We start from the raw sequence: 57,671 nt of genomic DNA, 5'->3' as shown, positions 1-57,671 counted from the left end.
GCCGAACGGCTCTTCGGCAAGGGGTACGACCTCAAGATCTACGACGCCAACGTGAGCCTGTCGCGGCTGCTCGGCGCGAACCGCGAGTACATCGAGACGCGGCTGCCGCACCTCGCGCAACTGCTCGCGGACTCCGTCGACGAAGTGCTCGACCACGCCGAGGTGTGCCTGGTCGGCACCCGGGACCCGGCCGTGCTGTCGGCCCTGCCCCACGGCGACGGTCCGGTGCTCATCGATCTCATCCGCCTTCCCGACGCCGAAGCGCGCCGGACCGAACCGGGGTACATGGGCCTTGCTTGGTGACGCAAGAAGCGGCGACCGACCGAACCGGCGCGCGCTGATCCTGGTGGAGAACCTGTCGGTGCCGTTCGACCGCCGGGTGTGGCAGGAGTGCACGACACTGCGCGACGCGGGTTGGAAGGTGCACGTCATCTGTCCGCAGGGGCGCACCCGCGACACGGAGCCGGAGGCGGAGATCGACGGGGTGCGGATCCACCGCTACCCCCTACGGGCGGCCACCGGAGGGCCGGCCGGCTACCTGCGGGAGTACGGATCCGCGCTGTGGCACACCGCCCGGCTCGCCCGAAAGGTCGGCCCGGTCCACGTCGTCCACGCCTGCAACCCGCCGGACCTGCTGTTCCTACCGGCGCTGTGGCTGAAGCGGCGCGGCGCGCGGTTCGTCTTCGACCAGCACGACCTGGTGCCCGAGCTGTACCTCTCCCGGTTCGACCGCGGAAAGGACCTGCTCTACCGCGCCGTGTGCGCGCTGGAACGCATGACCTACCGGACCGCGGACGTCGTGCTCGCCACGAACGAGAGCTACCGGGACGTCGCGGTGCGCCGCGGCGGCCGGCGGCCGGACGACGTCTTCGTGGTGCGCAGCGCACCCCAGATCGACCGCTTCCAACCCGTCGAGCCCGAACCGGAGTTGAAGCGCGGCAAGCCCCATCTGCTGTGCTACCTCGGTGTGATGGGCCCCCAGGACGGCGTCGACTACGCCCTGCGGGCGCTGGCGAAGCTGCGCGACGAACTCGGCCGGACCGACTGGCACGCCGTGTTCGTCGGCTCCGGCGACGCCTTCGACGCGATGGTGGAGCTGTCTGAAAGACTCGGCCTCGGAGACCAGGTCCAGTTCACCGGGCGCATCCCGGACGTCGACCTGGTGCGGTACCTGTCCACCGCGGATGTGTGCCTGTCCCCGGACCCGCGCAATCCGCTCAACGACGTGTCGACCATGAACAAGGTCCTTGAGTACATGGCGATGGGCCGGCCGATCGTCTCCTTCGACCTCAGGGAGGCCCGGGTCTCCGCCGGAGACGCCGCCGTCTACGCACCCGCCAACGACGAGACCGCCTTCGCCGAACTCACCGCGGAGCTGCTGGACGACCCGGACCGGCGGGCCCGGATGGGCAAGATCGGCCAGGAGCGGATCAGCGGGGAGCTGTCCTGGCGGAACTCGCAGACGTCGCTGCTCGCCGCCTACGCCGCCGCCTGCCGCGTCCACGTTCCGGTGGCGCCGGGCCGCCCCGTCAGGATCGGGAAGTGGCCGCGTCGTTGAGCGAAGACACCATACGGCTGGTCATGATCGGACTGATCCTCCGTCGGCGCTGGCGGCTCCTCGCCACCCTCGCCGTGCTGGGCGCCCTCGTCGGCTACGGCACCTCGCTGCTCTTCCCACCGCGCTACACCGCATCGGCGTCGGTACTGCTGCCGGGGCAGTGGGACGAGCGCGAGTTGCTGACCCAGGTGGAGATCGCGACCAGCTCGGCGGTGGTCGACCGCACGGCCCGAGCCCTCGGCTGGCAGGACGTCAGTCCGGCGGAGCTACGGAACCGGGTGAGCGCCAAGACCACCGACGGGAACATCATCAAGATCTCGGGGACGGCCGACACCCCGGAGCGCGCGCAGCAGCTCTGCGACCGGACGGCCCAGCAGTTCGTCGCCTTCGCCGCGCGGATCGCCGGCGACGGCACGGACCCCGAAGCACCCACGGGCCCCGATGCGCTGCGGCAGAAGGTGCTGGAGACCAGCCGCCGCATCACCGACCTGGCCAATGCCGCCGACCCGGGACAGACCGTGGAGAGCGTCCAGGCCCGCACCGCGCTGGAGAAGCTGCGCACCTCGCTGGAGGAGGCCATGAAGAAGTTGGACGAGGCCGAATCGGCGACGAACAAGGCCGGCCTGGTCGTCATGGGGCCGGCGGAGCGGCCGACCGGCGAAGCGCCGCCGACGCGGATGCAGCTCGTCGCCGCAGGCGCGCTGGTCTTCCTCCTGCTCGGCGTCGTCGGGCACCTCGCCGCGGCCCGGATGAACCGCCGGCTGCGCACCGAACCGGAGATCGCCGCTGCGCTGGGCTCGGAGCTGCTCGGCACCGTCGACGTGCCGGGCGAACGGCGCGCGAACCGGCCGCAGGGCGGGGGCCCGCGGGCCCGCATCCGCCACCTGCTGGGCATCGACACCCGGTGGGACGTACCGACCCCGCAGGCGTCCGGCGACGAGACCAGCCGACGGCTGCGTTACCAGCGCGTCTGTGCTCGCCTCAGGGACCGGCTGCCGCAGGCCCGGCACCTGCTGCTCGTCGTACCGGACGGAGACGGCGCCGCCCGCCGGGCCGCCGCGCAACTCGTCGCCGAGGCCGGGAACGACCCTGCTGCGAACCCCGCGAGCGGGGGAGGGGACCCCGTGCTGCGGGTCGTGGACGTCTCGGTGTCCCGGCCGATCGTGCCGGACCGCGACACCGAGTCCGGCGCCCTCGTCGTGCTCAGCGCGGGGAGTTGGACCGCGGGGGAGCTCGCCGGCATCGCCGGGGCGTGCGCGGACGGCGGGCACGAAGTCGTCGGCGTCGTCGTCGCCGGCACGGTCCGCGCCCTCGCGACGGAATCCGCCGGCCCCCCGCCGGACGAGGCCGCTCCGGCGGTTGCCGCCCGCGGTCACGCGACGGGAGAGCCGGTGTGACGACGAGCACGACTTCGGAGCCGTCGACCGCCGCTCCGCTGCTGGACCTCCAGGCGCTCGTGGTGGCGGTGCGCCGACGTCGGCGCCTGTGGAGCTCGGTGGCGCTGCTGGGACTGCTGATCGGCGTGGCGGTCGCCGTCCTGCTGCCGCCACCGCCGAGCGCGGTCACCAAGGTGCTCGTTGCGCACCAGGAGGACCAGCCGAACGACACCGGAACCCTGATCCGTACCGACGTCGCCCTGCTGGGGACCACCCGGATCGCGGCAACGGCCCTGAAATCCCTCAAGTCCCCACAAGACCCCGAAGAGTTCATGCAGGAGTACCGGGGCACCGGCCTGACCAACAACCTGCTCCAGATCGACGTCACGGGCGACAGCGACGCGCACGCGGTCGCCCGCGCCAAAGCACTGGCCGACGCGTTCGTCGCGGACCACGTGCGACGGATGCGGGAAGCCGCCGAAGCCGAGGCGAAGGCCCTGCTCGACCAGCGCGACCGGATGCGCACCGAACTAGCAGAGGTGAACAAGGCGATCGGCGCACGCTCACCGGACAGCGACACGAAGGGGTCGGCGAGCATCGAATCCCTCTTCGCCCGCCGCGCCGAACTCAACTCACGCATCGCCGACTTCGACCAGCGCGCGGCGGAGGCCCGCACCGGCACCCCCCGGCTCGTCGCCGGCACGCAGATCGTCGACGGTCCCCGCGCGGTGCCGCACTCCCTGCCCAAAGCCGCCGTCACCAACGGCGCGATCGGAACCGCCCTCGGGCTCGTCATCGGACTGGTGCTCGCCGCGGTCGGCACCGTCGTGGCCGACCGGCCCGTACTGCGCCGGGAGATCGCCGCGAACCTGGGCGCCTCGGTCATCGCCGAGCTGCGTCGCGTACCGCGCCGATCGCCCCGGCTGTGGCAGCGCCGACGGACCCGGACGGAACGCGAACGCCTCACCGCGACCCTGGCCCGCGCCGTGCGCGGCTCCGCGGATCCCGTGTCACTGCTGGCACTGGGGTGCGTCCGCAGCACCACCGCCATCGCCCTGGACGTCGCCGGGGCGCTGGCCGACGAGGGGCCGGTGGTCGTCGTCGACGGACTGCCGGGCCCGACACTCGCCGACGGCCGCCGACCGCCGGGCGGCCCCACCGTCGTCAGCGGTGACGCCGCCGCGGGCGTGCCGCACGGCACGCGCCGGCTCGGCGTCGGCTCCGTCGCACCCGGCACGGCCTGGACCGACCTCCACTACCTCGGGGGCCAGACCGTGCTCGTGGTACGCGCCGGGCACGCCAGCGCCGCCTGGCTGCACACCGTGGCACGACAACTCGCGGACCAGCGCGTCCCGGTGATCGGCGTGGTGCTGATCGACCCCGATCCGCGGGACCGGACCGACGGCACGCTGTGGGACGGACAGCACACCGCGCTGCGCGGCCACCACGAGCGGTCGGCCCGGCAGAACGGGACCGGCCAACTGCCGACGGAGCTGTTGGCACGGCAGAACGGAACGGGTCAGCTGCGGACGGAGCGGCCGTCGATGCCGGCCGCACGGACTTCGGACAGCGACCAGGAGGCGCGGTAGACCATGTGTGGCATCGCAGGCACGTACCGATGGCCGGACGGGCGGGTCGTCGTCGACCGGCTCACCGACGTCCTCGCCCACCGAGGCCCGGACGGGGCCGGCCGATACGGCCACCCGGCCGGCGACGGCGAGGTGCACCTCGGGCACCGCAGGCTGGCGATCGTCGACCTGTCCGAGACCGGCGCCCAGCCGATGGTCTCCGGCGGCCTGGCCCTCACCTACAACGGCGAGCTGTACAACGCGCCCGAACTGCGCGTCGAACTGGCCGCCGCCGGGGTGCGCTTTCGCGGCACCTCCGACACCGAGGTGCTGCTGGAGGCGTGGCGGCGCTGGGGCACGGACTGCCTGCCCCGGCTGCGCGGCATGTTCGCCTTCGCGGTCTTCGACGAGCGGACCGGCGAACTGGTGCTCGCCCGCGACCAACTCGGCATCAAGCCGCTGTTCCTGCTGCGGCGCGGCACGGGCCTGGTGTTCGCCTCCGAACTCAAGGCGCTCGCCGCCGTGACCGGCGGCTCGCTCCAGGTCGACCACGCGGCACTGGTCGCCTCGCTGCTCTACTACTGGGTGCCCGACTCGCGCTGCGCGTTCCGCGAGGCGGAGAAGCTGCCGCCGGGCAGCTGGCTGCGGTGCCGGCCCGACGGGCGGGTGGAGCGCGGCCGGTACTGGAACCTGAAGGACGTCGCGAGCGAGGCCAGGGAGCGGGCCCGAAGCGGCTGGCAGCCGGACCTCGCCGCCGTCGTCGAGGAGTCGAGCCGACGGCACCTGCTCTCCGACGTCCCCGTGGCGACCTTCCTCTCCGGCGGGCTCGACTCCAGCTATCTGACCGCGCTGGCGGCCCGCCACCGCCCCGGGATCTCCGCGTACACCATCGGGTTCCGCGCCGAGGACGCCAAGTTCGAGGCGATGCCCGACGACCTGCGCTACGCGCGGCGGGTGGCCGAGCGCTTCGGCGTCGACCTGCACGAGATCGAGATCGCCCCGAACGTGCTCGACCTGCTGCCGCAGATGACGTACCACCTGGACGAGCCGATCGGCGACCCGGCCGCGATCAACACCTTCCTGATCTGCTCGGCCGCCCGGGAGGCCGGCGTCAAGGTGATGCTCTCGGGGATGGGCGCCGACGAGCTGTTCGCCGGGTACCGCAAGCACCTGGCCAACCTGCTCGCGCTGCGCTACCAGCGCGTGCCGCGGCCCCTGCGGCGCACAGTGCACCGGGCCGTGGACCGGCTGCCGGTCGCCACGTCCCGCCGGGGGTACCGGTCGGTGCGCTTCGCGAAGCGGTTCCTCTCCTTCGCCGAACTGCCGGAGGAGACCGCGTTCCGCCGCAGCTACACCATGTACGACCAGGAAGAACTGCTCGCCCTTCTCGACCCGGACCTGGCCGGGACGGTCGACGACGTGCTGACCGAGCACGCCGACGTCTACCGGGACAACGACCTCGACGACTTCGTCAACCGCATGTGCCTGGGCGACGCCCGGATGTTCCTGCCGGGTCTGAACCTCGCCTACACGGACCGCTCCAGCATGGCCGCTTCGACGGAGGTGCGGGTGCCGTACGTGGACGTCGAGGTGGTCAAGGCGGCGTTCGCGGTCCCCGGCGACCGCAAGATCGTCGGACGGCAGGGCAAGGCCGTGCTCAAGGAGGCGGCCACCTCGATCCTGCCGCGGGAGATCGTCTACCGGCCCAAGGGCCTGTTCAGCGCGCCGCTGCGGGCCTGGATGAGCCGGGACCTGGCACCGCTGGTGCGCGAGGTGGTGCACGACGGAGTGCTCGTACGGTCCGGCTTCCTGCGCCGCGAGGCGCTCCAGCGGCTCGTCGCCGAGGACGCCGCCGGACAGCGGGACTTCTCCAAGCACCTGTGGCACGTGCTGACCCTGGAGTACTGGTACCGCAGCGCGACCGCCGACTCCAGTCGCAGCGCAGCGGCCTGACGGAGTGCGAGACGGCACGGAAGACGGCGTGCGAGACGGCGTGCACAACGGTGCGGAAGACGGCGTAGAAACAAGAGGAGCTCGGGTGAAACAGGTCGTGCAGAACTACAAGAGCGGCGAGCTGGCGCTGCTCGACGTGCCGGTGCCGGGGTGCAAGCCGGACGGCGTGCTGGTCCGCAGCGCCTACTCGCTGATCTCCACCGGCACCGAGCTCATGAAGGTGTCAGAGGCCGGCATGTCGATGCTGGGCAAGGCCCGCTCCCGCCCCGACCAGGTGGCCAAGGTCATGCAGAGCGTGGCCACCAACGGACTGCCCGCCACCTACCGCAAGGTGATGGGCAAGCTGGACTCGTACACCCCGCTCGGCTACTCGCTGTGCGGCGTGGTCGAGCAGGTAGGCACCGGGATCGACGACGTCTCCGTGGGCGACCTCGTCGCCTGCGCCGGCAACGAGCACGCGCTGCACGCCGAGCTGAACTGGGTGCCGAAGAACCTCTACTCCCGGGTCCCCGACGGCCTCGCGCCGCGGCACGCGGCCTTCGGCACCGTCGGTTCGATCGCAATGCAGGGCGTGCGCCAGGGCGAACCGCAACTCGGCGACGTGGCACTGGTCATCGGCCTCGGGCTGATCGGACAGCTGGTGGTGCAACTGCTCGTCGCCTCCGGCGCCACCGTCGTCGGGGTCGACCCCGACCCGGCGCGCTGCGAGCTGGCCGAGCGCCTGGGCGCCGCGGCCTGCGGCGATCCCGCGTCCGCCGCCGTGGTGAACTCCGTCGCCGAACTCACCGGCGGACACGGCGTGGACCAGGTGTACCTGGCCGCCGGCGGCTCCAGCAACCAGCCCGTCGAGCTGGCCGCCCGACTGAGCCGGGACCGCGGCCGGGTCGTCGACATCGGCAAGTGCCGGCTGGACCTGCCGTGGAACGCGTACTACGAGAAGGAGCTCGACGTACGGTTCTCCCGCAGCTACGGACCGGGGCGCTACGACCCCGAGTACGAACTCCAGGGGCGGGACTACCCGATCGGCTACGTGCGCTGGACCGAGCGCCGCAACCTGGCGTGCTTCCTCGACCTCCTGGCCCGCGACCGGATCGACGTCGAGCCCCTGATCTCCCACGTCGCCGACTTCGACGACGCCGTGGAGACCTACCGAAGCCTGAAGGACGGCGAGCTGAGGGCCGTGGCCGTGCTCTTCCGCTACCCCGAACGCACCGGGGAGGCGCACGAGACGGCCCCCGCGACGGCCGTGCCCGCGGTGCGCCGCGCCAGCAAGGCGCCCGCCGCCGTCCGGCCCGCCAAGGCGACGGTGCGGCTGGCATTCGCCGGCGCCGGCAACTACGCGACGTCGATGCTGCTGCCGCACCTGGCCCGCCGCGACGGCGTCGAGCTGGCCAAGGTCGTCACCACGACGGCGCTGTCCGCGGCCAACGCCAAGCAGAAGTTCGGCTTCGCCGAAGCGACCACCGACCTCGACGCCGTCCTCGACGATCCGTCCATCGACGCGGTGTTCGTGGTCACCCGGCACAGCTCGCACGCCGAACTGACCCGCAGGGCGCTGCTGGCGGGCAAGACGGTGTTCGTGGAGAAGCCGCTGGCGCTCGACCAGGACGAACTGGCCGGCGTGCTCGCGGCCGTGGAGGAGTCCGGCAACGATCGGCTCCAGGTCGGCTTCAACCGCCGCTTCGCACCGCTGCTGAAGGAGGCCAGCGAGCGCTTCGGCACCCGGACCGGGCCGGCGAGCGTGCGCTACCTCGTCAACGCGGGCCGGCTGGCGGCCGGCAGCTGGTACCTCCAACAGAACACCGAGGGCACGCGGTTCGCCGGCGAGGGCGGGCACTTCATCGACACCGCGAGCTGGCTGCTCGCCGCCGACCCCGTCTCCGTGTACGCGCTCGCCACGCCCGGCAACGAGGACCTCCAGGTCGTGCTGCGCTACCCGGGCGGCTCCACCGCCACCATCAGCTACGTCACCACCGGCCCGGCCGGCTTCCCCAAGGAGACCCTGGACCTGGTCGCCGACGGCCGTGCGCTACGGCTCGACGACTTCGTCCGCGCCAGCGTCCACGGCCGCAAGCGGTGGGTGAGCTCCCGGCTGCCCAAGGCCCGGGACAAGGGCCAGCGCGCCGAGTTGGACGCGTTCCTGGAAGCCGTACGCACCGGCGGACCGATGCCGGTGCCGTTGGAGTCGCTGGTCGCCACCACGACCGCCACCCTCGCCGTACGGACCAGCCTGGCCAGCGGCGCCCCCGTGACGTTGGCGGCGGCGCGATGAGCGCGAGTTCGGGGAGCGCGGGCTGGTACCTGCGGCGGCTGTCGAGGATGGGGCCGCGGGAGGTCGGCGGCCGGGTGGGCGACGCGGTCCGCAGACGGCGGTGGCGATCGGCGGTGCCCGCCGCCCCGACCCCGACCGGCGCCCGGTTCACCGCGGCGCTGCCCGCCGAGGTGGTCGACGCCGTCCCGCCGGACGCCGTCAAGCGCCTCGTGGCCGATGCGGACCGGCTGATGGCCGGGCAAGCCGAGTACTTCGGGGTGCGCCGCGACGACCTGGCCGACCCCGACTGGCAGTACGACCCGAAGACCGGCCGCCGCGCCCCGGAGGGCTACGCCTTCGACGTCCCCTACCGCGACGAGGACGCGATCGGCGACGTCAAGCAGATCTGGGAGCTGTCCCGGCACCACCACCTCACCGTGCTCGCCGCCGCGTACGCGACCACCGGGAACGAGGCGTACGCCGAGCGCGTCGCCGCGCACCTGCGGTCCTGGTGGGCCACGAACGAGCCGCTGCGCGGGGTGCACTGGACCAGCGGTATCGAGCTGGGCATCCGGCTGCTGTCCTGGGTTTGGGTGCGCCGACTGCTCGACGGCTGGCCGGGCGCGGCCGGGCTGTTCGAGGACAACCCGGTGGCGCTGCACCAGATCTGGCACCACCAGCGCTGGCTCGCCGCCTTCCCCAGCCGGGGGTCGTCGGCGAACAACCACGTCATCGCCGAGGCAGCCGGACAGCTCGCCACGGCCTGCGCGTTCGGCTGGTTCCCCGAATCAGCGCGGTGGCGCGCGGACGCGCTGCGGTCGCTGGACGAGCACCTGCGCGGCAACACCTTCCCCTCCGGTCTCAACCGGGAACTGGCCAGCGAGTACCACGGGCTCGTGCTGGAACTCGGCCTCGCCGCGGTCGCCGAGGCGGACGCCGCCGGCGTGCCCGTCCCCCAGACCGTGCGGCTGGTGCTGCTGCGGATGACCGACGCGCTCGCCGCCGTCGTCGACGGCCGATTACGGCCGCCGCGCCAGGGCGACGCGGACGACGGGCACGGCCTGGTCGTGGACGGCGCCGGCACCGACCGCTGGGCCTCGCTGCTCGCCACCGGGGACGCCGTCTTCGGCCGGCTCGCCTGGTGGCCCGAGGTGACCGGCACCGATGTGCGCACCCCGCTGCTGGCCGCGCTCGTGCGACCCGCGGCACCGACCGCGACCCGACCGGACAGCCGACCGGCCCACTTCGCCGACGCAGGGCTCACCGTCCTGCGCGGCCCGGGCGGGATCTGGTGCCGCTGCGACGGCGGCCCGCACGGCTTCTTGTCCATTGCCGCACACGCCCACGCGGACGCGCTGTCCGTGGAGGTCCGGCACGACGGCGTCGACGTGCTCGCCGACCCCGGCACGTACTGCTACCACGGACAGCCCGAGTGGCGGCGGTACTTCCGATCCACCCTCGGCCACAACACCCTGGAACTCGACGGCGACGACCAGTCCGGCTCCGGCGGGCCGTTCCTGTGGACCCGGCACGCCCGCAGCCGCGTCCTGGTCGCGGACCCCGACCCGACCGACGAAAAGCCCGCCCGCTGGTGCGCCGAACACGACGGCTACCAGGGCGCCGTACACCGACGCCGAGTGGAACTGGCATCCACGAGCCGGGAGTTACGGGTCGTCGACGAAGTGCGCGGCCCGCGTCGCGCCGCACGCCTGGCCTTCCACCTCGGGCCCACGATCGCCGCGGACCTCGACGAGAGCCGGGCCGTGCTCACCTGGACCCGGGACGGCGAGGACCGCTCCGCCGTGCTCGAACTGCCCGGGCAACTGCGCTGGCGGGCGCACCGCGGCGAGACGGCCCCGCCGCTCGGCTGGTACTCCGCCGGCTTCGGCCGCAAGGAACCCGCCACGACGCTCGTCGGCACCGGCCACGTCGACGGCGCGCAGGAGTTCACCACCGTACTCAGGTTCCGCGGCTAGGGGGCGCGGTGATCAAGTGGCGGAACTGGGCGCTGCCGGTCGCGGCACCGGCCCTGCTGGCGAGCGCCTGCGTGGACACGCAGGGCGCCCCGGCGGGGCCGACCGGCGCGCCGTCCGCGGCCAGGGCCGTGGCCCGAGTGTGCGCCGACCCCGCGCCCGGGCCCACGAAGGCGCCGGAGGGCGCGGTGCCGGTCGACCCCGCGGTCGTCGGCGACCTGGCGGCGAAGACCCGCGCCAACCCCCCGAACACCACGTTCTGGCTTCGACCGGGCCAGCACCGGCTTCCACCGGACCGCTACTCCCAGGTGATCCCCAAGCAGGGCAACCGCTACCTGGGCGCGCCGGGCGCGGTGCTCGACGGCCGCAAGACCAACCAGTACGCGTTCGGCGGCTCGGCCCCCGACGTCACCATCAGCCATCTGACCGTGCAGGGCTTCGTCGCACCGCACAACGAGGGTGTGGTCAACCACGACTCGGCCGACGGCTGGGTGATCGAGCACGCCACCGTCCAGTACAACTCCGGCGCCGGGCTGATGGCCGGCGCCCGCCAGCGGGTCAGCGCCAGCTGTCTGCGCGGCAACGGCCAGTACGGAATGAACGCGTACAAGGCCGGCGGCCCCGTCAACGGCCTGGTGGTCGAGGGCAACGAGATCACCGCCAACAACACCGACGACTGGGAGCGGCGCCGACCGGGCTGCGGCTGCACCGCCGGCGTCAAGTTCTGGGCCGTCAACAAGGCCGACGTACGCGGCAACTGGGTCCACGACAACCGCGGCGCCGGACTGTGGGCGGACACCAACAACAACGACTTCCGCATCGAGGACAACGTCCTCGAATCCAACGACGGCGCCGCCCTGATCTACGAGACCAGCTACAACGCGGTCATTAGGAAGAACACGATCCGGCGGAACAACTGGGTCGAGGGCCGCAAGCACGCCGACCGCGGCGACAGCTTCCCCTTCGCCACCGTCTACCTGTCCGAGTCCGGCGGCGAACCACGTATCGACGCCCGCACGGACAAGATCGAGATCTCCCGCAACGTGCTGGAGAACAACTGGTCCGGCATCACCCTGTGGGAGAACGCCGACCGGTTCTGCAACAGCCCGGCCAACACCTCCTCCGGCCACTGCACCCTGCTGGTGCCGCGCGCCGAGCGCTGCGCACGGCCGGGGATCGCCACCGCGCCGCTGTACGCCGACTGCCGGTGGAAGACGCAGCGGGTGGACGTCCACGGCAACCGCTTCGTCCTCGACAAGTCCGTCCTCCAGTGCACGGTCAAGTGCGACCGCATGGCGGTGCTGGCCAACTACGGCACCTTCCCCGACTGGTCGCCGTACCAGGGCGAGCAGGTGGCGAAGGCGATCACCCACCGGCAGCACAACCGCTGGTACGACAACGACTACCTCGGACCGTGGACCTTCGTCGCCCACGACCCGAGCCGGGTGCTCGACTTCGGGCAGTGGCAGGGCACGCCGTACGAGCAGGACGCGGGCAGCACCCTCGACCCGCGGTCCGGTGGTTGAGATGGGCGACGACCCGCGGCGCGACGCGCTGCCGGGCGGACCGCACGCGGCGGACACCGGGCCCGGCGCAGGAGCGCGCCCCGCCCGTACGCCGAAGACCGTCGGCCTCGCCTGGGGTCTGCTGGTCCTCAACACCCTCGGCTCCGCCGGGGCGAAGACCGTCGTCCCGCTGCCCCGCTCCCTCATCCAGATGGTCACCATGGGCGCGTTGGTCGCCGCGTTCGCCCTGGCGCTCGCGCTCAACCTGCGACTGCGCGTGCGGGCCAGCGCCTTCCTGCTGCTGCTCACCCTGCTGCTGGTGCCGAGCGTGATCTCCAGCATGCAACTGGAGTCCGGGCTCGGCGCGCTGTTCCGCTGTGCCCGACTGGGCCTCTTCATCGGCACGCTGTGGCTGCTCAGCCGCTGGTGGGACGGGCAACTGACCTTCGTACGGCACCACATACGGATGTACTTCGCGGTGCTCGGGTCGGTCGCCGCCGGCGCCGCGATCTCACCGGGCGCCGCCGTGCCGGAACTGTACGGCGGGCGGCTGGTCGGTGCGCTGTGGCCGCTGACCCCGCCGCAGATCGGCCAGTACGCCGCGGTGATCATCGGGCTGACCGCGCTGCTCGTCCTGGGCCGTCGCGTCGACCGGACGAGCGCGGTGCTGGTCATCGTGCCCTCCCTCGTCATGCTCGCGCTCACCCACACCCGGACGGCCACGCTCGGCCTGCTCATCGGACTCGCGCTGGCGATCGGCTCGCTCGTGCTGACCAGCGCCGCCGCCCGCCGGTTCTTCGCCTGGACGGTGGTGTGCGCCGCGGTGGCCGCGGTCGGGTTCGCCCCGGCGCTGCGGGCGTGGTTCCTGCGCGGCCAGAGCCAGGAGAACTTCACCAGCCTCACCGGCCGGGCCAAGGTCTGGGACGCCCTGCTGGCGCAGCCCCGTTCAACGCTGAAGGAAGCGTTCGGCGTGGGCCTGGGGGACAAGTCGTTCGGCGGGCTGCCGATCGACAACAGTTGGCTGGCCGTCTACCACGAACAGGGCCTGACCGGCGTCGTCCTGGTCGCGGCGGTCTTCGTCGTGCTGGGCGGCGTCGCACTGCTGCGGCCACCGTCGCTGCACCGGGCGTGCGCCGTCTTCCTCATCAGCTACTGCGCGATCGCGTCGTACACCGAAGCAGGGCTGGGTGACGCCTCGCCGTATCTGCTGCACCTGGCCGTGGCCGCGTCCCTGCTCGCCGCACCCGCCGCAGCCGCGTCGCTTCCGACGCCGAAGCCCCATCGACCAGCCGTCCCGCAACGGGACCAGGACCGGAGGCGTCCTTGAGCATGCACGTCCTCGTGGTGCACAACCGCTACTCCTCGGCGCAGCCGAGCGGCGAGAACAACGTCGTCGACCAGGAGGTGGCGCTGCTGCGCGCGGCCGGCCACCGGGTCGGGGTGTTCGAGCGGCGCAGCGACGACATCGCCGCCCTCTCCTTGCGGGGCAAGGCCGCGGTGCCGCTGCTGGTGCCGTGGAACCCGGCGGTCCGCGCCGAACTCGCCGCCCGGCTGCGGGCGGAGCGGCCGGACGTGGTGCACGTCCACAACGTCTTTCCGCTGCTGTCGCCCGCGGTGCTGGCCGCCTGCGCCGACGCCGGCGTGCCCGTCGTCGCCACGCTGCACAACTACACCCAGGTCTGTCCGCCCGGCACGCTGCAACGGGACGGTCGGCCGTGCTCCGAGTGCGTCGGGTCGACGCCGCTGCCCGCCGTCCGGCACGGCTGCTACCGCGGCTCCAAGCTGGCGACGGTGCCGCTCGCGGTGAGCCTGGCGGTCAACCGGCGCCGGTGGTGGTCCGGCGTGGAGCGGTTCTTCTGCATCTCCGCGGCGCAGCGCGACGTCCTGGTGCGGGCCGGCATGCCGGCCGAGCGGCTGGCGGTCAAGCACAACTTCGTGCCCGACCCCGCGCCCGACGCCCGCCGGCTCGGCGCCGGCGAGCACCTGCTCTACCTCGGCCGGCTCGCCGAGGCCAAGGGCGTACGCATGCTGATGGCCGCGTGGGACGAGATCGCCGCGGGCGGCGGGGCGGGCGTACCGCTCGTGATCGCCGGCGCGGGGCCGCTGGAGGGCGAGGTGACGGCCTGGGCGGCGGGCCGGGACGACGTGCGCCACGTCGGCCTGTACGACCCGGAGCAGTGCCGGCGGGCGATCGCGAAGTCGGTCGCCGTGGTGGCCCCCTCGACGTGGCTGGAGGCGTTCGGCCTGGTGGTCGTGGAGGCGATGGCGGCCGGTGTCCCGGCCGTCGCCGCCGGACACGGCGCCTTCGTCGAACTCGTCGACGACGGGGTGACCGGGCTGCTGCACCGGCCGGGCGAGCCCGCCTCGCTCGCGGCCTGCCTGCGCCGGGTCACGGCCGAGCAGGACCGCAACGGGGAGATGGGCCGGGCGGCCCGGCGCCGCTACGAGCAGGGCTTCAGCCCGACCGTCGGGCTGAAGCGCCTGGTGGACGGGTACCGCACCGCGATCGCGGGGCGCACCGGCGGCGGGGACGGCCCGCCGCCGGGTGAGGACAAGAGCACTGGCTCGCCGCGGGCAAGCCGCGCGAGCAGGGATGGGGACAGCAGATGACACGATGCCGACTGTGCGGCTCGACGGCGACGGCGAGCGTGGTCGACCTGGGCGCGACCCCGCCGTGCGAGAGCTTTCTCGCCGCGGACCAACTGGACCGGCCCGAGCCGACGTACCCGCTGCACCTGCGGGTCTGCACCGACTGCTGGCTCGCGCAGATCCCGCCGCTGATCTCCCCGGAGGAGACGTTCAGCGAGTACGCGTACTTCTCCTCGTACTCGACGTCCTGGGTGGAGCACGCGCGCACGTTCGTCGACGACGCCGCGGCGCGGGTCGGCCTTCGCCCGGACGCCTTCGTCGTCGAAGTCGCCAGCAACGACGGCTACCTGCTCAAGCACGTGGTGGACCGCGGCGTCCGCTGCCTGGGCATCGAACCGTCGGTGAACGTCGGCGCCGCCGCGCGGGACGCGGGCGTGCCCACGCTCACCGCGTTCCTCGACCCGGCGACCGGCGCGGACGTCCGCGCCGAACACGGCCCTGCGGACCTGGTCGTGGCCAACAACGTGTACGCCCACATCCCCGACGTCATCGGGTTCACCCGGGGCCTGCGCGCCCTGGTCGCCGACGACGGCTGGGTCTCCGTCGAGGTGCAGCACCTGCTGACGCTGATCGAGCAGAACCAGTACGACACCATCTACCACGAGCACTTCCAGTACTACACGGTCGCCGCCGCGATCCGGGCGCTGGCCAGCGGCGGACTCGCGCTCGTCGACGTCGAACTGCTGCCCACGCACGGCGGCTCCATCCGGCTGTGGGCCCGGCCCGCCGAGACGGCCGGCGAGCCGACCCGGCGCGTGGCCGACGTCCTGGAGCGGGAGAAGGCCGCCGGGCTCCAGGAGCTGTCCGGGTACACCGAGTTCTCCGCCCGGGTGGCCAAGGTGCGCCGGGACCTGCTGCGGTTCCTCATCGACGCGGCCGAGCGCGGCGAGACAGTCGTCGGCTACGGCGCCCCCGGCAAGGGCAACACCCTGCTCAACCACTGCGGCATCCGGCCCGACCTGCTCCCGTACACGGTCGACCGCAACCCCTACAAGCACGGCAGGTTCACCCCGGGCACCCGCATCCCGATCCTGCCGCCCGAACAGATCAGCACCGACGAGCCCGACTACGTCCTCGTCCTGCCCTGGAACCTGCGGGCCGAGTTGGTCGAGCAACTGTCCTTCGTGCACGCCTGGGGCGGCCGGCTGGTCTTCCCCATCCCGGAACTGAGCATCGTCGAGGTCACGTCGTGAAAGAGGTTGCAGCATGAAGGTCGTACTGTTCTGCGGCGGCTACGGGCTGCGGATGCGCAGCGGCGGGGACGACGACGTGCCCAAGCCGATGGCGATGGTCGGCCCGCGACCGCTGATCTGGCACGTCATGCGCTACTACGCGCACTTCGGGCACACCGAGTTCATCCTCTGCCTCGGCTACGGGGACCGCCACATCAAGAACTTCTTCCTCACCTACGAGGAGACGATGTCCAACGACTTCGTGCTCTCCAACGGGCGGACCGAACTGCTCTCCACCGACATCGCCTCCTGGAAGATCACGTTCGTGCAGACCGGCATCGAGTCCCCAATCGGGGAGCGGCTGCGCCGGGTGCGCCACCACCTCGAAGGCGACGAGATGTTCCTCGCCAACTACGCCGACGTGCTCACCGACGCCCCGCTGCCCCAGATGATCGACCAGTTCGCCCGGCGCGACGCCGGCGCGTCGATGATGGTGGTGCCGCCGCAGTCCTCCTTCCACTGCGTGGACCTGGGCGAGGACGGACTGGTGGGCGGCATCACCGCGGTCAGCGAACTGCCGCTGTGGGAGAACGGCGGCTACTTCGTGCTGCGGCAGGAGGTCTTCGACCACATCCCCGAGGGCGGGGACCTGGTCGCCGACGGCTGCGCCGGGCTCGCCAAGCGCGGCCGGCTGGTGGCCCACCGCCACCGCGGCTTCTGGAAGCCGACCGACACCGTCAAGGAACGGGCCGCGCTGGACGCCGCCTACGCCCGGGGCGAGCGCCCGTGGGCCGTGTGGGAACGCGACGGCGCCAGGACGGGGGCCGCGTGATCCGGCTCCAAACCGGGCGCCTGGACCGGCTCGTCGCCCTGGGAGCGCACTGCGACGACATCGCCATCGGCGCCGGCGGCACCCTGCTGACCGCGTGCCTGGCCCGGCCCGGCATCCGCGTCGACGCCCTGGTGCTCACCGGCGGCGGCACCGAACGCGAACAGGAGGAGCGGGCCGCGCTCGCCGCCTTCTGCCCCGGCGCCGACCTGCGGCTGACCGTCCTCAAGCTGGCCGACGGCCGGCTGCCGGCGCAGTGGGACGAGGCCAAGACCGCCATGGAGGAGCTGCGGGCGCGGACCGAACCGGACCTCGTCCTGGCACCGCGCACCGAGGACGCCCACCAGGACCACCGGGGCCTGGCGAAGCTGGTGCCCACCGCGTTCCGCGACCACCTCGTGCTCGGCTACGAGATCGTCAAGTGGGACGCCGACCTCGGCCGCCCCACGGCGTACCAGCCGCTGGAGCCGGACGTCGCCGAGCGGAAGGTGCAGCTGCTCCAGGAGCACTACCCCTCGCAACGCCACCGGCCCTGGTACGACCGGGAGGCGTTCCTCGGCCTCGCGCGGATCCGCGGCATCGAATGCCACACCCGCTACGCCGAAGCCTTCGCCGTCACCAAACTCACTCTCGACCTGGGGGAATGAACCTTGCGCGTGCTGCTGACCGGACATCAGGGCTACCTGGGCACCGTGATGGCCCCGGTGCTCGCCGCCGCCGGCCACGAGGTCGTCGGCCTCGACTCCGGCCTGTTCGCCGACTGCGTGCTGGGCCCGCGGCCCGCGGACCCGCCCGGGCACCGGGTGGACCTGCGCGACGTCACCGCCGACCACGTCGCCGGCGTGGACGCCGTGATCCACCTCGCCGCGCTCTCCAACGACCCGCTGGGAGCGCTGGCGCCCGACCTCACCTACGACATCAACCACCACGCGTCCGTACGGCTGGCGAAGCTCGCCCGCGACGCCGGAGTGCGACGCTTCCTGTACGCCTCCACCTGCTCCGTGTACGGCGCGGCCGGCGGCGCCGACCTGGTGGGCGAGGACGCCCCGCTGCGCCCGGTCACGCCCTACGCCGAGTCCAAGGTGCGGGTGGAGGACGACCTGCACGCCCTGGCCGACGGCGACTTCACGCCGGTGTACATGCGCAACGCCACCGCCTTCGGCTACTCGCCCCGGCTGCGCGCCGACATCGTGCTGAACAACCTGGTGGGCCACGCGCTGCTCTCCGGCGAGGTGCTGGTGCTCTCCGACGGCACCCCCTGGCGCCCGCTGGTGCACGCCGTCGACATCGCCCGGGCCTTCGCCACCGCGCTCGTCGCGCCCCGCGACGCGGTGCACGACCGGGCGTTCAACATCGGCAGTGAGGCGAACAACGTCACCGTCGCCGAGATCGCCGAACAGGTCGCCGAGGCGGTGACCGGCTCAAAGGTGGTGATCACCGGGGAGACCGGCGCCGATCCGCGCTCCTACCGGGTGGACTTCTCCCGGTTCCGCGCCGCGACGGACGGCTTCGAGTGCGAGTGGACGGTGAAGCGGGGCGCGCTCGAACTCGCCGACGCCTACCGCGAGCACGGACTGACCCGGGCGGACTTCGAGCGCCGCTTCACCCGGCTCGCCGTGCTGCGCGCGGCGGCCGACGCCGACGCCGTCGACTCCACCCTGCGGTGGCGCCGATGACCGGGACCGCCATCGGCGAGCAGCTGCACGCCCTGGTGGAGCGGCTGTACCCGCTGTGCCGGAGCATCACCGGCGACGGTGTCCGCGCCACCTTGGAGATCGTCGACGAGTACGTTCCGCTCCAGGTCCACGAGGTGCCGACCGGGACGCAGGTGCTCGACTGGACGGTCCCCAAGGAGTGGAACATCAAGGACGCGTACGTCGCCGACGCCGCCGGCAACCGGGTCGTCGACTTCGCCGCGTCCAGCCTGCACGTGCTCGGCTACAGCGTGCCGGTGGCGACGACGATGCCGCTGGCGAAGCTGCGCGAACACCTGCACACCCTGCCCGACCATCCGACGTGGGTGCCCTACCGCACCAGCTACTACCAGCCGCAGTGGGGCTTCTGCCTGGCGCAGCAGACCCTGGACGCGCTGCCGGACGGCGAGTACGAGGTGCTGATCGACTCCACCCTCAGCGACGGCCACCTCACCTACGCCGAGCACGTGGTCCCGGGGCAGGTCGCGGACGAGGTGATCGTCTCCTGTCACGTCTGCCATCCGTCGCTGGCCAACGACAACCTGGCGGGCATCGCGGTGGCGGCGTTCCTGGCCCGGGAGTTGGCGCAGCGCCGGCCCTGGTACACCTACCGGTTCCTGTTCGCCCCCGGCACCATCGGGGCGATCACCTGGCTCGCCCGCAATACGGAGCGCATCGACCGCGTCAAGCACGGGCTGGTGCTGGCCTGCGCCGGCGACCGGGGCCCGTTGACGTACAAGCGGAGCAGACGCGGCGACGCGGAGATCGACCGGGTGCTGCGGCACGTGCTGACCGCCTCCGAGCGCCCGCACAGCATCGTCGAGTTCACCCCGTACGGCTACGACGAGCGGCAGTTCTGCTCGCCCGGGTTCGACCTCGGCGTGGGCTCGCTCACCCGCACCCCGTACGCCGGCTACCCCGAGTACCACACCTCGGCCGACGACGTGGACTTCGTCTCCCCGGACGCGATGGCCGACACCCTCGCCGTGTGCCGCGAGGCGTGCGCCGTGCTGGACCGCAACCGGCGCTACGTCAACCTCAGCCCTTACGGGGAACCGCAGTTGGGCCGGCGCGGGTTGTACGACTCCCTCGGCGGACGCAGCGACGCCAAGCAGGCCCAGATGGCCATGTTGTGGGTGCTCAACCTCGCCGACGGGGAACACGACCTGCTGGACGTCGCCGAGCGGTCCGGTCTCCCGTTCGACGCCGTCGCCGACGCGGCCGACGCCCTGGCCACCGCCGGGCTGATCAAGGCGTGACGGCGATGACCACCGGGAAGGAGAAGACCACCACCGCGACGGCCCGGCCCAACGCCAGGCGGGCCATCGCCGGCCGGCTGTCCTGGGGGCTGGCCGACCAGGCGGTCTGCAGCATGACGAACTTCGCGGTGGGGATCTACGTGGCCCGCTCGCTGGGGCTGTCCGCGTTCGGCGCGTTCAGCCTCACCTGGGTGACGTACGGCGTGGTGCTCGGCGTCTCCCGCGGGCTGGCCACCGACCCGCTGATGGTGCGCTTCAGCGGAGTGCCGGACGCGTCCTGGCGCACGGCGGCGGCCCGGTCGTCGGGCACCGCGCTCGGCGTCGGCGGCGCCGTCGGCGGGCTGTGCCTCGCGGTCGGGCTGGCGGTCGGCGGCGGCGTGGGGCACGCGTTCGCCGCGCTCGGCGCCGTCCTGCCCGGGCTGCTGCTGCAAGACGCCTGGCGGTTCGCGTTCTTCGCCGCCGGCACCGGACGCAAAGCGTTCGTCAACGACCTCCTGGGGGGCCTCGCGCTCGTCCCCGCCATGGTGGTGGCCGCCCGCGTCGACAGCGTCGCCGCGTTCGTACTGGCCTGGGGCACGGCCGCCGCGGTGGCCGCCGCGTACGGCTGCCTCCAGTCCGGCATCCGACCCAAGGTGACCGGGGCGCGCGAGTGGCTGCGGGCACACCGCGACCTCGGCTACCGCTACCTGGTCGAGAACGTCGGCGTCAGCGGCGCGGCCCAACTGAGGGCGTACGGCCTCGGCGCGATCGTCGGGGTCAGCGCGGTCGGCGTGGTCCGCGGCGCCGAACTCCTGCTCGGCCCGTTCCTCGCCGTGCTGATGGGCCTGTCCCTGGTCACCGTCGCCGAAGCGGCACGGGTGCTGCGCCAGGCCCCGCACCGACTCGGCACCTTCTGCCTGCTGCTCGGCGGCGGCCAGGCCGCCGGCGCACTGCTGTGGGGCGCCGCGCTCCTCACGCTGCCCGACCGGTTCGGCGAACTCGTGCTCGGCGACGTCTGGTCGGCCGCATCGGAGCTCATCGTGCCGGCCGCGCTCGGCGTCGCGGGCGCCGGCCTCGGCGTCGGCGCGGCAGCCGGCCTGCGCGCCCTGGCCGCGGCCCGCCGCAGCCTGCGCTGCCAACTGTTCGCCTCCGCCTGCTACGTCGGTGGCGGACTCGGCGGAGCGGCGGTCGCCGGCACGGTCGGCTCGGCATGGGGCGTGGCCGCCGCGACGGTGACCGGCTCGGTCGCGTGGTGGCTGCACCTGCGGTCCGCCCTGCGCGAGCACCACCACAACCCCATCCGCGAAGTGAGGACCCCATGAGCACCGCTCCCCGGCTGAGCATCGGCCTGCCCGTGTACAACGGCGAGGAGTACCTCGCCGAATCGCTCGACGCCCTCCTCGGCCAGACCTACGAGGACTTCGAACTGGTGGTCTCCGACAACGCGTCGACCGACGGCACCGAGGAGATCTGCCGCCGCTACGCCGCGAAGGACCCGCGCATCCGGTACATCCGGCTGTCCCGGAACATCGGCGCCGCACCCAACCACAACTACGTCTTCACCGAGTGCCGCGGCGAACTGTTCAAGTGGGCGTCGCACGACGACCTGTACGCCCGGGACCTGCTGCGCGCCTGCGTGACGGCGCTGGACGAACAGCCGGACGTGATCCTCGCGCACGCCGGCCAGGCCGTCATCGACGGCGACGGCCGGGTGAAGGTCCCCTACGAGTACACCCTCGCCACCGACTCGGCGCACGCGCCGGAGCGCTTCCGCAGCCTGCTGTTCGAGCCCGGGGGAGACGACTTCTACGGGGTGATGCGGGCCGACGTGCTGCGCCGGGTGAAGCCGCACGACAGCTACCACCACGCGGACCGCACGTTCGTCGCCGAGATCACCCTGCACGGACGCTTCCACCAGGTCCCCCGGCTGCTGTACTTCCGCCGCGACCACCCCGCCCGCGCCGAGCGGGCGAACCCCTCCAAGCGCTCCCGCTGCGTCAACCTGGACCCGCGCAGGGCCGGCCCGCTGCACCCGACGCCCCGGCTGCTCGCCGAGTACGTCTGGGGCTTCGCCGCGGCGATCGGGCGGGCGCCGCTGTCGTCGGCCGACCGGCGAGCCTGCCACCGCCACCTGGCCGCGTGGCTGACCAGCCGGGTCAGGCCGGGCGCCGGCGAACGCGTCGAGGACCGCGCCCCGGTCGACCCGGGCAAACTCGCCGTCTGCGTCGACGACCTCGTCGCCGGCCGGGAAGGCGGGCGGGCGTGAAGCCCCGGAACGGGCCCGTGCGCGTCGGGGTGTTCGGGCTGCTCGGCTCCGGCAACCTCGGCAACGACGGATCGCTGGAGGCCGTCCTCGGATACCTCCGCGCCGACCACCCGGAGGCGGCCGTGGACGCACTGTGCGGCGGGCCCGAGGCCGTCACGGCCCGGTACGGGATCCCCGCGACCCGGCTGCACTGGTACCGCGGGGAGTACCGGACCGCGTCCCGCGTGGGCGCGATCGCGGGCAAGGGCCTGGGCAAGCTCGTCGACGTCTTCCGCACCGCCGCCTGGGTGCGCCGGCACGACGTGGTGATCGTGCCGGGCATGGGCGTCCTGGAAGCCACCTTGCCGCTGCGCCCGTGGGGCTTCCCGTACTCGCTGTTCCTGCTCTGTGCCGGCGGCCGGCTGCTCGGCACCCGGGTCGCGCTGGTCAGCGTCGGCGCCGCCCCGATCGGCAGCCGGCCCACCCGGGCCCTGGTGCGCTTTTCGGCGCGGCTGGCCGCGTACCGCTCCTACCGGGACGCACCCTCCCGCGACGCGATGCGGGCGATGGGCGTGGACACCGCGCGCGACGAGGTCTACCCGGACCTCGCGTTCGCCCTGCCGACGCCGCCGGTCGGCACGCCTGCGGACCCGCCGGACCCGCCGGGCCCGGTCTGCGTCGGCGTCATGGCCTTCCACGGCGGCGACGACGACCGCGCCCGCGCGGACGAGATCCACCGGCGCTACCTGGAGGGGACGACCCGCTTCGTCCGCGCCCTGGTCGAGGACGGCCGACCGGTCCGGCTGCTCACCGGCGACGACGTCGACGCGTCCGTGGTCGCCGCGATCCTCGAAGCGGTGGACTCGCCGCTGCTCACCGCCGCCGACGCGACCTCGTTGGCCGACCTGATGAAGGAGACGGCGGCGGCCGACGCCGTGGTGGCGACCCGTTACCACAACCTGATCTGCGCACTGAAGGTCGGCACCCCGACGCTCGCCCTCAGCTACGCGACCAAGAGCGACACGCTCATGGCCCAGATGGGCCTGGGCGCGTACTGCCACCCCGCCCGCGAGGTCGACGCCGACCGGCTGCTCGAACAGTTCCGGGAGCTTCAGCAGCGGTCGGCGGAGCTGCGACGCACTCTCGTCGAGCGGAACCGGGCCGCCGCCCGGCGCCTGGAGCACCAGTTCACGGCCCTGACCGCGGCCCTGTTCCCGACGACCGACCACGCCCACACCCAAGCCCACGCCCTGCGGGAGGCCCCATGAAGGTGACCGAAGTCCCGGCGATCGCCGGTGCGTACCTCTTCGAGCCCACGCCGTACGCCGACGAACGCGGCTTCTTCTGCCGCACCTTCGACGCCGACGCGGTCCGCTCCGTCGGCCTCGACCCGGACGCCTTCGTCCAGGACAGCGTCTCCCGCTCCGTGCGCGGAGTGCTGCGCGGTCTGCACCTGCGCTCCGGCGCCGGCGAGGCCAAGTTGGTGCGCTGCTCGTACGGGAAGGTCTTCGACGTCGTGGTGGACCTGCGGCCCCACTCGCCGACCCACCTGCGCTGGGCCCCCTTCGAACTGTCCGGCGACACGCAGGTGACCCTGTACGTCCCGGCGGGCTGCGCACACGGCTTCCAGGCGCTGACCGAAACCGCGGACGTCTCGTACCGCATCGACCGCCCGCACGACCCGGCCGAGGACGTGACGATCGCCTTCGACGACCCGGAGCTCGCCATCGACTGGCCGCTGCCGGCCACGTCGATGTCCCAGCGGGACCGGGAGGCGCCGAGCCTCGCCGAGGTCCTGAAGCAGAAGGAGAGCTGACGTCACCATGGAAACCGAAGGCACTGAAGGCACCGAAGGCACCGAAGCCACCGCAGGCGCCGCAGAGTTCGCCCTGCCCCGCTCGCGGCAGGCGAACGAGCGACTGCACGCCCTGATCCCCGGGGGCGCGCACACCTACGCCAAGGGCGACGACCAGTACCCGGAGGACCTGGCCCCGGTCATCAGCCACGGCCGCGGCGCCCACGTGTGGGACGTCGACGGCAACGCCTACGTCGAGTACGGCTCCGGCCTGCGCTCGGTCAGCCTGGGCCACGCCCACCCGCGGGTGACCGAGGCAGTGCGGCGGGAGATCGACCGCGGCAGCAACTTCGTGCGGCCCTCCATCGTGGAGGTCGAGGCCGCGGAGCGCTTCCTGGCCACCGTCCCGACCGCCGAGATGGTGAAGTTCGCGAAGAACGGCTCCGACGCCACCACCGCCGCGGTGCGTCTGGCGCGCGCCGTCACCGGACGCCCGAAGGTGGCGATCTGCGCGGACCACCCGTTCTTCTCCACCGACGACTGGTTCATCGCCACCACGCCGATGTCCGCCGGCATCCCGAAGGCGACCGACGAACTCACCGTGGCGTTCCCCTACGGGAACCTGGCCGCCACGGAGGAACTCCTCACCCGGCACCAGGGCGAAGTCGCCTGTCTGATCCTCGAACCCGCCACCCACACCGAACCGGCGCCCGGCTACCTCGCCGGACTGCGCGAGTTGGCCGACCGGCACGGCTGCGTCCTGGTCTTCGACGAGATGATCACCGGCCTGCGCTGGTCCGAGGCGGGCGCGCAGGGCCTGTACGGCGTCGTCCCCGACCTCTCCACGTTCGGCAAGGCGCTGGGCAACGGGTTCGCCGTCGCCGCGCTCGCCGGCCGCCGCGACCTCATGGAGCGGGGCGGGCTGCGGCACCGGGGCGAGCGGGTGTTCCTGCTGTCCACCACGCACGGCGCGGAGACGCACGCGCTGGCCGCGGCGATGGCGGTGCTCACCACGTACGTCGAAGAGGGGATCACCGCCCAACTGCACGCCATCGGGGAGCGGTTGGCCGCCGGCGTCCGGGAGGCCGCGGCCGGCGCGGGCGTCGGCGACCACGTCCTCGTCCGGGGCCGGGCCAGCAACCTGGTCTTCGCCACCCTCGACGAGAGGCGGCAGCCGTCGCAGCAGTACCGCACCCTGTTCCTGCGCCAACTCCTCGCGGGCGGGGTGCTCGCCCCGTCGTTCGTGGTGAGCAGCGCACTCGACGACACCGACGTCGAACGCACCGTCGACGCGGTGGCGCAGGCGTGCGCGGTGTACCGCAAGGCCCTGGACGCCGCCGACCCCACGCCCTGGCTGGGCGGGCGGCCGGTGAAGCCCGTCTTCCGCCGACTTGCGTGACGTAGCGTCAGCCGGGTGCGAACCGGTCGACCAGCCACGCGGTCGCCGGCACCACCGCGAGGGCGGTGCACCAGCCGCCGAGGACGTCGGTCGGGTAGTGCGCCCCCAGGGCGACCTGTGCCCATCCCATGGCGGCGCCGGCCCCCAGCGCGGCGGCCAGCACGAGCCACGTACCGGCCGCCCTGCCGAGGCCGAGCCGACCGGCCGCGAGCAGCGCGACCGCGAGGGCGAAGGCGGTGAGGAAGGCGGTGTGCCCGCTGGGGTAGGACAGGTTGTCGCCGTGGATGGTCCGCCCCACCAGGGGCTTGAGCGACGTCGTCGCCCCCACGGTCGCACCGGTGCCGACCACGACGAGCGCTGCTGCGCGGGGCCGCCGTAGCAGCAGACAGCCCGCCACGGCCGCCCCCACCAGCAAGGCCGCGCCGGCGGGCTCGCCCAGGAAGTCCGTGGCCAAAGCGGCGCGCCGCCACGGTGGCCGCACCCCGTCCACCGTCGGCTGGATCCACCCGTCGACCGCGCCGGGCCCGCCGCGCCCGGCGTACAGGACCCCGATCGCGACGACCGTGAGCGCGGCGACGACCGCGATCGTCCCGAGCGCCGCACGCAGCGACGGGGGCAGCACCGCGGACTCCGGCCTGCCGGTCGCCCGTCCACCGCGTTCCACGACCGCATCCACCTCCAACTCCCGTCGCGCTGGGGCGAATTCGCCGTCCCGCTGCGCGTGCGCGCCCGTGATCCTATGCTGACCCCGACCGTGGAGACGACCTGGGGGGTCAAGCCTGATGAAGGCAGCGGACAGAGGCACGTCAGCACTGAAGTCCGGGGTCAAGCGGCTCCTGGGGCGAGCCGGCTTCGACATCGTGCGCAGCACCAACCACCAAGGCGGCGTCGACGAGTTCATTCCGTTCGAGGCCACCATGCGGGCCGCGAAGGCGGCCGGCCTCTCGATCGGGGACCACATCGACGAGGTCATGAACGGCACCCCCGGCGCCACCCAGCACACCATCGACGAACTACGCGCCCTCGGCGTCTACGAGGCCGACCCGAAAACGGTGCTGGAGATCGGCCCCGGTTCCGGCCGGTACCTGGAGAAGACGCTGAAGGAGTGCGCCCCGGGCCGCTACGAGATCTACGAGACGGCCGCACCCTGGGCGAACTACCTGGTGGAGACCTTCGGCGTGGTCGCCCGCCCGACCGAGGGAAGCAGCCTCGCCCCGACGCCCGACGCCAGCGTCGACCTCGTCCAGGCCCACAAGGTCTTCAACACCGTGACGTTCCTGTGCGCCGCCCGCTACTTCTTCGAGATGGCGCGCGTCACGCGCCCCGGCGGCCGGATCGTCTTCGACGTCATGACGGAGACCTGCCTGGACCCGGCCGCGGTGCGCACCTGGGCGACACAGGGCGGCACGGGCCACGGCTCCTACCCGGCCGCCATGCCCCGCAGCACGTGCGTGGACCTCTTCGCAACCCTCGGCTGCAGCCTCCAGGGCAGCTTCCGGGCCCCACTCGGCGTCGCCACGACGGAGGTGCTGGTCTTCACGAAGGAGACGTGAGCCCTGGGACGTGTCCGCAAAGTCCCGCGCGTGTTCCTGCGTCTCTGGACGTAGCCGCCGTCTTCCTGCGGGAGCGTTGGTGTCTGCGGCCCGGTGGTGGGCTTGTCGCGCAGTTCCGCCCCCTCGGCCCCAGAGGGCCTGGGGGGACCCCCAGGTCGGCCCCAGAGCCTGGGGGGACCCCCAGGTCGGCCCCAGAGGGCCTGGGGGACCCCCAGCGCCCCTGATTCGCTGCCCCCGTCATTTGTCTGCAAGCTGAGGCGGAGGCATTTAGGGGCGCGGGGGCGGAACTGCGCGACAAGCCACAGACGGGCCGCAGACGCCATGACCGCATTACGGACAGGCCCTAGATCACGCCCTGCGCCAGCATCGCGTCGGCGACCCGCTCGAAGCCGGCGATGTTCGCGCCCGTCACGTAGTCCCCGGGGGCGCCGTAGCGCTCGGCGGTCTCGTGGCAGGTGGCGTGGATGTCGCTCATGATGCGCGTCAGTTCGTCCTCGACCCGCTGCGCCGACCACGACGTTCGGGCGTGGTTCTGCGCCATCTCCAACGCACTGACCGCGACGCCGCCCGCGTTCGCCGCCTTGCCGGGGCCGAAGGCGACGCCCGCCTGCTGGAAGAGGTGGACGGCCGCGGGCGTCGTCGGCATGTTCGCGCCCTCGGAGACCGCCTTCACGCCGTTGCGGATCAGCGCCGCCGCGGCGTGCTCGTCCAACTCGTTCTGCGTGGCGGACGGCAGCGCGACGTCGGCGGGGACGTCCCAGACGCGCCCGCCGGGCACGAAGCGGGCCGATGCGCCCCGGCGTTCGGCGTACGCGTCGACGCGACCCCGCTCGACCTCCTTGATCTGCCGGAGCAGCTCCAGGTCGACGCCCTTCTCGTCCACGACGTAACCGGAGGAGTCCGAGCAGGTAACGGGGTTGGCACCGAGGGCGCGCAGCTTCTCGATGGTGTGGATCGCGACGTTGCCGGAGCCCGAGACCACCGCGGTCTGCCCCTGGAGGTCCTCACCGCGCTCCAGCAGCATCGCCGCGGCGAACAGCACGTTGCCGTACCCGGTGGCCTCCGGGCGGATCAGGGAGCCGCCCCAACCCTGGCCCTTGCCGGTGAGGACGCCGGCCTCCCAGCGGTTGGTGATCCGCCGGTACTGGCCGAAGAGGTAGCCGATCTCCCGGCCGCCGACGCCGATGTCACCCGCCGGGACGTCGGTGTGCTCGCCGATGTGCCGGTACAGCTCCGTCATGAAGGACTGACAGAACCGCATGACCTCCGCGTCGCTGCGCCCGTGCGGGTCGAAGTCGCTGCCGCCCTTGCCGCCGCCGATGCCGAGACCGGTCAGCGCGTTCTTGAAGATCTGCTCGAAGCCCAGGAACTTGACGACGCCGAGGTTGACCGAGGGATGGAAGCGCAGACCGCCCTTGTACGGTCCCAGCGCGCTGTTGAACTCCACCCGGAAACCCCGGTTGACCTGCACCCGCCCGCGGTCGTCCTGCCACGGCACCCGGAAGATGACCTGCCGTTCCGGCTCGCACAGCCGCTCGATCAGCCCCGCCTCGGCGTACTCGGGGCGGGCCGCGAGCACCGGCGCCAGGGTCTCCAGGACCTCGTGGGCGGCCTGGTGGAACTCGGGCTGGGCGGGGTTGCGCTGTTCGAGGTCGGCCAGGATGTCGCCGAGGGTGTGCTGCATGTCGGATCGCGTCGTCACGGAAAGCCTTTCTAGCGCGGCTGTCACCGGATCCGGCACGTGTGCGGCGCGCTCGGGCCCGGTCCATCGATGAGCGCTCGGCGCCGTTGCCGCACGCGGGGCAAAGTAAGTGTGACGCCCATGTAAACATCTCGACCAGTACCCGGGTCGCGCCACCCATCATGTGAGACCCGGGCCCACACAGTACGCCCCGCCCCGCCGATCTCACCGTCTGCTGGTGGTGAACAACCGGCCCGACCAGGGGCGGTGGACATTACAGTCCGCCTCATGACGACGATCACCACGCACCCGGTCGAATACTCGGCCGACGGCCTCACGATGGTCGGACACCTCGCGCTCCCCGCCGGTTCCGACCGCCGGCCGGCGGTCCTGATCGGCCCCGAAGGGCTGGGGCTCAGCGACGTCGAACGCCGCCGGGCCGACGCCCTCGCCGAATCGGGGTACGTGGCGCTGGCCTTCGACCTCCATGGCGGGCGCTATCTCGGCGACCCCGACGAGATGCTGGCCCGTTGCCTGCCGCTGCTCGCCGACCCCGACCGGATGCGGGGCATCGGCCTCGCGGCGCTCGACGTGCTGCGCGCCGAACCCCGCGTCGAAGCAGACCGGATCGCCGCCATCGGGTACGGCACCGGGGGAGCGATCGCGGTGGAACTCGGACGCCACGGCGTCGACCTGCGCGCCATCGCAACGGTCAACGGACTTACCGTGGGCCGACCGGGGGAGGCGGACCGCATCCGCTGCCCGGTGTGGGCCGGGGTCGGTTCTGAGGACCCGATCATGCCGCCCGAGCTGCGGGCGGCGTTCAGCGCCGAGATGCAGGCCGCGGGCGTCGACTGGCGCTTCGTGGTCTACGGCGGAGCCCTGCACGCCTTCCACCACCCACCGGTCGACCACACCGTGCTTCCCGGCGTCGGGCACCACGCCCTGCACGCCGAGCGGGCCTGGCGCGACGTCGTGGACCTGCTCACCGAGTGCCTGCCCGTGACGGAGTGAAGCGCCCCGTCCCGTTCGAAACGCAGATGACGCCTCGTACGGACGGGCCCTAGCATCGGCGACATGTCGACGCGACTCGTTCAAATTGCGATGAAGGCCGGGACGACTCCGCGGTCGGCCGGTTCTGGGCGGAGGCGCTCGGCTGGGGCATCGACAGCGAGGAACCCGGCGTGACCAACCTGGAGCCCGAGGACGTGCCCTATCCCCATCCCAGCACGGTCTGCATCGACATCATGCGCACCCCGGAGCCCAAGACCGTCAAGAATCGTGTGCACGTCGACCTCGCCACCACGTCGTTGGCGCACCAGGCCGAGCTGGTCGCGCGGCTGCAGGGGCTCGGCGCGAGGCTCGTGGACGTGGGGCAGGGCGACGTGCCGTGGAGGGTGCTGGCCGATCCGGAGTGCAACGAGTTCTGCGTTCCGACTCCGCGCTGACCCGCGGCTGCGCACTCGGCATTTCGTCACGGGAGCGCGTGCATCGCCGCTCCCGCCGTCCCGCCCGAGCCCGTGGTTGACATCAAGTCGACTTCACGATGAAGGATCCGAACCGGGGTCGACCTCCCGATTCCCGTCCTCGCGGTGAAGGGCTTGACCATGGCAGCAGTCGAAACCACCGAAACCACCGAACACACCGAAACCACTGAACACACCGAACACACCGACTACTCGGAGACCGTCGTCATCGGCGCCGGCCAGCAGGGGTGCGCAGTCGCCGCGTCCTTACAGGAGCTGGGCCGTGAGGCGCTCGTCGTGGAGCGGGGCGAGATCGGTCAGTCCTGGGCGCACGAACGGTGGGACAGCCTGCTCGTGGGCAGCGGCAACCGATCCGTCCGCTTCCCCGGCTGGGAGTACGACGGCGACGACCCGGACGGCCACATGCCGGGCCGTGAACTCGCCGGGCATCTGCGCCAGTACGTGCACGAGCGGAAGCTACGGGTGCTGCGGCACACCCCGGTCCGCGAGGTCGAGTGTCTCCCGGACGCCTCCGAACGCGACGACGTGCGCTTTCGGACCCGTCTGAGCGGCGGGGGGACCATCGAGTCCCGCAACCTCGTGGCCGCGCTGGGCGGATACGCGGCGCCGCGCGTTCCCGGCCTCGCCGCCGACGTCGACCCGTCAGTCACCCAGCTGCACACGCACGACTACCGCAACCCCGAGTCGCTGCCGCCGGGAGCCGTGCTGGTGGTGGGCGCGGGCATCAGCGGGCAGCAGATCGCCGACGAACTGCTGCACGCCGGACGCCGCGTGTTCCTGTCGGTGGGCCGACACCTCGCGTGGCCGTACCACTACCGTGGCCGCAGCCTCCACGAGTGGATGTTCGTCTTCGCCCTGCACGAGGACTTCAACACGGCGATCACCTTCGACTACGCAGGAGCCGGTGCCGACGCGGGTGCCGATGCAGGTGCCGGAACGGGCGAGGGGATCGCGGTGCTGCCGGGCCTGCCGGTGGGAGCGGTGCAGGACGGCCGCGGCGAGCTCAACCTCGGCACCCTGGCCGCACGGGGAGTCGTGCTCGTCGGCTCCGTGCGCGCCGCCGACGGTCGCATGCTGAAGCTCGAAGACAACGTCGTCGCCGTCGCCGAGGCGTCCGCCCGTTCGTACCGGCAGGTCATCGACACCATCGACAGCGGCATACGGCAGCGGGGCTTCCCCGTGCCCGAGCAGCGGCCCGTCCCGGGTGTCGACATGACCTGCATCGCGCCGTTCGCGGAAGCGCTGGACCTCGGACGCCACGGCATCACGACGATCGTGTGGTGCACCGGATTCGGCCCGGACTACCGGATCCTGCCGGCACGACTGCTCGACGGGAACGGGGCGCCCCTCCAGCACAAGGGCGTACTCGGCGCCCTCCCCGGCCTGTACTACGCAGGGCTCCCCGACGGGAACTCGCTGTCCCCGGTCGCCATCTCGGCCTGTGTCACCAACGGGCGGTTCATCGCGCGCCAGATCCACGTCGACCACGTCCTGCGGTCCGGCTCGCAGGCGTCGATCATCGCGTCGTGAAACGCGGGGAGCCGGACCCGGACTCGGTGCCGGGCCCGGCTCTGAGGAGGATCAGCAGCTCAGGCAGTGCGCGGGGGAGTGCCGCCGCGCGAACCCGAGCGGGAAGCCCCACCGCCGGCGGAGGTACGGCGACCACCGCGCCGACGGCCGGAGTCGCGGCCGGCCGTGCCCGCGCCGCCCCCGCCGGCCGAGCGGGGCCTCGGCGTACGGGCGGAACCGCGCCCCTCGGAGGCGGACGGCGCGTCCGTCGCCCCGCTGGCGGCGCCGGCCGGAGCGCCCCCGCCGCGGCGCCGGCGCCCGGAGCGCTTGCCCGGCTCGGTGCCGGCCTTACGGCTCGGGCGGGCCGCCTTCGGCGGCGTGGGCTGGGGGACCTCGATGACGACGGCCACCCCGGACGGCTCGCGCGCACCGGTGATGGCGGCCAGCTCCGGGGCGCTGGAGGTGACGCGGGCCGTACGGGGGCGGATGCCCGCGTCCGACATGAGCCGGTTGACGTCCCGCTTCTGGTCCGGCAGGACGAGGGTGACCACGCTGCCCGAGTCACCGGCCCGGGCGGTGCGCCCGCCCCGGTGCAGATAGTCCTTGTGGTCGGTGGGCGGATCGACGTTCACGACGAGGTCGAGATCGTCCACGTGTATGCCGCGGGCGGCCACGTTCGTCGCCACCAACGCCGTGACCTGGCCGTTCTTGAACTGCTCCAGGGTGCGGTTGCGCTGCGGCTGGGAGCGGCCCCCGTGCAGTGCCGCCGCGCGTACGCCCGCGGCGAGCAGCCGCTTGGCGAGCCGGTCGGCGGACCTCTTGGTGTCCAGGAAGAGGATGACCCGGCCGTCGCGGGCCGCGATGCGCGCGGTGACGGCCTTCTTCTCCGTCTCGTCCGCCACGTGCAGCACGTGGTGCTCCATCGTGGTCACCGCGCCCGCGGACGGGTCCACGGAGTGCACCACGGGGTCGGTCAGGAAGCGCCGCACCAACCGGTCGATGTTGTGGTCCAAGGTGGCGGAGAAGAGCAGCCGCTGCCCGTCCGGCCGCACCTGCTGGACCAGCTTGGTGATCTGCGGGAGGAACCCCATGTCGGTCATCTGGTCGGCTTCGTCCAGCACGGTGATCCGTACGTCACCCAGCGTGCAGTCCCCGCGTTCCACCAGGTCGTTGAGGCGGCCCGGGGTCGCCACCAGGACCTCGACGCCCCGGCGCAGCGCCCCGGCCTGCTTGGTGATCGACAGGCCGCCGACCGCGGTGGTCTGCCGCAGGCCCACGGCCGTCGCGTAGGGGCTCAGGGCGTCCGTCACCTGCTGGGCGAGTTCGCGGGTCGGCACCAGCACGAGGGCGAGGGGCGCCTTGGGCTTCGCGCGGAGCCCGGTCGTACGGGCCAGGAGCGCCAGCCCGAACGCGAGCGTCTTGCCCGAGCCGGTCCGGCCGCGGCCCAGCACGTCACGGCCGGCCAGCGAGTTCGGCAGGGTGGCGGCCTGGATGGGGAAGGGGGTGGTCACGCCCTGTGAGGTGAGCGTGTCCACCAGCTCCGTGGGCATGTCCAGACCGGCGAAATCCGCGACGGCGGGAAGTGCGGGTGTCGAGCCCTCCGGCAGCCGGAATTCCTTCGGCGGCGATGCGGACGGCCGCGGGGACGAGCTACGGCGGGGGGATTTCGGGGGCCTGGGGGACATGCGGTTTTGTCTGCCTTCCTGGAAACAGCGCTCACCGGGGTCCGCACCGCGATGGTGCGGACCCCGGTGAGTCGATGAGCGTCCGGCGATCAGGCGGGGACGATGTTCTCCGCCTGCGGACCCTTCTGGCCCTGCGTGACGTCGAAGGAGACCCGCTGGCCCTCCTGGAGCTCACGGAAGCCCTGCGTCGCGATGTTCGAGTAGTGGGCGAAGACGTCGGGGCCGCCGCCGTCCTGCTCGATGAAGCCGAAGCCCTTTTCAGAGTTGAACCACTTCACGGTTCCCTGTGCCATGACATTCTCCCTTTGTAGGCAGAGGCCCCATCCGGAGATGCCGGAAACAAATAATGCGCCTGTAAGGAGAAAAGCATTCCCGTCAGGCGCACATAAAGTTCATGGGTACCAAAACTGCAACTCGGAAATCTTATCACACCTCGGCTCGATGTCGATCACCAAGGGCATCGGGCCTGCCCGGCCCGCTCGGCGGGAGGGCGGGAAGGGGGCGGGGATCCGTCGCCGCCGGCGGGTTCAGCCGCTCGTCCGGGGTGTGCGCGCGCCGTCCCGGAACGCTTCGAGACCGGCGTCGAAGTCGACTGCCGAGCCCACGAAGAGCGCGCTCTCGTCGGGTGCCACGTAGATCTTGCCACCGCCGCGGACGGCGTGCACCAGGCAGACGCCCAGGTCGTCGGGGAGCACGACGACGTCGAGCACCGGATCGGCCGCGAACTCGGCGAAGCGGGCGCGGCCCACCGCGATCAGCCGACTCTCGTCGGCGGGGACGGTCACCGGCGTCATCGCCTCGATCTTGCCGAAGTTCGGTGTGAACAGGTCGGCGCGGACCGCCCCGGTGCTCTTGTCGATGAAGATCGCGGTGTTGTCGACCCGGCCGTACGCCGCCTGCCCGTCGAGGAAGAACTCCCGCGCACCCCAGGACGGCAGGTAGTCCACGGCGTCCTCGTACCACTCGGGTGCGATGTACAACTCGCCCGCGATCGGCGGCGGGTGCTCGGCGAAGTACGCCACGAGCAGGTTCCTGGCTTCGCTGGGGGTCAGCATGACGGGGAGCGTACCTCCGAGCGCGCCCCGCTCGGCCGCGCCGGCCGTACGCACGTCCTGATGAGGCCCGCGCCCGTCGCGGCCCGGATGTTCGTGCGGTCGGGGGCGAGGTGTGGAGATCATGGGTGGGTGAGCGAGAAGCGAAAGGGCTGGGACACCATGGCCGAGAAGACCCCACACGCCTCGGGCGACGGGGCGGGCGGTGCGCCGGTCGTGTTGGGCAACGAGGCCGGCTCGTTCGCCCGCAGCGTGCTGGCCGAGCGGCATCCCGCCCTGATCGAGCAGGTCCGCGACGCCTTTCCCTACGGCCCCGGGCAGCGCGACGCCCTCGACGCACTGCTGGCGGAGACCGCCGACGGCGTCGTCGAGCCGCTGGATCCCGGGGACCACGACGTCGAGCGCTGGGCGCAGTGGGGGCACGGCCACTTCGGGCGGTCCTGGTACGAAGCGCCGTTCCTCTGGGCCGAGAGCTACTTCTACCGAAGGCTCCTCGGCGCGGTCGGGTACTTCGGCGACGGGGCCTGGCGGGGCGTCGACCCCTTCGCGCCGTTCAAGCAGGCCGAGTTGCGGGGCGAAGCCGTGACCGAGGAGCTACGGGCCCTGGACGCGCTCGTCGACGCGCCGGCCGACGAACGGGGCGCGGCCCTGCTGGGCGCCTCGCTCTGGGGCAACCGCGCCGACCTCGGCTTCCTGGTCTCGGCGGGGGAGCCGGCGTCCGGCGCCGCCACCGCGCTGGTCGCCGACGACAGCGCCCGGCTGTGGCAGCTCCTGCCGGCCGGTGCCGGCGCCACCGTCGCCGTCGTGGCCGACAACGCGGGACGCGAGCTGATCCCCGACCTCGTCCTCGTCGACCACCTCCTGGAACACCGGCGGGCGCAGCGGGTCGTGCTCCACGTCAAGCCCTACCCGTACTACGTCTCCGACGCGACGACGGCGGACGTCGTCGACGCTCTGAGGCGCCTGGGTGGGGCACCCGGCGAAGCCGGTCGGATCGGCGGCCGGCTGTGGCGGGCGATGGCGGCGGGCGTGTTGGAGGTGACCACCCACCCGTTCTTCTGCGCCCCGCTGCCCTACGAGGAGATGCCCGACGACCTGCGCGGGCAGTTCGCGGGCTGCGCCCTCACCCTGGTGAAGGGGGACCTCAACTACCGGCGCCTGGTGGGCGACCGGCTGTGGGACGCGACGACGCCGTTCGCCGACCGCACCGCCCACTTCCCGGGCGCGGTGGCAGCGCTGCGGACGTTGAAGTCCGACGTCGTCGTCGGCCTGGAGCAGGGGACGTTGGACCTGCTCGAAGGGTCCGGTGCCGTCTGGCGCACCAGCGGCACGCACGCGCTGATCCAAGTGCGGCCGTGAGCGTGAGCGGGAGCGGGCCCGGTCCAGGCGCCTGGACCGGGCCCCACCTCGGTGACGATGCGGGGTGTTCGATCAGACGCCGGAGACGGACTGGACCCAGGAGCGGTACGCGGTCACGTTCGTGTACGCCGTCATGGTCTGCCGGTCACTGGTGGAGGCGACGCCGACCTGGATGCCGTTGGCCATCATCGGGCCGCCCGAGTCGCCGCCCGCGGTGATGCCGTCGCCGCGGCGGGCGCAGATCGCCGAGCCGCTGTAGGCGTCGCGGCAGGCGCCGGTCACGACGACGTTGGCCACCTTCAGGTATTGGGACTGGCAGTTGATCTCGGAGCCGCACTGGGACGTGGCGCCCCAGCCGTACACCTGCACCGTCTGGTTCACCGAGACCGAGCCGGGCTGACCGAGGCGGGCGTAGGTCGCCGAGACCGAGCGGTCGAGCTTGACCAGCGACAGGTCGGAGGAGGCGTGGTTGTAGACGCCGGACGCGTTCGCCACGGTGCCGCCGCTGTTCTGGTCGAGGCTGCCGATGCGGAACGACAGGCCGCCGCCGCTGACGCAGTGCTTCGCGGTGAGGATCCAGGTGGGCGCGATGATCGTGGCGCTGCACGTCTGGCGGCCGTTGGAGAACAGCCGGGCCGCCCACGGGGCGTTGCTCGCGTGGCCGCCGCCGATGATCGGCAGGGCCTTGGTGCCTACGGTGCCGCTCGGTGCGCTCTGCGCGGCCGGCACCGGCTCGGGCGCGGCTGACTGGGCCGCGGCGGTGGGGGCCAGGGCGACGACGCAGAGCGCGGCGGTCGCGAGAGCGGGTATGAGTCGGGTGATACGCACGTGGTCTTCTCCATCGTGTGGGGGGGGCGAGCCCTGCTGGGATGCGCAGGAAGGAGCAGGAAAGAGTGGGCGCAACAAGGGTTACTTGTTGCGTCCATGACATGTGGGGCTGCGGAGAATCTGGCAGACGTCACGCCGTCGGCACAAGGGGTCGGCCCGAACGTCCTTCCGCACCGAAGGCCACCGCGCGCCGACGCCGACCGGAGCGCATCCGTCCACAACACCGCGGCACCCCATACGACCTGCGAAGTTTCCTGCGAGTAGGGGCCGTTGTCAGTGGCGGGTCCTACGGTCTGTCCCATGACGCGAACAACGCAGGCGCTCGCCTACGCCCGCTCCTCCGCCCTCATGTCCCGGGCGGACGGCAGCCTCCTCGGTCTGGAGACCTCCGGAGGGCTCACTCCGACGGGAGCCGAAGCCCATCCGACCTTCTTCTCCGGCTTCCTGGCTGCGCCGCAGGCCGCGGCCCGCGCCCTGCTGGCCGTCGCCGACGTGGCCGCCGCGCGCTACACGGACCCGACGCCGCGTCCCCTGCTCGACCCGGTGGTGACGGGCAACGGCGACCGGCTGCGGTTCGAGTCCTTCTCCGGCTGCTGCGGGGTGTACGCCCGGCTCGACGTGCTGCGCGACGGGCTCGACGGGGCGGAGACCGGGCACGGCACCACCAACGTGGACGTGAACAACCCGCTGCGGGAGGCGCTCTCCCGGATGACCGGGGACAGCCCGATGCACCTGCGGGTGGGGCCGGACGAGTTGGCGGTGACCACCGTGGACGGGCCCGTCGTGGAGAAGAAGGTACCGCTGCCGGACCGCTGGCTGCGCGGGTTCGCCGAAGCGCAGGTCGCCACCGCCGGCTTCGACCTCCGCGCGGAGCTGACCGGCCTGGAAGCGGTGCGCTTCCTGCGCACCCTGCCCCGGACCACCGGCCGTGCCTCGCGGAACGCGACCTGGATGGTCCCCTCGGGCCGTACGCTGCGGCCGACCACCCGGCCCACCGCCGGCGCCGTCCGGCTCCCCGGCCCGGAGCGGCTGACTGCGCTGCACCGGGTGCTGCGGCACGCCACCGCCCTGCGGGTGTACTCCCCCGCGGGCACCGGCCATGACCGCACCCCGTCCGCCTGGGAAGTGGAGCTGCCGGGCATGCGGCTGACGCTGACCCTGTCGCCCGACACCGCCCGCGGCTTCTCCGGCGAGGGCGGCGTCCTGGAGGCGCTGTCGACGCAGGAGGCCGCCGGCGACGCCGAGTTGATCTCGGTGCTGCTGGCGTGGGAGCCGACGATCGACCCGACGGAGCTGGCGGAGCGCTCCGGGCTGCCGGTCGGGCGGGTCCGGGCGGCGCTGGTGCGGCTGGGCACCGCGGGCCGGGTGGGGTACGACGTCGCGGACGCGGCCTACTTCCACCGCGAGCTGCCCTACGACGCGCGCCGCACGGAGAAGCACAACCCCCGGCTGGTGAACGCCCGGGAGCTGGTGGCGGCCGGGGCGGTACGGCTCGGCGCGGACACCGAGCCGGCCTCGGTGACCTCGGGGGAGCGGACCTACCGGGTGGGGGAGCGCGCCGGCCGGCTGTGGTGCACCTGCGCCTGGTGGGCGGAGCACCAGGGCGGACGGGGGCCCTGCAAGCACGCGCTGGCCGTACGCATGGTGCGGCGCGGCGCCACCGCGGACGGCGCCGCGTCCACCGGCACCGCCGCGATCGGCAGCGACACGGCGGGAGGCGCCAGATGAACGAGGTCATGGACGCCGTGCGCGGCCACCGGCTCCAGGAGCTGGTGAAGCTGCTCGCCCCGCTGACGGCCGCCGAACGCAAGGAGCTGCTGCACGAGCTCAAGTCCCTGCGCAACGAGCAGCGCAACAGCGACTGGGAGAACTGGGAGGCGTGGAAGAAGCGCGGGAAGGTCAGCATGGCGCTGCTGGTCGCCGGCGCCGCCTGCCACACCGGCGCCGCCGCCGCTGCCGCCTGGATCGGCGCCCGCGACCTGCGGCTGCCCCGCGGCCCGGCCCAGATGCCGGTGCTGCCGCCACTGGTGCAGGTGCTCTCCGAGCGGGATCCGGCCTGGCTCGGGGACCTGGCCCACCGACTGGCGGACCGTGCCTCCACCGGCGAGGAGGACTACGCCCTGATCCGGGAGCTGGTGACCGTCGCCGGCTGCCCCGTGCCCACCAGCGACGGCTACGTCCGCGGCTGGGCCCGCCATCTGACGGAGCGCCGACTGCTGATGCGCGGCATCCTGCAGGAGCCCGAGGTCCCCGTCCTGGTCGGCCGGCTTTTCGAGCTGCCCGAGATCCCGCTGGACGTACTGGACTTCGCCGAGCCCGACAAGCCGCACCACTGGCCGCAGGCGCTGACCCGGCTCGCCGAGTCCGGCGCGATGGCCCGGCCGGAGCTGGCGGACCACTGCGTCGCCCGGCTGCTGCGCGGCGGCAGACCGCAGGACCTGCGGTTCGCCCTCGCCGTGCTGAAGCAGCTCGCCCTCACCCGCGAAGAGGAGGCCGCCCGGATCCCCGACTGGATGGGCATGGCCGCCGACGGCGTCCCCCAGGTCGCCGCCCACGCCCAAGGAGCGCTCGGCCGCCTCGCCCTCGACGGCGAGCTGCCCGACGCCACCTTCGCCGAAGCGTGCGAATCGGTGTTCTTCCGGCCCGAGAAGAAGCTCGTGCGCGACCAGCTCATCCTGCTGGGCAAGGTGCTGACGGCCCGGGCGCGCGCCAAGGACCGGGACGCGGTTAGCACCCTGCTGCGCTCGGTCGGCGGCGCGTTCGGCCACGCGGACGCCGCAGCGCAGGAGCGGGCGTTGAAGCTGGTGGCCCGTCATCTGCCCGCCGTCGACGACGAGACCCGTCAGTCGCTGGCCGAATCCGCGCTGCTCCTCGGCACGCTCCACCGCCGGACCGCGGCGGAGCTGCTGGGCACCCCGCTCGCCGAGGAGTCCACGGCGTACGAGGCGGAGACGCTGCCCGCCGTCCCCGACCGCCGCCGCACCCAGGAACCCGCCCCCTCGGTGCCCGAGCTGGTCTCCGAGCTGGTGGCGACCGTCGCCGCACAGTCGACCGCCGTCGCCTTCGAGCGGGTCCTGGACGGACTGGTCCGGTTGGCCCACCGGGACCGGCAGCCGCTCGTCGACGCGGTGCGCGAAGCCTTCGGGGACGAGTGGTGGTTCAGCAACCCGGGCCGCGGCAACCCCCTCCCGTACGGGGTGACGGGGCTGCGGGAAGTGCTGGCGGCGGGAGTCGGCACCATCCCGCTGGAGACGGTCCGCAAGGCCCACGCCAAGAACACCGCGTCCGACGTCTGCCCCATCAACGGCATGGGCGCGATCCTGCGGGGACGGCTCGCCGAGGTGGCCTGGCGGCTGCGCACCGACCCGCTGCCGCTGCTGCTCGCCACCCCGACCTGGGAGACCGGCGCGCTCGACGCCGCCGTGCTGGTGGAGCGGTTGCGGGAGTACCAGCGGCTCGGGATCGCACCGGCGCCCATGGACTTCGCTCAGGCGCTGCTGCGCGTCGCACCGGGCAGCGGCGGACCGGCCGCGAAGGACGCCGCGCTGCTCGGCACGGACGAGGGCGACCGGCTCGCGACCTGGCTGGAGGACACCTGGCCCGAGCTGGTGGCGCTCCGCTGGCCCGAAGGCGTCCCCGCAGGCGCGAAGGCACCGCGGGAGCCGGCCTGGCCGGACGGGCAGCCCGTGCCGTCGAGTCTGCTGGAGCAGACCGCGCGCGGTGCCCGCGCCCTCGCGGACCGCACCCGCGACCTGCTGAAGGCCCGCCGGCTGCTGCCCTCGCACGCGCGCTGGTTGAGCCGGCCGGTCGACACCGGCCATCAGCACACCTACCGCTGCCCCGACGGGCAGCACGACTTCACCCAACTGACACCGGGCTGGGTGGCGACCCTGCCGCACCACCGCGACGCGGTCGCCGCATGGGTGCTCGCCCTGCTGGACCACCTGTGCACCCGGGGCGCCGGGCGCTGGGAGTGGCGCGGACTGATGGGCTCCCTGCCGCTGCTCGCCGAAGGCGAGGGCGACGGCGTGGCGGGCCCGCCGCTGCACCGAGCGGTGGCGACCGGCCTGGGCGCGCCCGACCCGCAGGTGCGGCTGGCCGCCGTCGACACCCTGCTGACGCTCGCCGCGCGCCGCCAGCTCGACCCGGCGCTGTTGGGCCGGCTCGTCGGCGAACAGGTCGTCGAAGGCAAGCTCAAGCCCAATCGGCTTGCGGACGCCGCCCGTACGGCCGCGGCCACCGGCGCGCACGAGACGACCTGGGGTGTCCTGGCGGCGGCACTGCCGGCGTTGCTCCCGGTCCGGCCGCCCGTGCGTGCCATCGGGGAGCTGCTGGAAGTGGCGGCCGACTGCGCGGAACGCTGCGCACCCCCTGCGAGGGAGGAGGGCACGGCGGCCCTGTCCGCCGCGCTCGCCGAGGTGACGGCCCAGGGCGGCTCGTCGGCCCGTGTCACCCAGGCAACCCGCCTCCTGACGGCGGTACGCCACCTCCCCGACTGACGTTTGCGGTTTCGAAAGAAGCGCCCTAGCGCAGTCACCGGTTCCGTCGAGGGGAGGCAGGTCGGCCCAGTTGCCGTCCGCGAGCCGGGCGGTGGAGTTCCAGGTGCACCCGATCGACCGGCTCCAGGAGGCCGGGGAGGAGGGAGGGCTCGGCGAGGTCGCCGTGATGCGCGACCTCGCGGCCCGGCACATCATCGTCCACCTGGGCATGCCCGATCTCCGTGGCGTCGTTGTGTGCATCGACCCCGAGCAGCGAAACGAGGATGCGGAGCGGCAGCCCTGAGGACTACAACGAGGGGATGGCTGTCTTCCTCTGTTCCAAGTGCGGCACCGCGACCACGCCGGAACTGGCTGAGCTTGCCGCCGTCCCTGACGTTTCGGACGACGAGCGCGACCGGGACAAGGAGACACGCCGGGCGCCTTCCACTGTTCCGCGGGGTCACTACGCGATCGATCCCGAGCCCTGGGGACCTCCCCACGTCGTCCAGGAGGATCAGGAGGACCCGAAGCCAGCACAGTTGCGCGAACCTGTGGTCTGCCGTGAAGAAGGCTTCGTCATCTCGGCTGGCAGCCGGCACACAGTGCTGGTGCACCCCGACGACGCTGCTGGTCTTCAGCCACTGCCCAACTGGGAGAACAGCAGTGGGTGCTGCGGACCGACAGGCGACGAGGGACTCAACCGAGCCTGCCCCTGCGGCATCACGCCGACTAGGCTGGTAGGAAGTGGAAATGACCACTCACGATACCGATCCCGATCCCGATCCCGATCCCGTGGAGCGTCTCCTCGCGGAACGAGCCTGCGAGCGCTTGATTTTTGAACTCGTGCGACGGCTCGACTTGGGCGATCCGAGTACGGTCTGCGAGCTGTTCACCGTAGATGGCGTCTGGGAGTGGCCATATGACGGGCGACGGATCGAAGGCAGGGAAGCGCTGCGTACCTATTTCGGTTCTCGGCCAGTGGACCGCCTATCCCGGCGGATGTGCACGAACGTCCTGGTCACGGTCGACTCGACGGATACTGCCGCTGCGACCACCTACTTCGCCACATACCGAGTCGATGGCTATGCCGACGGCGCGCTGGTTCCGCCCCGGCTCCCGGCGAACATCGGTCACTACGTGGACACCTTCCGTAAGATCGACGGCACCTGGCTGATGGCGACACGCACCCTCGTCCTGCCGTTCGGTGGGCCGACCGAACGTCTGGAGGCACCCGCCTAGGCGTCCGGTCGGGCAGCAACCACTCAATCCGTGCCCACTGCGCGTCAGAGAACCGACACACCGGACCAACGATCCGATGATCCAGAAGAAGCGGCCGAGGGGCCGGGGGGACCCCCAGCGCCCCTGATGTGCTTCCCCCGTTGCTTACCTGCGGGACGGGGGTTTAGGGATGCTGGAGGTCCCCCACGCCCTCAGGGCATGGGTGGAACTGCGCGACAAGCCCACCACCCGGCCGCAGACGTCAACGCTCCCGCAGGGGCACCGCGGCTGCGTCCAGGGCTACGCGGGCTTTGCGTACTCGCCGTATCCGGTCCAGTCGATCGCCACGCAGGGTTCGTCGCCCACCACCCACGCGTCGTGCCCGGGCGGGATCTCGATGAAGTCGCCCGGGCCCGCCTCGGCGCTCTCTCCGTCGTCCATCACCATCTTGATGCGGCCACTCACCACGTAACCGGTGTGGGCCGACTGACAACTGTCGGTCCCCGCAATCGGTTTGACGTGTTCCGACCAGCGCCAGCCGGGTTCGAAGACGGCGCGGCCGACGGGGCCGCCGGCCGTGTTCAGCAAGTCCAACTTGCCCTTGCCGGCTTCGAAGGGTCGTGTCTCGTCGGCGGCGGCGAAATTGCGGATCACCAGCCCAGCCATGGTCACTCGCCTCCTGGGCGGGAAGGCCCCCGAGTCCGACTACCAGCCTAGTCGGGTACTCGGGGGCCGGCCCGTGCAGTACGAGCGATCACAGCCCTACAGCACCACCGCGCCGAGGGCGAGGACGAAGGCGAGTGCGGTGAGGCCCTGGACGAGGGTGGCTGCGGTCTGGGCGCGGTAGGCGGTCTTCACGTCCATGCCGGAGAACTGGGAGACGACCCAGAAGTACGAGTCGTTCACATGGCTGACCACCATCGCACCGGCGCCGATCGCGAGGACGGCCATGACCTGGCCGATCGGTATGGAACCCAGGGTGCCGTCGAGCCCGAGCGCCGGCAGCAGCGGCTGGGCGAGGGTGGAGGTGATGATCAGCGCGGCGGTGCTGCTGCCCTGCGCGGTCTTCAGCAGCGCCGCGAGCCCGAAGAGGACCAGGAGCGCGGTGACGCCGCTGACCGCGGAGCCGTCGCCGATGAGCGAGGCGATGTAGTCGGCGATCGGGGTGCCCTTGATGACCGCGCCGAACGCGCCGCCGGCGCCGGTGATGACGAGGATGGGCGCCGCGTCCACCAGGCCCTCGGCGACCCACGTGGTCAGGGCCTTGGCGTCGCGCTTCGGGGGCAGCAGGGCGAGCGCCAGGAGGACGCCGATGAGCAGGGCGTTCACCGGGTTGCCCAGGTCGGTGAGGAAGGCGCCGAAGGCGCCGTCGACGAGGGTGCCGCCGCCGGCCGGGAAGGCGGCCACGGAGCCGATCGCCATCAGCACGATCGGGACCAGGATGGGGGCCAGCGCGCTGCCCATCGAGGGCAGCCGGTCGAACTGCGCCTTGTACTCCTCGAAGGTCTGGCGCGCGTCCGGCAACTTGCTCTCCAGGTCGCCGGTGCGGCGCAGGGCCCACACCAGGCCGGCGGCGGCAGCGACCAGGGAGACCGGGATGCTGAAGAGGATGACCCAGATCAGGCCGTCGGAGCCGATGCCGACGTTGCCGGCAGCGGCGATCGGGCCGGGCGTCGGGGGCACGAAGGTGTGCGACGCGTACAGGCCGGTGGCCAGGGCGGTGCCGAGGACGACGGGGTTCTTACCGGTCTTGCGGGCGATCGAGCGCTGGAGCGGGGAGAGCACGACGTAGCCCGAGTCGCAGAAGACGGGCACCGAGACGACCCAGCCCATCAGGGACATGGCGAGCGCCGGGTGGCGTTTGCCGACGACCTTGAGGACCCCCTCGGCGAGGGTGACGGCCGCGCCCGTGCGCTCCAGCACCTTGCCGATGATCGTGCCGAAGAGGATCACCAGGCCGATGCTCGCGAGGATCGAGCCGAAGCCCTCGGCGATGGTTCCCGCGAGGTCGTCGACGAACTTCCGCTCGGCACCGGTGGCGGCGCCGACGCCCATCGCCAGCAGTCCGAAGACGTACGTGGACAGGACGATGGCGAGGAAGGGGTGCAGACGGAACCGTCCGCACAACAGGATGATCAGCCCGATGCTCGCGGCCAGGGCGGCGAGCAGGGCGGGACCGGCGGTGCTCATGGGACTCCTCGCAGGGGTGGGGCAGCGCGCGCGGGGCCGCGGGCCGGCACGGCCGCAGGGCGCGTAGGGGGACGGCGTACGCGGGGACGGCGTACGGGGACTGCGTAGGGAACTCGGGTACGGGGACGGGGACGGGGTACGGGGGCGTGGCCGCGGAAGGGCCCCAGGGGTCAGCCGACGCGCAGCCGGACGGCCTGTTCCGCCGCGTGCGCCAGCAGCTCCGCGGCCGAAGCGGTCATGGCGTCCAGGGTGCGCGGACCGTCCGCGATGCTGAACGCCGCGGTCAGGCCCAGCTCGTGCAACTCGGTCAGCGGCGGGACCACTTGGCCCGCGAGCGCCACGGCGGGGACGCCCCGCGCGGCGGCGAGCGCGGCGACGTGCGAGACGACCTTGCCGTCGGCGCTCTGCCGGTCCAACCGCCCCTCCCCGGTCAGGACCAGGTCCGCGCCGGTCAGGGCGTCGGGCAGACCGACGCTGCGGGCGACGAGCTCGCAGCCGGGCTGGGCGGTGGCGTCCAGTACGGCGAGCATGCCGCCGCAGGTGCCGCCGGCCGCCCCGGCACCGGGCAGGTCGTGCACCGCGGTGCCGAGCTGTTCGGCGAGGACGTCGGCGAGCCGGGTCAGGCCCCGGTCGAGCCGGTCGACGTCGGCCGGCCCCGCGCCCTTTTGGGGCCCGAAGACGGCCGCGGCGCCACGGGGCCCGACCAGCGGATTGGTCACGTCGCAGGCGATGTGGAACCGGGTGGCGCGCACTTCTGCGGGCACCTGGGACACGTCCACGCGGTGGAGGTCGACGAGGGCGCCGCCGCCGGGCGGCAGCTCGTCGCCCGCGGCGTCCAGGAACCGTACGCCGAGGGCGCGCAGCAGCCCGGTGCCGCCGTCGGTGCTGGCGCTGCCGCCGACGCAGACGAGCACGGAGCGGGCGCCCCGCCCGATGGCGTCGGCGATGAGCTGGCCCGTGCCGGCGGTGTCCGCGCGCAGCGGGTCGAGGCGCGCCGGGTCGATCAGCGGCAGCCCGGAGGCGGAGGCGAGTTCGACGACGGCGGACGAGGCGTCGGGGGCGAGGAGGTAGCGGGCGGTGACGGGGGCGCCGAGGGGGCCGTCGACGTCGAGCGCGACCTCCGAGCCGCCGGTGACGGCGCCGATGCAGTCGAGGGTGCCCTCCCCGCCGTCCGCCATCGGCACCCGGACCACCTCGGCCCCGGGCGCGGCGCGGAGCACACCGGCTTCCATCGCGGCGCAGACGGCCGCGGCGGACAGGCTGCCCTTGAAGGAGTCGGGAGCGAGAACGACGCGCAAGGAAGTGCACCTATTTCCGGAGAAGGGGCGTGATAACGGGCTCTCGATGAGCCGTGTCGGCACTCTAGGCGCTCCCGCCACCGGCGAATACTGGTCCGGTGAACGGATTTCGCCCGCCGTTCACCCCCTGCTTTTGGGCGCCGTGCACAAGTGCGTGCACAAAGATGTCCGCAAGCGTCGCTCAGTCGATGTCGCACAGGTGCAGGGCCACCTGGAGCGCGACGGCGTCCTGGAAGACCTTGGGGTCCTTGCCGGTGAGCTCGGTGATCCGCCGCAGCCGGTAGGCGAGGGTGTTGCGGTGCACCCGGAGCCGTTCGGCGGACTCGGCGGCGTTGCAGTCGCACGCGAAGTAGACGCGCAGCGTCCGGCGGAGTTCGGCGGAGAGCGGCCCGAGCACGCGCTGTGCCGCCGCGGTCCGCACCTCGGGATCGAGCCGTGCGAGCAGCACGGGCAGCTCGACGTCGGCGAGCCGGACGGCGCCGGTGAATCTGCGGCGTACGGCGAACCCCGTCCGGCCCGCCTGTTGCCGCAGGTCGGCGAAGTCTTCTGCGGGCCCGGCTTCGAGGAACCCCGCGGCCTGGTCCGCCTCGCACAGCCGAAGGAGCCGGTGGCGCAGGGCGGGGGAGGTGCCGGCGCCGGTCACCGCCCACAGCGTGCCGGTCGCGTCGGGGGCGATCAGCGCGGAGCGCTCGTCGAGCTCCAGCAGCCGGTACGGCTCGCGGGGCCCCTCCTCGACGGCGAGGGCGTCGGCGCGCACCGCGAAGAGGGCGTACGGCGCATCCACCCGGCAGCCGCCGAGCTGCTGCCCCTGCCGCCAGCCCTCCTCGGTGAGCCGGTCGGCCAGCAGGTCGCGCAGCACCTGCCGGCGCACCTGGTGTCGCCAGTCGACCTCGCCGGCGAAGGTCTCCCGCATCACCATCAGCTCGGCGAGTCGGGCGACGGCCCGGGCGATCTCCCCGACCTCGGCCGGCTCGCCCCGCACGCCGACGACCCCGACCAGGCGCCCCGCCACCCGCAGCGGCAGGTTGACGCCCGCCCTGGTGCCGTCGAGCGCGCTGGCCGCCTGCCGGGTGAGCGACAGCGGCTCCCCGGTGCGCAGCACCCGCAGCGCGCCCTCGTGCACGCTGCCCAGCCGGGTGCGGTCGCTGCTGGCGACGATGACGCCGCGCTCGTCCATGATGTTCACGCTGACACCGAGACGGGTCACGACGTCGTCGACGATCGACTGGGCCACGGCATCCACGAGCATGTCCGGAATATAGCCCCGGCGCTCGGGGCCGGGCGCGGTGCGTCAGGGTGCCGTGGGCCGCTCGTGCAGCGGTGTCGCCAGCCGGCCGAGCACCCCCGCGACCAGGGCGGTCTGGGTGGGCACGGTGTCCGGGTAGATGAACTCGCCCTGGGCGTGCGCGCCGTCGCCGACGGCGCCCATCCCGCACAGCACGGGCAGCCCGAGCGCGGCGACGAAGTTGGCGTCGCTGGCGCCGCCGACGGAGGCGTCGGACAGGGTGCGGCCCTGTTCGCGGGCGACGTCGCGGGCGAGGTCGAGCAGGGGCGCGGAGGCGGCGCCCAGGGTCATCGGGGGCCGGTTCCAGGCGTGGTCGACCTCGATGCGGACGCGGGGGTCGCTGACCTCGATGGCGTCCAGCGCGTCGTCGACGCGGGCCTGCTCCGCCGCGCTGCTGACCCGGATGTCCAGGCTCGCGGTGGCCCGGCCGGCGACGACGTTGGTGGCGGAGCCGCCCTGGATGAGTCCGGTGTTGACCGTGGTGCCGTCGGCGGGGGCCGCGACGGCGGCAGCGGCGACCACGAACTCCGACAGCGCGGTGATGGCGCTCGCCCCGTCCTGCGGTGCGAGCCCGGCGTGCGCCTCGATCCCGGTGGCCGTGACCCGGAAGATCCCGGAGCCCTTGCGGGCGGTCTTCACCGCGCCGCCGGCGCTCGGCTCCAGGACGAGGGTGGCGTCGACCCGCTGTGCGACCTCTTCGATCACCGGTCGCGAGGAGAGCGAGCCGATTTCCTCGTCGCCGTTGAAGAGGAAGGTGACGGTGGGCACGGGTGCGCTGCTCTCCCGGGCTAGCTTGACCGCCCAGACGCCCTGGACCAGCCCGGTCTTCATGTCGAAGACGCCCGGCCCGCTCAGCTTGGCCCGGCCGTCTTCGTCCGGCGCCGGGTGCTGCCACCCGGCGAGGGTGCCGGTCGGCCACACGGTGTCGTAGTGGCCGACGAGCGCGACGTGCCCGGGCCCGGTGCCGGCGTACGTCAGCGTGAGGGTGTCGCCGCACTCGCCGCCCGGGTGGCGCTGTTCGCGGTCGGGCGGGCCGAGCCGCTGGACGGTCAGCTCGCGCAGCAGGTCCAGGCCCGCGGCGAGCCCGGGCAGGTCGTAACTGCCGGTCTCCTGGTGGACGAGGGTGTGGATGTCGGCGAGGATCTCCGCCGACGCCTGGTGGGCGCGGGCGGTGAGTTCGGCTGCGGGTGCGGCGGTCATGGTCTGCTCTCTCGTACGGAGCGCCGGGCGTGTCCCGGCGCCCGAGGCGGAAGGGGGAAGCGGCGTCAGCTGATGCCGAAGGGGATGCCGAGCAGGTACCAGGCGACGAAGAACGCCATCCAGGCGACCCAGACGACGGCGGCGATCGGGATCGTGAAGGACGCCAGGGTGCCGATCCCGGCGGACTTGCGGTACTGCTGGATGAAGCCCAGCGCCATCACGAAGTACGGACTCATCGGGGTGACGCAGTTGGTGACGGAGTCGGCGACCCGGTAGACGGCCTGGGTGGTCTCCGGCTCGATGCCGATGAGCATCAACATGGGGACGAGCACCGGTGCGGCCAGCGCCCACAGTGCGGAGCCGCTGGTGATGACGAGGTTCATGATGGTGATCAGCACGGCGATGCCGACCAGCACCGTCCACCCCTGCAGGTCCATCGCGCGCAGCGTCTCGGCGCCCTTGACGGCGAGGATGTCCCCGATGTTCGTCCACTTGAAGTAGGCGAGGAACTGGGAGATCGCGAAGAAGAGGACGAGGATCGGCGCCATCGACTTGGTGCCGTCGACCATCGCGCCGATGATGTCGCGGGCGGCGGTGAAGGTGCCGGTCATCCGTCCGTAGACGGTGCCGACCACGGCGAAGAACAGGCCGAGGACGAGCGCCATCCCGCCGATGACGGGGGAGTTCACGATCCCGCCGCCCTCGCCGCGCAGCGGTGACGAGACGGGGACCATCGCCGCCACCAGGAGGGCGACGAAGCCGAAGGCGACGAGCCCGGTCGCGCGCAGCGCGCGCCGCTGCTGGTCGGTGACCTCGATCGCCTCCCGCTCATCGGCGTCGGGCGCGGTCACCGGCTCGTCGGGTTCGAGGTCCGCGCGCTTGGCGATGACCTTGTCGACGACGAGGGTGATGGCGAGGGCCACCAGGACGGAGGAGCCGATGCCGAAGAAGTAGTTGCCCACCGGGGTGACGACGTAGTCGGCGTCGATGGTCTGGGCGGCGGCGGTGGAGATGCCCGACAGCAGGACGTCGGTGGTGGTGAGGGACGGTGAGGCGTTGTACCCGGCGGAGATCGAGACGTACGCGACGATGCAGCCCAGCACCGGGCTGCGGCCCGCCGCGCGGAAGATCAGCGCGCCGATCGGGACGAGGGTGAAGTAGGCGGCGTCCCCCGCGACGTGGCTCACCATGGCCGTCAGCGACAGGGCGAAGGTGAGGTACTTGCCCGGCACCCGCTCGACCATGCGGCGCAGCAGGGCGGAGAACAGCCCGCTCTTCTCGGCAACGACGATGCCGAACATCACGGTGAGGATGGTGGCCAGCGGCGGGAACGCCGCGAAGTTGTCCACCGCCCCCTCGATGGCCATCGTCAGGCCCTCGTGGCTGAGCAGGCTCTTGACCGTGATGGTCTCGCCCTTGCCGGGGTGCACGGCGCTGACGTCGACGGCGGCCAGCACGGCGCTGAGGACGGCGACGACCCCCGCCAGCATCCAGAACAGCCAGAACGGGTGGGGGAGTTTGTTGCCGACCTTCTCGATCGCCGCGAAACACCGGAACGCGGTGCGCAGGGCTCTCGACTGCGGCTCTGTCGGCCGAGGCTCGGCGGAGGTGACACTCATCGGTACCTCTTCGTACAAGGGAAGGATGTTCCTGCGAACAATGGCATCCAAGTGAGAGATTCTCTAGTCCCAGTAGATAACGGTGGGATTAACTGGCGGGCTAAGGTAAGGCGCCATGACCCGCCCTCTCCTCGACGAGCTCGACCGGCGTCTCATCGGCGCGCTGCATCTGGCACCCCGGGCCACCTGGGACGACCTGGGCGGGATCCTGGCCGCCGACGCCAGCACCCTCAAACGCCGTTACGACCGGCTCCACGAAGCCCGGATGGTCCGGGTCATCGGGCAGGCCGACTGGGGCGTGCACTCCACGGCGATGCCGGTGCACGTCTTCCTCGACATCAGCGCCGAGACCCCGCTCGCCGTCCTGCACCGCCTGCGCGAACTGCCGCACCTCCAGCTCATGGCGCAGATCTCCGGCGACTACCCCCTCTACGCCGTCGTCCACGCCCCCTCCGAAGCGGAGACCAGCAGGGCGATCGACCGGATGTTCTCCGTGCGGGGGGTCCGCCGCGTCAACGCCCTGCCCGCCCTCAGCACCCTGCGCCGCGGCATCACCTGGGACCCCCAGTCCCTCACCGACACCGAACGCGACGACCTGCTGCACCTCGTCGGCGCCAGACCCGAGGCCACCGCGACCGCGACCGCCACGCCCCCGGCGAAGCCGCTCGGCGACGCGGACCGCACCGTCGTCGCCCTGCTGCTCCAGGACGGCCGCGCCTCCGCCGCGAGCATCGCGCGGGCCGCCGGACTGGCCACCTCCACCGCCCACCGCGTGGTCCGCCGCGTCCTCGACGAAGGCTGGGTCAGACCGCGCCTGGAAGTCGTGCCGGAATGGCTCGGCTTCGAGACCCCCTTCATGCTGCGGCTGCGGGTGGCGCCCGGCGACACCCCCGAGGTGATGCGCCGCATCGACCAACTCCCCCAGACGCGGCTGGTCGCCCACGTCGCCAGCGACCTGTCCGTGCTCGCCACCGCCCTCGTCACCGACCGCTCAGCGGTGGCGCACTTCGTCGACCACGAGTTGGCCGCCATCCCCGGCATCCTCGCCGTCAGCGTCGACGTGATGCTCGCCGTACCGCGCCGCTACTGGCTGGACCGCGACCTGACGTCCGGCCTCGGCGAATTCCACGCGCCGGCGCTGCTGTGAGTCCGCCGGGGGGCGGCGTGCCGCGCACACTCCCTCCTTCGAAGGCCGGGATGCGCTAACCTCCCGGCTCATCCCGACGATCGTGCGCCCGCGGTCCGAAGGAGCCTTGGGGGAGGGTGAGTTGACACAGTTCGAAGACCAGGTCCCGTTCCTGGCCCGACTGGAATCCGACGACCGGAAGGCGCTCTTCCACAGCGGTAACGCCCTGACCTTCCCCGCACGGCAGGTCCTGCTGCGCGAACACGAGCCCTCGACCCACGTCGTGGTCATCCTCTCCGGCTGGGCCAAGGTGACCTCGGCGGCGCCCAACGGGTACGAAGCGCTCCTCGCGCTCCGCGGCCCCGGCGACATCGTCGGCGAGCAGGCCCTGCTCAGTGGACGGCCGCGCGGGGCCACCGTCACCGCGCTGAGCCGGATCGAAGCGCTCGTCGTGCCCGCCGACGGGTTCGGCGCGCTCCTCGACGAACGGCACGGCATCGCACGGAAGTTGCTCGCCCTCACCGCCGACCGCACCCGCGACAGCGACCGGCGCCGCGTGCAGTTCGCCGCCCTCACCGTGCAGGAGCGGCTCGCCCTGCTCCTGCTCGAACTGATCCGCACCCACGGCGAGGAGTCGCAGGACGGCGTACGGCTCAGGGCCGGGCTCACCCAGAGCGACCTCGCCGGCTCCGTCGGCGCCTCGCGAGAAGCCGTCGCCCGACTGCTGAAGCAGCTGCGCGAGCGCGGCGTCGTACGCACCGGCCGGCGCGGACTCGTCGTCGTAAGACCCGACGTCCTACGGCAGTTGGCGAGCTCGGGACAGCGCTGACGGCCCCTGCCGGACCGCTCGGCCGGGCCCGTTGTGTGCACACGGTCACATTTCGAGTGTGCCAAGTTCCGTCGCCCCCAACTCCCCGCCCCTGAGATCTTCTTCGATGTCCCAAGGGCCCCGACGGGCCCTGCCAGCAACGGAAGGCGGCCATGCCCGAGCCTGTCAACCGGACCATCCTGCTCTTCGACATCGAGCGGTTCAGCCGCCGTGACGACGTGGTGCAGGTCGTCCTGCGGCGCACCCTGAACAAGATCGCCGACCGGACCCTGGAGGCGGCCGGCGTCGAAGCCACCCAGCAGTACCGCGAGGACCGCGGGGACGGGCTGATCGTGCTGATCAGCGGGGACGTGGCGAAGACCGCAGTGTTGCGATCACTGCTCACCACCCTCCCCGACCTCCTCCACGAGCACAACCTGCTCGCCTCGGACAGCGCCCAGATGCGGGTGCGGACCGTCCTCGCCGCCGGCGAGGTCGCCCACGACGCACACGCCGGAACCGTCGGGGGCGTCGTCGGACACGACCTCAACCAGGCGTGCCGGTTGCTCGACGCCGACGTGCTGCGCTTTGCGCTGGAGCTGCGGGAGGACGAACACTGCGTCCTCGCGGTGAGCGCCCCGGTGTACGAAGGCGTGGTCCGGCACGGTCACCGCGGGGTGCGGCCCGAACACTTCCTACCGGTGGACGTCGCCGTGAAGGACGGGGGGCTGCCCGCCTGGATCCACCGGGGGGCAATGGCGGGAGAGGCGACCGGCGCCGCCCCGTCGCCCGCCTCACCTCCCGCCCCTCCCGCCCCTGCTGCGCCTGCTGCGCAGGAACGGTCCGCCGGAGCCGTGTTCCACTTCCACGGCGCGCCCGTGGTGCACGGCTCCATCGTCGGCGGCGACCAGCACGGGGTGAGCGGCGGACAGGTCACCGGCGACGTCGTCCTCGGCGGCAGCCGGACCGAAGGCGGCACCGGGGACGGTAACCGGCAGTGAACGCACCCCCGGAACACCCGCTGGGCGCGGACGGATACGGCCCGCGCCCGGAAGGGCCCACCGTCGACCCGAACCCACCCGGCGACACCGGCCACGCAGGCGAACCGACCACCGGAGCACAGGAGTTACCGGACGCCGACGCTGACGGCGACGCCGAGACGGAACACGCCTGGGACTCCCGCCGCGACCTCTACCGGCACAGCCCCGGCATCATGCTCGGGCAGTCCGCCCGGATCGACGGCTCGCTGGCCGGCGGCGACCAGCACGGGGTGAGCGGCGGACAGGTCACCGGGGACGTCATCCTCGGCGGCAGCAAGGTCGAGTACCACCTCGGCGGCGACACCGACGAGCGGTCCGGAGAGATACCCCGCACTGAAGTCGAGACGCTCGCCGCGAACTTCGTCCATCCGGCGCCGGACGTGGACGGTGCCCGTCGCGACGGCATCCCGCCCGACGGCGTTCCCCCGGACGACGCCCGCAGCCCGGACGAACCGTGGCAGCCCGGGAGCCCGTTCGCCCGCGCCCTCGCCGACCTCAGGGCACACAGCCTGGCCGTCCTCGCCGGACCGGCCACCACCGGCCGCAGGGCAGCCGCCCTCATGCTGCTCCGCGCCGTCGGCTCCCGCTCCTACCGCTCCCTCGACCCGGCGCTGACGCCCGGCCGGCTCGTCGCAGAACTACGAGAGGGCTGCGGTCACCTCGTCGCGGACTTCGCCACCAGCGCGGAACGCCCCCTGCGCGAACACCACGTCCGCGCCCTCAGCGAACGCCTCAAGGCAACCGGCAGCCACCTCGTCCTCGTCGTGGGCCCCCACCCCGTCATCCACGGCGGCGTGGGCCACGTGTCCTGGCAGCCGCCGGAGCCCGCCGCACTGCTCGCCGGACACCTCAGGAACCAGGACCTGGCCGGACGCAGCGTCGCCGACCTCCTCGCCATCGACGAGGTGCGCTCCGTACTCGCCCACCACCGTCCGGTCGCCGACACCGCCAGCTTCGCCAGACGCGTCGCCGGCCACGCCCGCGGCGCGGTGTCCCTGGCCGACCTCGGCGCGTTCGGCCACCACGCGGCCGAACGCCAGGTCCGGGAGTGGTTCGACAGCGCGCAACACACCCTCCACGACAAGGCGTTCCTGATCGCCCTCGCCACCTTCAACGAAGCCCCCTACCCACTGACTGCCGAGCTGAGCGACGTCCTCTTCGGCCTCCTCCAGCGCATCGAGAACCCCGGGGAACCGGCCCGGATCCCCGTCTTCGGCACCTCCAGCGCCCAGCGGGTCGAGCAGGCGCTCGCCGACCGCTACCAGGAGTCGGAGGAGACCGAATGGGGCCCGGTGCTCCAGACGAAGGTGCAGTTCAAGGACCGGCTCACGGCCATCGCCCTGCTACGGGAGGTCTGGACGGGGCACCCCTCCGCGCGGCCCGCCCTGGTGGCCTGGCTGCGCCGCCTCGCCGTCGACCCCCGCCCCGTCGTGCGCACCCGAGCCGCCGCCACGGCCGCCGTCATGGCCGAGGCCGACCTACCGTCGACCATGGGGCTCCTCATCCGCTCCTGGGCGGCACAGCCACGGCTGCGCGCCCGGCTCGCGGCGGCCAACGCCCTCGCCCTGGCCCACCACCTGGGCACCCCGCACGTGTCCCGGATCCTCGCCCAGTGGTGCGTCGCCCCGGACCACCGGCTGCGCTGGACCGCCGCCCGCAGCTACGCCCTGGTCGGCGACGCCTTCCCCCGGGAGGCGTTCGCCGCGCTCACCGAAGCCGTCCGCGGAGTGGAGGCCCGGGGCGGCCCCGCCCGCGGCTGGGCGCAGGAGCGCGACGACCTCGCCCAGTCCGCCGCCGCGCTGCTGCTCGCCGCCGGGCAGGACGCGTCCGCCCGCGACGACTGGCCGGCGGTCGCCGAGCTGTGGGGCGCCCTGCCGCCCCTCGCGCACGGCACCACCAGGTCCTTCGTCCTGAGTACCGTGGTACACGCCTGCGGACCGAAGGACGGCCCCGCCGGCACCGGACGCCCCCTGCTGCTCGACCTGTTCGGGCGCGCCGACCGGACACCCGGCACGGACGGGGCCGCGCTCCGCCGCGACCTCGCGACCCTGTGGCGGGGCGTGCTCAACGACCCCCAGTGCGCCGCGTCCGGACTGAACAACATGCGCCAGTGGGTCCGCTCCGCCGAAGACGACCGGGGAGCCGAAGCCGCACTCGCCGACTTGCTGCCCCAGCTCACGGTCTCCGTCGAGGACCACCGACGGCTCGCCTACCTCCTGGAGAGCCTGCGCGGCGACGACGAGTCCGCGCCGCCCGCCGTGGCCCTCAGGCTGCGCACCCTCGTGTCCGCCCCGCCCACGCCCTTCGAACCGTTCCAAGGAGCAGCGTCACCATGATGAGCCCGCCACCCCAGTGGCAGCAGGACGCCAACCGCCACTCCGCACTCGTCGACCCGGTCGTCACGATCCAGGAGCTCGCCCGCTTCACACCGCTGCGCGCCACCCGCATCGACCACGCCCTCGTCTTCACCTCCGCGCAAGGCGGCCTCGACACCTATCTGCCACCGAGTCGGCCCGGCCGCACCGAACTCGCCACCCGGCGCTGGACCAGCGTGTACGAGGTGGACATGGGCCGGCACGAGTCCACCGCCGTCCTCAACCTCCCCAGCCAGAACGACGCCTTCCTCTTCGAGGTGTCCCTGGGGTGCACCTGGCAGGTCCTCGACCCGGCCGCGTTCGTCGCGAGCGGGGAGCGCAACGTGCCGGCCATGGTGCAGCGCCTGGTCGAACTGGCCGTACGGCCCGTGCTGCGGAGCTACGCCATGCAGGACGGCGCCTCGGCCGAACTCCACGCCGCGAAGGCCCTCGAAGCCGCCGGCCCGTTGGGCGTGCGGTCCGGGCTCGACGTCCACTGCACCCTCCAGATCCGGCGCGACGAGGCAACGCTGGAACAGGAACGGCAACTGCGCGAGATCGAGTTCGCGCGCCAGCGGCTCGAACCCCAGCAGGCGCTGCTGCTGCGGGAGGACGAACTCGCCGCCGAACGCGCCCTCGTCCAAGGGCGGCAGCAGCACGGCGTCGAACTCCAACAGGAAGCGCTGGAGCACCAGCGGCGGATGGCCCGGGGCCGCCAGGAGCTGGAGCTCCAGGAGATCGAGGCCCAGAAGATCGCGTACTACACCCACTACCTGGAACGAGGCGGGCCGGCCGCCATGGCCTTCCAACTCGCCCGGCACCCCGAAGACGCCCGACTCGTCATGGAGAACCTGCGCCAGGACCAGTTGCAGACCCTCCAGAACCAGCTCAAGATCGCCCTCCAAGCGCTCGGCGGCGGCCCCGGCGGACTGGAGGAACACCAACTGGACGAGCCGCGCCGGCTCGCCGCCAACGTCATCAAGGAGGTCCTGGGGGCGCGGCTGGCCCAAGGCCAGGCACGGCCGCTGCCCGCGGGGGAGGAGTCCTTGCCCGCGGCGCCGCCGGTCGAATCCCCGCAGGACCCGCCGCCCACGCCGCCCACGCCGAAGGAAGGGCCGCCTGCGCCGCAGGACGGGCCCGTCTTCGGCTACCCCTCCTCCTCGTAGCCGGGACGACACCGCGACGACCCGTACCGGAAGACCGTCAGGAGACACACCGACATGTCCGACCGCGAGGACCTTCCGCCTCCGTACCCCGGCGAGGAAGGCCCGCCCGCGCCCGCGTACCCCGAAGAAGAGCCGCCCCGCGATCCCGGGGAGGACCCGCCGCCGTACCCGGGTGAGGAGGCTCCGTCGTACCCGGGGTACGAGCCGCCCGCGTACCCGGGCGAAGAGCCGACGCCCGTGACTCGACCCCCGGCCCGGCCCGCGCCCCGGCCGACACCCCAGCAGCCGACCCCTCCGCCCCTGCCGCCCGCTCCTTCCGTGGCGCCGGCCCTCCCCTCCGGCGTCGACCACGACGACCTGGCCCTGGAGCAGGGACGCCGAATGGTGAAGGCGGTGCAGCGGGGCGTCGACGGCGCCGCGCTGTCCCATCTGTTGGTGGCCGTGCCGACGGGCCTGGTCAGCCTGATCGTCGTGACCTTCGTGTGCGCCCTGGTCGCCCCCGCCTTCGGGGTCGTCGGGGCGGTGGCCTGGTTGCTGTCCGGACCGCTGATCTTCAACCGGCGCGTGGAAGACGCCATCGCCCGCCGACTGCTCGGCATGCGCAGGCCCACCCCGTCGGAGGCCCGACGGCTGGACGTCGTGTGGGAGCAGGTGACCCGTCGCGCGGGGGTGGACCGGGAGACCTACGAACTGTGGGTCCAAGAGCGCCCCGAACTGAACGCGACGGCCGCCGCCGGGCACATCGTCGCCGTCACCCGGCAGGCGATGGAGCAACTCCCCAACTCCCGCCTCGCTGCGGTCCTCGCCCACGAACTCGGCCATCACGTCGGCGGCCACACCTGGGCGTCGATGCTGGCCGACTGGTACGCCCTGCCCGCCCGGACCGCGGGACGGGCCGTCCTCGCCACCATGACCGTGCTCTTCCGGGCGAAGAACTGCATCGGCGTGGCCTCCGGCGGTTGCCTCGCCCTGACGCTCGTGCAGTTCCTGCTCCTGTTCAGCTTCATGGAGGGGACGTGGGTGCTCGTCCTCCTGGTGGCGGCCGGCCCGCTGCTGATCGCCTGGCTGCACCGCCGGGCCGAGTTCCGGGCGGACGCGTACGCGGTGGGGCTCGGCTTCGGTGCGGAGCTGGAGGACGTCCTCATCGCGGAGGCACGGGCCCGTGCGCTGCCTCAGCCGGAGTCCGACGCGTACGACCAGCCCGACGCCTGGCCGGATTCCGATCCCGGGCGGTCGGCGGGCGCCGGTCGGCTGGTGGCGAAGGCCGCGCACACGAACGCGGAGGCCCGCCTCCAGAACGTCAGGCTCGTCCTGTCCCAACAGCACGCACCCTAGGCTCGCTTCCCTGCGCCTTTGGACGTAGCCGCCGTCTCCCTGTGGCGCGTTGGTCTCCGCTGGCCGGTGGTGGGCTTGTCGCTCAGTGCCGCCTCCTATGCCCTCTGGGCATAGGCTCGATGACCTCGGCATCTTCCTGCGCCACATGCTCGCCAAAGCCCCGGACCGAGCCGGGTTCGGTCCCGCTTGGACCAA

At 72.7% G+C, this 57,671-nt stretch carries 46 protein-coding genes and 1 pseudogene (1 of these 47 running past the window's edge); 35 read left to right on the top strand and 12 right to left on the bottom strand.

Annotation, left to right across the window (positions count from 1 at the left end):
• From ABZ842_RS30835 to ABZ842_RS30740, 20 genes are all read left to right on the top strand, one after another.
• Window positions 1-303: the end of a nucleotide sugar dehydrogenase gene (locus tag ABZ842_RS30835; protein WP_361544067.1), read on the top strand. It extends 1,014 nt beyond the left edge of the window; the window shows 303 of its 1,317 coding nt (coding positions 1,015-1,317); the start codon falls outside the window, past its left edge; the stop codon is at window positions 301-303.
• Window positions 293-1,558 (top strand): glycosyltransferase family 4 protein, encoded by a 1,266-nt coding sequence (locus ABZ842_RS30830; protein WP_361544064.1) that lies wholly within the window; start codon window positions 293-295, stop codon window positions 1,556-1,558. Before ABZ842_RS30835 ends, ABZ842_RS30830 begins: the two co-directional genes overlap by 11 nt.
• Window positions 1,555-2,955: a Wzz/FepE/Etk N-terminal domain-containing protein gene (locus tag ABZ842_RS30825; RefSeq protein ID WP_361544061.1), complete on the top strand. Its 1,401-nt coding sequence runs from the start codon at window positions 1,555-1,557 to the stop codon at window positions 2,953-2,955. Before ABZ842_RS30830 ends, ABZ842_RS30825 begins: the two co-directional genes overlap by 4 nt.
• A complete protein-coding gene (locus tag ABZ842_RS30820) occupies window positions 2,952-4,523 on the top strand; it encodes a Wzz/FepE/Etk N-terminal domain-containing protein (protein WP_361544058.1) in 1,572 nt (523 codons plus the stop codon). The genes ABZ842_RS30825 and ABZ842_RS30820 overlap by 4 nt, the downstream gene beginning before the upstream one ends.
• Before the next feature lie 3 nt (window positions 4,524-4,526).
• Window positions 4,527-6,455, top strand: coding sequence for an asparagine synthase (glutamine-hydrolyzing) (asnB, locus tag ABZ842_RS30815; RefSeq protein ID WP_361544055.1), 1,929 nt, complete (start codon window positions 4,527-4,529; stop codon window positions 6,453-6,455).
• Between the two features lie 85 nt (window positions 6,456-6,540).
• On the top strand, window positions 6,541-8,727 hold the full coding sequence (locus tag ABZ842_RS30810) for a bi-domain-containing oxidoreductase (RefSeq protein ID WP_361544052.1): 2,187 nt from the start codon (window positions 6,541-6,543) through the stop codon (window positions 8,725-8,727).
• Entirely contained in the window at window positions 8,724-10,682 is a 1,959-nt protein-coding gene (locus ABZ842_RS30805) for an alginate lyase family protein (protein ID WP_361544049.1), read from the top strand. The genes ABZ842_RS30810 and ABZ842_RS30805 overlap by 4 nt, the downstream gene beginning before the upstream one ends.
• A gap of 8 nt (window positions 10,683-10,690) precedes the next feature.
• Window positions 10,691-12,205, top strand: coding sequence for a right-handed parallel beta-helix repeat-containing protein (locus tag ABZ842_RS30800; RefSeq protein ID WP_361544046.1), 1,515 nt, complete (start codon window positions 10,691-10,693; stop codon window positions 12,203-12,205).
• A 1-nt stretch (window position 12,206) separates the two neighbouring features.
• The gene (locus ABZ842_RS30795; protein ID WP_361544043.1) at window positions 12,207-13,511 is read left to right on the top strand and encodes an O-antigen ligase domain-containing protein; all 1,305 of its coding nucleotides are present in this window, start codon (window positions 12,207-12,209) and stop codon (window positions 13,509-13,511) included.
• Between the two features lie 2 nt (window positions 13,512-13,513).
• Window positions 13,514-14,794: a glycosyltransferase gene (locus ABZ842_RS30790; protein WP_361544168.1), complete on the top strand. Its 1,281-nt coding sequence runs from the start codon at window positions 13,514-13,516 to the stop codon at window positions 14,792-14,794.
• Complete coding sequence (locus ABZ842_RS30785; RefSeq protein WP_361544040.1) at window positions 14,791-16,026, top strand: class I SAM-dependent methyltransferase; 1,236 nt, start codon at window positions 14,791-14,793, stop codon at window positions 16,024-16,026. Before ABZ842_RS30790 ends, ABZ842_RS30785 begins: the two co-directional genes overlap by 4 nt.
• Window positions 16,027-16,039: 13 nt before the next feature.
• Complete coding sequence (locus tag ABZ842_RS30780) at window positions 16,040-16,837, top strand: glucose-1-phosphate cytidylyltransferase (RefSeq protein WP_361544037.1); 798 nt, start codon at window positions 16,040-16,042, stop codon at window positions 16,835-16,837.
• Window positions 16,834-17,481: a PIG-L deacetylase family protein gene (locus ABZ842_RS30775; RefSeq protein WP_361544034.1), complete on the top strand. Its 648-nt coding sequence runs from the start codon at window positions 16,834-16,836 to the stop codon at window positions 17,479-17,481. Before ABZ842_RS30780 ends, ABZ842_RS30775 begins: the two co-directional genes overlap by 4 nt.
• Before the next feature lie 3 nt (window positions 17,482-17,484).
• A complete protein-coding gene (locus ABZ842_RS30770) occupies window positions 17,485-18,510 on the top strand; it encodes an SDR family oxidoreductase (RefSeq protein WP_361544031.1) in 1,026 nt (341 codons plus the stop codon).
• On the top strand, window positions 18,507-19,787 hold the full coding sequence (locus ABZ842_RS30765) for a DUF4910 domain-containing protein (RefSeq protein WP_361544028.1): 1,281 nt from the start codon (window positions 18,507-18,509) through the stop codon (window positions 19,785-19,787). Before ABZ842_RS30770 ends, ABZ842_RS30765 begins: the two co-directional genes overlap by 4 nt.
• A gap of 5 nt (window positions 19,788-19,792) precedes the next feature.
• Window positions 19,793-21,088 carry a hypothetical protein gene (locus tag ABZ842_RS30760; protein ID WP_361544025.1) on the top strand — a complete coding sequence of 432 codons (1,296 nt, stop codon included), beginning with the start codon at window positions 19,793-19,795 and terminating at the stop codon, window positions 21,086-21,088.
• The gene (locus ABZ842_RS30755; protein ID WP_361544022.1) at window positions 21,085-22,032 is read left to right on the top strand and encodes a glycosyltransferase family 2 protein; all 948 of its coding nucleotides are present in this window, start codon (window positions 21,085-21,087) and stop codon (window positions 22,030-22,032) included. Before ABZ842_RS30760 ends, ABZ842_RS30755 begins: the two co-directional genes overlap by 4 nt.
• On the top strand, window positions 22,029-23,279 hold the full coding sequence (locus ABZ842_RS30750) for a polysaccharide pyruvyl transferase family protein (RefSeq protein ID WP_361544019.1): 1,251 nt from the start codon (window positions 22,029-22,031) through the stop codon (window positions 23,277-23,279). Before ABZ842_RS30755 ends, ABZ842_RS30750 begins: the two co-directional genes overlap by 4 nt.
• Window positions 23,276-23,827, top strand: coding sequence for a dTDP-4-dehydrorhamnose 3,5-epimerase (gene rfbC / locus ABZ842_RS30745; RefSeq protein ID WP_361544016.1), 552 nt, complete (start codon window positions 23,276-23,278; stop codon window positions 23,825-23,827). Before ABZ842_RS30750 ends, rfbC begins: the two co-directional genes overlap by 4 nt.
• A gap of 7 nt (window positions 23,828-23,834) precedes the next feature.
• Window positions 23,835-25,205: a glutamate-1-semialdehyde 2,1-aminomutase gene (locus ABZ842_RS30740; RefSeq protein ID WP_361544013.1), complete on the top strand. Its 1,371-nt coding sequence runs from the start codon at window positions 23,835-23,837 to the stop codon at window positions 25,203-25,205.
• A gap of 7 nt (window positions 25,206-25,212) precedes the next feature.
• Here ABZ842_RS30740 and ABZ842_RS30735 read toward each other — a convergent pair whose 3' ends face one another.
• Complete coding sequence (locus ABZ842_RS30735; protein WP_361544010.1) at window positions 25,213-25,869, bottom strand: phosphatase PAP2 family protein; 657 nt, start codon at window positions 25,867-25,869, stop codon at window positions 25,213-25,215.
• A gap of 118 nt (window positions 25,870-25,987) precedes the next feature.
• Here ABZ842_RS30735 and ABZ842_RS30730 point away from each other — a divergent pair, with 118 nt between their 5' ends.
• The gene (locus ABZ842_RS30730; protein ID WP_361544007.1) at window positions 25,988-26,758 is read left to right on the top strand and encodes a methyltransferase domain-containing protein; all 771 of its coding nucleotides are present in this window, start codon (window positions 25,988-25,990) and stop codon (window positions 26,756-26,758) included.
• 343 nt (window positions 26,759-27,101) lie between these two features.
• Here ABZ842_RS30730 and gdhA read toward each other — a convergent pair whose 3' ends face one another.
• The gene (gdhA, locus tag ABZ842_RS30725) at window positions 27,102-28,460 is read right to left on the bottom strand and encodes an NADP-specific glutamate dehydrogenase (RefSeq protein WP_361544004.1); all 1,359 of its coding nucleotides are present in this window, start codon (window positions 28,458-28,460) and stop codon (window positions 27,102-27,104) included.
• 267 nt (window positions 28,461-28,727) lie between these two features.
• Between gdhA and ABZ842_RS30720 the strand changes: the two genes are divergently transcribed.
• The 3 genes and pseudogenes from ABZ842_RS30720 (at window position 28,728) to ABZ842_RS30710 (ending at window position 31,456) form a co-directional block, all read left to right on the top strand.
• Window positions 28,728-29,453 carry a dienelactone hydrolase family protein gene (locus ABZ842_RS30720; protein WP_361544001.1) on the top strand — a complete coding sequence of 242 codons (726 nt, stop codon included), beginning with the start codon at window positions 28,728-28,730 and terminating at the stop codon, window positions 29,451-29,453.
• A gap of 63 nt (window positions 29,454-29,516) precedes the next feature.
• Window positions 29,517-29,884: pseudogene (locus ABZ842_RS30715) on the top strand (VOC family protein); the annotation flags it as partial.
• A gap of 162 nt (window positions 29,885-30,046) precedes the next feature.
• On the top strand, window positions 30,047-31,456 hold the full coding sequence (locus ABZ842_RS30710) for an NAD(P)/FAD-dependent oxidoreductase (RefSeq protein ID WP_361543998.1): 1,410 nt from the start codon (window positions 30,047-30,049) through the stop codon (window positions 31,454-31,456).
• 59 nt (window positions 31,457-31,515) lie between these two features.
• On the opposite strand, the gene ABZ842_RS30705 is transcribed toward ABZ842_RS30710, so the two are convergent.
• The 3 genes from ABZ842_RS30705 to ABZ842_RS30695 form a co-directional block, all read right to left on the bottom strand.
• Window positions 31,516-33,120, bottom strand: coding sequence for a DEAD/DEAH box helicase (locus tag ABZ842_RS30705; protein ID WP_361543995.1), 1,605 nt, complete (start codon window positions 33,118-33,120; stop codon window positions 31,516-31,518).
• Between the two features lie 89 nt (window positions 33,121-33,209).
• A complete protein-coding gene (locus ABZ842_RS30700) occupies window positions 33,210-33,413 on the bottom strand; it encodes a cold-shock protein (protein ID WP_007502648.1) in 204 nt (67 codons plus the stop codon).
• Window positions 33,414-33,647: 234 nt separating this feature from the next.
• The gene (locus ABZ842_RS30695; protein ID WP_361543992.1) at window positions 33,648-34,175 is read right to left on the bottom strand and encodes a hypothetical protein; all 528 of its coding nucleotides are present in this window, start codon (window positions 34,173-34,175) and stop codon (window positions 33,648-33,650) included.
• A gap of 159 nt (window positions 34,176-34,334) precedes the next feature.
• Between ABZ842_RS30695 and ABZ842_RS30690 the strand changes: the two genes are divergently transcribed.
• The gene (locus tag ABZ842_RS30690; RefSeq protein WP_361544165.1) at window positions 34,335-35,531 is read left to right on the top strand and encodes a damage-control phosphatase ARMT1 family protein; all 1,197 of its coding nucleotides are present in this window, start codon (window positions 34,335-34,337) and stop codon (window positions 35,529-35,531) included.
• 72 nt (window positions 35,532-35,603) lie between these two features.
• Here ABZ842_RS30690 and ABZ842_RS30685 read toward each other — a convergent pair whose 3' ends face one another.
• Window positions 35,604-36,359 (bottom strand): trypsin-like serine protease, encoded by a 756-nt coding sequence (locus ABZ842_RS30685; protein WP_361543989.1) that lies wholly within the window; start codon window positions 36,357-36,359, stop codon window positions 35,604-35,606.
• Window positions 36,360-36,659: 300 nt separating this feature from the next.
• Between ABZ842_RS30685 and ABZ842_RS30680 the strand changes: the two genes are divergently transcribed.
• The 4 genes from ABZ842_RS30680 to ABZ842_RS30665 all read left to right on the top strand — a co-directional run bounded on the left by ABZ842_RS30680 (window position 36,660) and on the right by ABZ842_RS30665 (window position 42,076).
• Window positions 36,660-38,087, top strand: coding sequence for an SWIM zinc finger family protein (locus tag ABZ842_RS30680; RefSeq protein WP_361543986.1), 1,428 nt, complete (start codon window positions 36,660-36,662; stop codon window positions 38,085-38,087).
• Window positions 38,084-40,858, top strand: coding sequence for a DUF6493 family protein (locus ABZ842_RS30675; protein WP_361543983.1), 2,775 nt, complete (start codon window positions 38,084-38,086; stop codon window positions 40,856-40,858). The genes ABZ842_RS30680 and ABZ842_RS30675 overlap by 4 nt, the downstream gene beginning before the upstream one ends.
• 70 nt (window positions 40,859-40,928) lie before the next feature.
• A complete protein-coding gene (locus tag ABZ842_RS30670; protein WP_361543980.1) occupies window positions 40,929-41,141 on the top strand; it encodes a hypothetical protein in 213 nt (70 codons plus the stop codon).
• A gap of 446 nt (window positions 41,142-41,587) precedes the next feature.
• The gene (locus ABZ842_RS30665; RefSeq protein WP_361543978.1) at window positions 41,588-42,076 is read left to right on the top strand and encodes a nuclear transport factor 2 family protein; all 489 of its coding nucleotides are present in this window, start codon (window positions 41,588-41,590) and stop codon (window positions 42,074-42,076) included.
• A 279-nt stretch (window positions 42,077-42,355) separates the two neighbouring features.
• Here ABZ842_RS30665 and ABZ842_RS30660 read toward each other — a convergent pair whose 3' ends face one another.
• The 6 genes from ABZ842_RS30660 to ABZ842_RS30635 all read right to left on the bottom strand — a co-directional run bounded on the left by ABZ842_RS30660 (window position 42,356) and on the right by ABZ842_RS30635 (window position 49,647).
• A complete protein-coding gene (locus ABZ842_RS30660; protein ID WP_361543975.1) occupies window positions 42,356-42,721 on the bottom strand; it encodes a cupin domain-containing protein in 366 nt (121 codons plus the stop codon).
• A 96-nt stretch (window positions 42,722-42,817) separates the two neighbouring features.
• Window positions 42,818-44,245, bottom strand: a complete 1,428-nt coding sequence (locus tag ABZ842_RS30655; RefSeq protein WP_361543972.1) for a GntP family permease — start codon at window positions 44,243-44,245, stop codon at window positions 42,818-42,820.
• Window positions 44,246-44,415: 170 nt separating this feature from the next.
• Window positions 44,416-45,543, bottom strand: a complete 1,128-nt coding sequence (locus tag ABZ842_RS30650) for a glycerate kinase (protein ID WP_361543969.1) — start codon at window positions 45,541-45,543, stop codon at window positions 44,416-44,418.
• Between the two features lie 181 nt (window positions 45,544-45,724).
• Window positions 45,725-46,792 (bottom strand): sugar diacid recognition domain-containing protein, encoded by a 1,068-nt coding sequence (locus tag ABZ842_RS30645; RefSeq protein ID WP_361543966.1) that lies wholly within the window; start codon window positions 46,790-46,792, stop codon window positions 45,725-45,727.
• 42 nt (window positions 46,793-46,834) lie between these two features.
• Entirely contained in the window at window positions 46,835-48,028 is a 1,194-nt protein-coding gene (locus ABZ842_RS30640) for a M20 family metallopeptidase (RefSeq protein WP_361543963.1), read from the bottom strand.
• Window positions 48,029-48,093: 65 nt separating this feature from the next.
• Window positions 48,094-49,647 carry an AbgT family transporter gene (locus ABZ842_RS30635; protein WP_361543960.1) on the bottom strand — a complete coding sequence of 518 codons (1,554 nt, stop codon included), beginning with the start codon at window positions 49,645-49,647 and terminating at the stop codon, window positions 48,094-48,096.
• 115 nt (window positions 49,648-49,762) lie between these two features.
• On the opposite strand from ABZ842_RS30635, the gene ABZ842_RS30630 reads away from it, so the two are divergent.
• The 6 genes from ABZ842_RS30630 (at window position 49,763) to ABZ842_RS30605 (ending at window position 57,476) form a co-directional block, all read left to right on the top strand.
• On the top strand, window positions 49,763-50,794 hold the full coding sequence (locus tag ABZ842_RS30630) for an Lrp/AsnC family transcriptional regulator (RefSeq protein WP_361543957.1): 1,032 nt from the start codon (window positions 49,763-49,765) through the stop codon (window positions 50,792-50,794).
• Between the two features lie 121 nt (window positions 50,795-50,915).
• Window positions 50,916-51,602, top strand: coding sequence for a Crp/Fnr family transcriptional regulator (locus ABZ842_RS30625; RefSeq protein WP_361543954.1), 687 nt, complete (start codon window positions 50,916-50,918; stop codon window positions 51,600-51,602).
• A 152-nt stretch (window positions 51,603-51,754) separates the two neighbouring features.
• Complete coding sequence (locus tag ABZ842_RS30620) at window positions 51,755-52,582, top strand: hypothetical protein (protein ID WP_361543951.1); 828 nt, start codon at window positions 51,755-51,757, stop codon at window positions 52,580-52,582.
• Entirely contained in the window at window positions 52,579-54,957 is a 2,379-nt protein-coding gene (locus ABZ842_RS30615; RefSeq protein ID WP_361543948.1) for a hypothetical protein, read from the top strand. The genes ABZ842_RS30620 and ABZ842_RS30615 overlap by 4 nt, the downstream gene beginning before the upstream one ends.
• The gene (locus ABZ842_RS30610; RefSeq protein WP_361543945.1) at window positions 54,954-56,141 is read left to right on the top strand and encodes a PE-PGRS family protein; all 1,188 of its coding nucleotides are present in this window, start codon (window positions 54,954-54,956) and stop codon (window positions 56,139-56,141) included. Before ABZ842_RS30615 ends, ABZ842_RS30610 begins: the two co-directional genes overlap by 4 nt.
• A gap of 54 nt (window positions 56,142-56,195) precedes the next feature.
• Window positions 56,196-57,476 (top strand): M48 family metalloprotease, encoded by a 1,281-nt coding sequence (locus ABZ842_RS30605; protein ID WP_361543942.1) that lies wholly within the window; start codon window positions 56,196-56,198, stop codon window positions 57,474-57,476.
• Window positions 57,477-57,671: the final 195 nt, after the last annotated feature.

The organism is Streptomyces sp. NPDC047315 (assembly GCF_040643215.1).
Classification (GTDB): Bacteria; Actinomycetota; Actinomycetes; order Streptomycetales; family Streptomycetaceae; genus Streptomyces.
Note: the sequence above shows the minus strand (reverse complement) of the source record. Positions and strands in the feature narration are given on the sequence as shown.

Excerpts from the sequence above, each read along its gene's own strand:
- ABZ842_RS30640 (WP_361543963.1), bottom strand. The coding sequence starts at position 48,028 with ATGACCGCCGCACCCGCAGCCGAACTCACCGCCCGCGCCCACCAGGCG.
- ABZ842_RS30805 (WP_361544049.1), top strand. The coding sequence starts at position 8,724 with ATGAGCGCGAGTTCGGGGAGCGCGGGCTGGTACCTGCGGCGGCTGTCG.
- ABZ842_RS30765 (WP_361544028.1), top strand. The coding sequence starts at position 18,507 with ATGACCGGGACCGCCATCGGCGAGCAGCTGCACGCCCTGGTGGAGCGG.
- ABZ842_RS30635 (WP_361543960.1), bottom strand. The coding sequence starts at position 49,647 with ATGAGTGTCACCTCCGCCGAGCCTCGGCCGACAGAGCCGCAGTCGAGA.
- ABZ842_RS30655 (WP_361543972.1), bottom strand. The coding sequence starts at position 44,245 with ATGAGCACCGCCGGTCCCGCCCTGCTCGCCGCCCTGGCCGCGAGCATC.
- ABZ842_RS30695 (WP_361543992.1), bottom strand. The coding sequence starts at position 34,175 with ATGCTGACCCCCAGCGAAGCCAGGAACCTGCTCGTGGCGTACTTCGCC.
- ABZ842_RS30785 (WP_361544040.1), top strand. The coding sequence starts at position 14,791 with ATGACACGATGCCGACTGTGCGGCTCGACGGCGACGGCGAGCGTGGTC.
- ABZ842_RS30720 (WP_361544001.1), top strand. The coding sequence starts at position 28,728 with ATGACGACGATCACCACGCACCCGGTCGAATACTCGGCCGACGGCCTC.
- ABZ842_RS30700 (WP_007502648.1), bottom strand. The coding sequence starts at position 33,413 with ATGGCACAGGGAACCGTGAAGTGGTTCAACTCTGAAAAGGGCTTCGGC.
- ABZ842_RS30690 (WP_361544165.1), top strand. The coding sequence starts at position 34,335 with ATGGCCGAGAAGACCCCACACGCCTCGGGCGACGGGGCGGGCGGTGCG.
- ABZ842_RS30630 (WP_361543957.1), top strand. The coding sequence starts at position 49,763 with ATGACCCGCCCTCTCCTCGACGAGCTCGACCGGCGTCTCATCGGCGCG.
- ABZ842_RS30645 (WP_361543966.1), bottom strand. The coding sequence starts at position 46,792 with ATGCTCGTGGATGCCGTGGCCCAGTCGATCGTCGACGACGTCGTGACC.
- ABZ842_RS30675 (WP_361543983.1), top strand. The coding sequence starts at position 38,084 with ATGAACGAGGTCATGGACGCCGTGCGCGGCCACCGGCTCCAGGAGCTG.
- ABZ842_RS30610 (WP_361543945.1), top strand. The coding sequence starts at position 54,954 with ATGATGAGCCCGCCACCCCAGTGGCAGCAGGACGCCAACCGCCACTCC.
- ABZ842_RS30660 (WP_361543975.1), bottom strand. The coding sequence starts at position 42,721 with ATGGCTGGGCTGGTGATCCGCAATTTCGCCGCCGCCGACGAGACACGA.
- ABZ842_RS30665 (WP_361543978.1), top strand. The coding sequence starts at position 41,588 with ATGACCACTCACGATACCGATCCCGATCCCGATCCCGATCCCGTGGAG.
- asnB (WP_361544055.1), top strand. The coding sequence starts at position 4,527 with ATGTGTGGCATCGCAGGCACGTACCGATGGCCGGACGGGCGGGTCGTC.
- ABZ842_RS30620 (WP_361543951.1), top strand. The coding sequence starts at position 51,755 with ATGCCCGAGCCTGTCAACCGGACCATCCTGCTCTTCGACATCGAGCGG.
- ABZ842_RS30760 (WP_361544025.1), top strand. The coding sequence starts at position 19,793 with ATGACCACCGGGAAGGAGAAGACCACCACCGCGACGGCCCGGCCCAAC.
- ABZ842_RS30710 (WP_361543998.1), top strand. The coding sequence starts at position 30,047 with ATGGCAGCAGTCGAAACCACCGAAACCACCGAACACACCGAAACCACT.
- ABZ842_RS30740 (WP_361544013.1), top strand. The coding sequence starts at position 23,835 with ATGGAAACCGAAGGCACTGAAGGCACCGAAGGCACCGAAGCCACCGCA.
- ABZ842_RS30680 (WP_361543986.1), top strand. The coding sequence starts at position 36,660 with ATGACGCGAACAACGCAGGCGCTCGCCTACGCCCGCTCCTCCGCCCTC.
- ABZ842_RS30795 (WP_361544043.1), top strand. The coding sequence starts at position 12,207 with ATGGGCGACGACCCGCGGCGCGACGCGCTGCCGGGCGGACCGCACGCG.
- ABZ842_RS30790 (WP_361544168.1), top strand. The coding sequence starts at position 13,514 with ATGCACGTCCTCGTGGTGCACAACCGCTACTCCTCGGCGCAGCCGAGC.
- ABZ842_RS30705 (WP_361543995.1), bottom strand. The coding sequence starts at position 33,120 with ATGTCCCCCAGGCCCCCGAAATCCCCCCGCCGTAGCTCGTCCCCGCGG.
- rfbC (WP_361544016.1), top strand. The coding sequence starts at position 23,276 with ATGAAGGTGACCGAAGTCCCGGCGATCGCCGGTGCGTACCTCTTCGAG.
- ABZ842_RS30755 (WP_361544022.1), top strand. The coding sequence starts at position 21,085 with ATGAGCACCGCTCCCCGGCTGAGCATCGGCCTGCCCGTGTACAACGGC.
- ABZ842_RS30605 (WP_361543942.1), top strand. The coding sequence starts at position 56,196 with ATGTCCGACCGCGAGGACCTTCCGCCTCCGTACCCCGGCGAGGAAGGC.
- ABZ842_RS30730 (WP_361544007.1), top strand. The coding sequence starts at position 25,988 with ATGAAGGCAGCGGACAGAGGCACGTCAGCACTGAAGTCCGGGGTCAAG.
- ABZ842_RS30780 (WP_361544037.1), top strand. The coding sequence starts at position 16,040 with ATGAAGGTCGTACTGTTCTGCGGCGGCTACGGGCTGCGGATGCGCAGC.